The organism is Pseudaquabacterium rugosum (assembly GCF_038066575.1).
GTDB lineage: Bacteria > Pseudomonadota > Gammaproteobacteria > Burkholderiales > Burkholderiaceae_C > Pseudaquabacterium > Pseudaquabacterium rugosum.
Genome location: NZ_JBBUTF010000028.1, coordinates 1 through 56,787, shown reverse-complemented (window position 1 = coordinate 56,787; position 56,787 = coordinate 1). Strand labels below are relative to the sequence as shown.

General features: G+C 72.7%; 48 protein-coding genes. 28 read left to right on the top strand and 20 right to left on the bottom strand.

What is annotated here, in order from left to right; genetic code table 11:
• Positions 1–50: 50 nt before the first annotated feature.
• Positions 51–2,864 (bottom strand): bifunctional [glutamate--ammonia ligase]-adenylyl-L-tyrosine phosphorylase/[glutamate--ammonia-ligase] adenylyltransferase, encoded by a 2,814-nt coding sequence (glnE, locus tag AACH11_RS22305; protein ID WP_341376487.1) that lies wholly within the window; start codon positions 2,862–2,864, stop codon positions 51–53.
• A gap of 163 nt (positions 2,865–3,027) precedes the next feature.
• Here glnE and AACH11_RS22300 point away from each other — a divergent pair, with 163 nt between their 5' ends.
• Together AACH11_RS22300 and AACH11_RS22295 are read left to right on the top strand one after the other, a co-directional pair.
• A complete protein-coding gene (locus AACH11_RS22300; RefSeq protein ID WP_341376486.1) occupies positions 3,028–8,316 on the top strand; it encodes a YhdP family phospholipid transporter in 5,289 nt (1,762 codons plus the stop codon).
• A gap of 10 nt (positions 8,317–8,326) precedes the next feature.
• Complete coding sequence (locus tag AACH11_RS22295; RefSeq protein ID WP_341376485.1) at positions 8,327–9,136, top strand: carbon-nitrogen hydrolase family protein; 810 nt, start codon at positions 8,327–8,329, stop codon at positions 9,134–9,136.
• Positions 9,137–9,227: 91 nt separating this feature from the next.
• On the opposite strand, the gene AACH11_RS22290 is transcribed toward AACH11_RS22295, so the two are convergent.
• Entirely contained in the window at positions 9,228–9,629 is a 402-nt protein-coding gene (locus tag AACH11_RS22290) for a thioredoxin family protein (RefSeq protein ID WP_341376484.1), read from the bottom strand.
• Positions 9,630–9,929: 300 nt separating this feature from the next.
• Between AACH11_RS22290 and AACH11_RS22285 the strand changes: the two genes are divergently transcribed.
• Together AACH11_RS22285 and soxZ are read left to right on the top strand one after the other, a co-directional pair.
• Positions 9,930–10,607, top strand: coding sequence for a thiosulfate oxidation carrier protein SoxY (locus AACH11_RS22285; RefSeq protein WP_341376483.1), 678 nt, complete (start codon positions 9,930–9,932; stop codon positions 10,605–10,607).
• Between the two features lie 11 nt (positions 10,608–10,618).
• Positions 10,619–10,957: a thiosulfate oxidation carrier complex protein SoxZ gene (gene soxZ, locus AACH11_RS22280; protein ID WP_341376482.1), complete on the top strand. Its 339-nt coding sequence runs from the start codon at positions 10,619–10,621 to the stop codon at positions 10,955–10,957.
• Between the two features lie 27 nt (positions 10,958–10,984).
• On the opposite strand, the gene AACH11_RS22275 is transcribed toward soxZ, so the two are convergent.
• Positions 10,985–11,314 (bottom strand): metal-sensing transcriptional repressor, encoded by a 330-nt coding sequence (locus tag AACH11_RS22275; RefSeq protein WP_341376481.1) that lies wholly within the window; start codon positions 11,312–11,314, stop codon positions 10,985–10,987.
• A gap of 24 nt (positions 11,315–11,338) precedes the next feature.
• Positions 11,339–11,881 (bottom strand): single-stranded DNA-binding protein, encoded by a 543-nt coding sequence (gene ssb, locus AACH11_RS22270; RefSeq protein ID WP_341376480.1) that lies wholly within the window; start codon positions 11,879–11,881, stop codon positions 11,339–11,341.
• A 209-nt stretch (positions 11,882–12,090) separates the two neighbouring features.
• Here ssb and AACH11_RS22265 point away from each other — a divergent pair, with 209 nt between their 5' ends.
• Positions 12,091–14,049: a RecQ family ATP-dependent DNA helicase gene (locus AACH11_RS22265; RefSeq protein ID WP_341376479.1), complete on the top strand. Its 1,959-nt coding sequence runs from the start codon at positions 12,091–12,093 to the stop codon at positions 14,047–14,049.
• 21 nt (positions 14,050–14,070) lie between these two features.
• Here the strand turns inward: AACH11_RS22265 and AACH11_RS22260 are convergent, their stop codons facing one another.
• The gene (locus AACH11_RS22260; protein WP_341376478.1) at positions 14,071–14,838 is read right to left on the bottom strand and encodes a Crp/Fnr family transcriptional regulator; all 768 of its coding nucleotides are present in this window, start codon (positions 14,836–14,838) and stop codon (positions 14,071–14,073) included.
• Positions 14,839–15,086: 248 nt separating this feature from the next.
• Between AACH11_RS22260 and AACH11_RS22255 the strand changes: the two genes are divergently transcribed.
• The 3 genes from AACH11_RS22255 (at position 15,087) to AACH11_RS22245 (ending at position 19,335) form a co-directional block, all read left to right on the top strand.
• The gene (locus AACH11_RS22255; protein ID WP_341376492.1) at positions 15,087–18,224 is read left to right on the top strand and encodes an excinuclease ABC subunit UvrA; all 3,138 of its coding nucleotides are present in this window, start codon (positions 15,087–15,089) and stop codon (positions 18,222–18,224) included.
• Positions 18,221–18,376, top strand: a complete 156-nt coding sequence (locus tag AACH11_RS22250; RefSeq protein ID WP_341376477.1) for a hypothetical protein — start codon at positions 18,221–18,223, stop codon at positions 18,374–18,376. Before AACH11_RS22255 ends, AACH11_RS22250 begins: the two co-directional genes overlap by 4 nt.
• A gap of 239 nt (positions 18,377–18,615) precedes the next feature.
• Entirely contained in the window at positions 18,616–19,335 is a 720-nt protein-coding gene (locus tag AACH11_RS22245) for a hypothetical protein (RefSeq protein ID WP_341376476.1), read from the top strand.
• A 20-nt stretch (positions 19,336–19,355) separates the two neighbouring features.
• Here the strand turns inward: AACH11_RS22245 and AACH11_RS22240 are convergent, their stop codons facing one another.
• Positions 19,356–21,356, bottom strand: coding sequence for a monovalent cation:proton antiporter family protein (locus AACH11_RS22240; RefSeq protein ID WP_341376475.1), 2,001 nt, complete (start codon positions 21,354–21,356; stop codon positions 19,356–19,358).
• A gap of 136 nt (positions 21,357–21,492) precedes the next feature.
• Between AACH11_RS22240 and AACH11_RS22235 the strand changes: the two genes are divergently transcribed.
• From AACH11_RS22235 to AACH11_RS22220, 4 genes are read left to right on the top strand one after another with little or no spacing between them, the layout of a single operon-like run.
• Complete coding sequence (locus AACH11_RS22235) at positions 21,493–22,485, top strand: KpsF/GutQ family sugar-phosphate isomerase (RefSeq protein WP_341376474.1); 993 nt, start codon at positions 21,493–21,495, stop codon at positions 22,483–22,485.
• A 13-nt stretch (positions 22,486–22,498) separates the two neighbouring features.
• Positions 22,499–23,107 (top strand): KdsC family phosphatase, encoded by a 609-nt coding sequence (locus tag AACH11_RS22230; RefSeq protein ID WP_341376473.1) that lies wholly within the window; start codon positions 22,499–22,501, stop codon positions 23,105–23,107.
• Complete coding sequence (gene lptC / locus AACH11_RS22225) at positions 23,097–23,816, top strand: LPS export ABC transporter periplasmic protein LptC (protein ID WP_341376472.1); 720 nt, start codon at positions 23,097–23,099, stop codon at positions 23,814–23,816. The genes AACH11_RS22230 and lptC overlap by 11 nt, the downstream gene beginning before the upstream one ends.
• Positions 23,813–24,613 (top strand): SDR family oxidoreductase, encoded by an 801-nt coding sequence (locus tag AACH11_RS22220; RefSeq protein ID WP_341376471.1) that lies wholly within the window; start codon positions 23,813–23,815, stop codon positions 24,611–24,613. Before lptC ends, AACH11_RS22220 begins: the two co-directional genes overlap by 4 nt.
• Before the next feature lie 102 nt (positions 24,614–24,715).
• Here the strand turns inward: AACH11_RS22220 and AACH11_RS22215 are convergent, their stop codons facing one another.
• Positions 24,716–25,198, bottom strand: coding sequence for an RNA recognition motif domain-containing protein (locus AACH11_RS22215; protein ID WP_341376470.1), 483 nt, complete (start codon positions 25,196–25,198; stop codon positions 24,716–24,718).
• Between the two features lie 338 nt (positions 25,199–25,536).
• Here AACH11_RS22215 and AACH11_RS22210 point away from each other — a divergent pair, with 338 nt between their 5' ends.
• The 3 genes from AACH11_RS22210 to AACH11_RS22200 all read left to right on the top strand — a co-directional run bounded on the left by AACH11_RS22210 (position 25,537) and on the right by AACH11_RS22200 (position 28,879).
• Positions 25,537–27,222 carry a GMC family oxidoreductase gene (locus AACH11_RS22210; RefSeq protein WP_341376469.1) on the top strand — a complete coding sequence of 562 codons (1,686 nt, stop codon included), beginning with the start codon at positions 25,537–25,539 and terminating at the stop codon, positions 27,220–27,222.
• A gap of 415 nt (positions 27,223–27,637) precedes the next feature.
• Positions 27,638–28,474: an HDOD domain-containing protein gene (locus AACH11_RS22205; RefSeq protein WP_341376468.1), complete on the top strand. Its 837-nt coding sequence runs from the start codon at positions 27,638–27,640 to the stop codon at positions 28,472–28,474.
• A gap of 42 nt (positions 28,475–28,516) precedes the next feature.
• The gene (locus AACH11_RS22200; protein ID WP_341376467.1) at positions 28,517–28,879 is read left to right on the top strand and encodes a hypothetical protein; all 363 of its coding nucleotides are present in this window, start codon (positions 28,517–28,519) and stop codon (positions 28,877–28,879) included.
• Positions 28,880–28,945: 66 nt separating this feature from the next.
• Here AACH11_RS22200 and AACH11_RS22195 read toward each other — a convergent pair whose 3' ends face one another.
• Positions 28,946–29,911 (bottom strand): LysR family transcriptional regulator, encoded by a 966-nt coding sequence (locus tag AACH11_RS22195; RefSeq protein ID WP_341376466.1) that lies wholly within the window; start codon positions 29,909–29,911, stop codon positions 28,946–28,948.
• Positions 29,912–30,052: 141 nt separating this feature from the next.
• On the opposite strand from AACH11_RS22195, the gene AACH11_RS22190 reads away from it, so the two are divergent.
• Positions 30,053–31,636 (top strand): AmpG family muropeptide MFS transporter, encoded by a 1,584-nt coding sequence (locus tag AACH11_RS22190; protein ID WP_341376465.1) that lies wholly within the window; start codon positions 30,053–30,055, stop codon positions 31,634–31,636.
• Positions 31,637–31,712: 76 nt separating this feature from the next.
• A complete protein-coding gene (locus AACH11_RS22185; protein ID WP_341376464.1) occupies positions 31,713–32,633 on the top strand; it encodes a M48 family metallopeptidase in 921 nt (306 codons plus the stop codon).
• Positions 32,634–32,669: 36 nt separating this feature from the next.
• On the opposite strand, the gene AACH11_RS22180 is transcribed toward AACH11_RS22185, so the two are convergent.
• The 6 genes from AACH11_RS22180 to eat all read right to left on the bottom strand — a co-directional run bounded on the left by AACH11_RS22180 (position 32,670) and on the right by eat (position 38,975).
• On the bottom strand, positions 32,670–33,332 hold the full coding sequence (locus tag AACH11_RS22180; protein ID WP_341376463.1) for a Crp/Fnr family transcriptional regulator: 663 nt from the start codon (positions 33,330–33,332) through the stop codon (positions 32,670–32,672).
• Positions 33,333–33,487: 155 nt separating this feature from the next.
• Positions 33,488–34,264, bottom strand: coding sequence for a helix-turn-helix transcriptional regulator (locus AACH11_RS22175; protein ID WP_341376462.1), 777 nt, complete (start codon positions 34,262–34,264; stop codon positions 33,488–33,490).
• 157 nt (positions 34,265–34,421) lie between these two features.
• A complete protein-coding gene (locus AACH11_RS22170; RefSeq protein WP_341376461.1) occupies positions 34,422–35,063 on the bottom strand; it encodes an MBL fold metallo-hydrolase in 642 nt (213 codons plus the stop codon).
• A gap of 136 nt (positions 35,064–35,199) precedes the next feature.
• On the bottom strand, positions 35,200–36,093 hold the full coding sequence (locus tag AACH11_RS22165; protein WP_341376460.1) for an ethanolamine ammonia-lyase subunit EutC: 894 nt from the start codon (positions 36,091–36,093) through the stop codon (positions 35,200–35,202).
• A gap of 31 nt (positions 36,094–36,124) precedes the next feature.
• Complete coding sequence (locus AACH11_RS22160; RefSeq protein WP_341376459.1) at positions 36,125–37,534, bottom strand: ethanolamine ammonia-lyase subunit EutB; 1,410 nt, start codon at positions 37,532–37,534, stop codon at positions 36,125–36,127.
• 55 nt (positions 37,535–37,589) lie between these two features.
• A complete protein-coding gene (eat, locus tag AACH11_RS22155; RefSeq protein ID WP_341376458.1) occupies positions 37,590–38,975 on the bottom strand; it encodes an ethanolamine permease in 1,386 nt (461 codons plus the stop codon).
• A gap of 267 nt (positions 38,976–39,242) precedes the next feature.
• Between eat and AACH11_RS22150 the strand changes: the two genes are divergently transcribed.
• A complete protein-coding gene (locus AACH11_RS22150; protein WP_341376457.1) occupies positions 39,243–40,181 on the top strand; it encodes a helix-turn-helix domain-containing protein in 939 nt (312 codons plus the stop codon).
• Positions 40,182–40,190: 9 nt separating this feature from the next.
• Here the strand turns inward: AACH11_RS22150 and AACH11_RS22145 are convergent, their stop codons facing one another.
• Positions 40,191–40,994, bottom strand: a complete 804-nt coding sequence (locus AACH11_RS22145; RefSeq protein ID WP_341376456.1) for an exodeoxyribonuclease III — start codon at positions 40,992–40,994, stop codon at positions 40,191–40,193.
• A 12-nt stretch (positions 40,995–41,006) separates the two neighbouring features.
• Between AACH11_RS22145 and pyrE the strand changes: the two genes are divergently transcribed.
• Positions 41,007–41,717, top strand: a complete 711-nt coding sequence (gene pyrE, locus AACH11_RS22140; protein WP_341376455.1) for an orotate phosphoribosyltransferase — start codon at positions 41,007–41,009, stop codon at positions 41,715–41,717.
• 7 nt (positions 41,718–41,724) lie between these two features.
• Entirely contained in the window at positions 41,725–42,519 is a 795-nt protein-coding gene (locus tag AACH11_RS22135; RefSeq protein ID WP_341376454.1) for a DUF4124 domain-containing protein, read from the top strand.
• A gap of 48 nt (positions 42,520–42,567) precedes the next feature.
• On the opposite strand, the gene gatB is transcribed toward AACH11_RS22135, so the two are convergent.
• From gatB to gatC, 3 genes are read right to left on the bottom strand one after another with little or no spacing between them, the layout of a single operon-like run.
• Positions 42,568–44,028 carry an Asp-tRNA(Asn)/Glu-tRNA(Gln) amidotransferase subunit GatB gene (gene gatB / locus AACH11_RS22130; RefSeq protein ID WP_341376453.1) on the bottom strand — a complete coding sequence of 487 codons (1,461 nt, stop codon included), beginning with the start codon at positions 44,026–44,028 and terminating at the stop codon, positions 42,568–42,570.
• A gap of 34 nt (positions 44,029–44,062) precedes the next feature.
• Positions 44,063–45,553 carry an Asp-tRNA(Asn)/Glu-tRNA(Gln) amidotransferase subunit GatA gene (gene gatA / locus AACH11_RS22125; protein ID WP_341376452.1) on the bottom strand — a complete coding sequence of 497 codons (1,491 nt, stop codon included), beginning with the start codon at positions 45,551–45,553 and terminating at the stop codon, positions 44,063–44,065.
• On the bottom strand, positions 45,550–45,849 hold the full coding sequence (gene gatC, locus AACH11_RS22120; RefSeq protein ID WP_341376451.1) for an Asp-tRNA(Asn)/Glu-tRNA(Gln) amidotransferase subunit GatC: 300 nt from the start codon (positions 45,847–45,849) through the stop codon (positions 45,550–45,552). The genes gatA and gatC overlap by 4 nt, the downstream gene beginning before the upstream one ends.
• Before the next feature lie 461 nt (positions 45,850–46,310).
• On the opposite strand from gatC, the gene AACH11_RS22115 reads away from it, so the two are divergent.
• From AACH11_RS22115 to rodA, 5 genes are all read left to right on the top strand, one after another.
• Positions 46,311–47,354, top strand: a complete 1,044-nt coding sequence (locus tag AACH11_RS22115; protein WP_341376450.1) for a rod shape-determining protein — start codon at positions 46,311–46,313, stop codon at positions 47,352–47,354.
• 117 nt (positions 47,355–47,471) lie between these two features.
• A complete protein-coding gene (gene mreC / locus AACH11_RS22110; RefSeq protein ID WP_341376449.1) occupies positions 47,472–48,479 on the top strand; it encodes a rod shape-determining protein MreC in 1,008 nt (335 codons plus the stop codon).
• On the top strand, positions 48,479–49,000 hold the full coding sequence (gene mreD, locus AACH11_RS22105) for a rod shape-determining protein MreD (protein WP_341376448.1): 522 nt from the start codon (positions 48,479–48,481) through the stop codon (positions 48,998–49,000). Before mreC ends, mreD begins: the two co-directional genes overlap by 1 nt.
• Before the next feature lie 19 nt (positions 49,001–49,019).
• Complete coding sequence (gene mrdA, locus AACH11_RS22100) at positions 49,020–50,996, top strand: penicillin-binding protein 2 (protein WP_341376447.1); 1,977 nt, start codon at positions 49,020–49,022, stop codon at positions 50,994–50,996.
• Between the two features lie 37 nt (positions 50,997–51,033).
• Positions 51,034–52,188, top strand: coding sequence for a rod shape-determining protein RodA (rodA, locus tag AACH11_RS22095; RefSeq protein ID WP_341376445.1), 1,155 nt, complete (start codon positions 51,034–51,036; stop codon positions 52,186–52,188).
• 31 nt (positions 52,189–52,219) lie between these two features.
• Here rodA and AACH11_RS22090 read toward each other — a convergent pair whose 3' ends face one another.
• Together AACH11_RS22090 and AACH11_RS22085 are read right to left on the bottom strand one after the other, a co-directional pair.
• Positions 52,220–53,779 carry a sensor histidine kinase gene (locus AACH11_RS22090; RefSeq protein WP_341376444.1) on the bottom strand — a complete coding sequence of 520 codons (1,560 nt, stop codon included), beginning with the start codon at positions 53,777–53,779 and terminating at the stop codon, positions 52,220–52,222.
• Between the two features lie 84 nt (positions 53,780–53,863).
• Positions 53,864–54,535, bottom strand: coding sequence for a response regulator (locus AACH11_RS22085; protein ID WP_341376443.1), 672 nt, complete (start codon positions 54,533–54,535; stop codon positions 53,864–53,866).
• 253 nt (positions 54,536–54,788) lie between these two features.
• On the opposite strand from AACH11_RS22085, the gene recA reads away from it, so the two are divergent.
• The 3 genes from recA to AACH11_RS22070 form a co-directional block, all read left to right on the top strand.
• Positions 54,789–55,841: a recombinase RecA gene (recA, locus tag AACH11_RS22080; RefSeq protein ID WP_341376442.1), complete on the top strand. Its 1,053-nt coding sequence runs from the start codon at positions 54,789–54,791 to the stop codon at positions 55,839–55,841.
• Positions 55,838–56,440 (top strand): regulatory protein RecX, encoded by a 603-nt coding sequence (locus tag AACH11_RS22075; protein WP_341376441.1) that lies wholly within the window; start codon positions 55,838–55,840, stop codon positions 56,438–56,440. Before recA ends, AACH11_RS22075 begins: the two co-directional genes overlap by 4 nt.
• Positions 56,441–56,667: 227 nt before the next feature.
• Positions 56,668–56,787 (top strand): ATP-grasp domain-containing protein (locus AACH11_RS22070; RefSeq protein WP_341375717.1); only part of this gene is annotated, 120 nt, incomplete at its 3' end.

Sequence of the window (56,787 nt, the reverse complement as noted above, 5' to 3'; positions counted from 1 at the left end):
GACGGCACGGCTCCCGGCCGCCGCAACGCGCAGGCCGCGGCTCCGCCGGCTCAGACGCGTCCGGCCGGGACACCGAAGACGGCCAGCCAGAGCGCCAGCACGGCCGCCCGCTCGGCCGCCAGCGCATCGGGCGGCACCTGCGTGGGCTGCTCGTCGAGCCGCGCCCGGTGCTGGGCCCGGCGCAGCTCGCGGTAGGCCCGCGCCGCCGCCTCGCCGACACCCGCGGGCAGCAGGCCCGCGGCCTCGGCCCGCTGCAGCAGCGCGATGTTGCCGACGTCGTCGGCCAGCTCGGGGCAGCGGGCGGCATGGGCCAGCACCAGCACCTGCACCGCGAACTCGGCGTCCATCATGCCGCCGGGGCTGTGCTTGACGTCGAACAGGCCGTCGCGCACGGCGTGTGCGGCCCGCACCCGTTCGCGCATGTCCATCACCTCCTGGCGCAGCGCGTCCAGGTCGCGCGGACTGGTCAGCACCTGGCGGCGCACGTCCTCGAAGCGCAGGCCGAGCGCCGCCGGGCCGGCGCAGGCCCGGGCGCGGGTGATGGCCTGGTGCTCCCAGGTCCAGGCGGTGTTGCTGCCGCGGCCGACCTGGTACTTCTCGAAGGCCGCGATCGAGGTCACCAGCAGGCCGGAGTTGCCGTTGGGCCGCAGGGCGGTGTCGATCTCGAACAGCTCGCCGGCCGGCGTGCGCAGCGTCAGCCAGGGCACCAGCTTGCGCACGAAATGGCTGTAGACCTCCTGCGCCAGGTCGGGATCGGCCTCGTCCGCGTCGTCGTAGAGGAAGACCACGTCCAGGTCGCTGCCGTAGCCCAGCTCCTTGCCGCCGAGCTTGCCGTAGGCGATGACGGCGAACTGCGGCTCGGCGCGGTGGTGCTGGCGCAGCCGCGGCCAGGCCCAGCGCAGCACGGTGGCCAGCGTGGCGTCGGCCAGCGCGGACAGGTCGTCGGCCACCTGCTCGACGCTGATCAGGCCCTCGACGTCGCGCACCAGGGTGCGGAAGATCTCGGCGTGGTGGGCACGGCGCAGCGTGTCCAGCAGCGCGCCCTCGTCGTCCTCGCCGGCGCGCACCCAGGCGGCATGGCGCTCGTCGAGCGAGGCGACATAGTCGGCGGCATCGAAGCGGCCGTGCAGCAGGCGCGGATCGGCCAGCTCGTCGATCACGCCCGGGTGGCGCAGCAGGTAGCGCATCGGCCAGCGGGCCAGGCCCAGCAGGCGCAGCAGGCGCTGGTGGACCTCGGGCCGCTCGACCAGCAGCGCCAGATAGCTCTCCCGCCGCAGCAGCGGCTCCAGCCAGTCGATGAAGCGCAGCCCGGCCTCGGGCGCGCACAGGCCGTCGGCCACGGCCTGGCCGGCGCGCGCCATCAAGCGGCCCAGCCGCAGCTTGCTCTCGTCGCGCAGGGCCTGCACGCGGGGCTGCGCGCGCCAGACCTGCAGCCGCTCGGCCATCGCTGCGGGCAGGCGTTCGAGCAGCGCATCGGCATCGACCGGATGCGGCGTGCCGCAGTTGCGGCAGCCGCCGCGGCCGGGCGCCGGTGCGCCGGGCGCGCGGCCGTCGTGCAGCAGCGCGTCGAACTCGGTGGCCACCAGCTCGCGCACCTCCAGCAGGCGGTCGAGCAGCTGGCAGCTGGGCGGCGGATGAGCGACGCGCGGCAGCAGGTCGGCCCCGTCGCCGGCCGGCTGCGCAGGCTCCGGCGGCAGCGAGCGGGAGATCCAGCACAGATCGTCCTCGCTGGTGGGCACGAGGTGGGTCTGCTGGTCGTCCAGGTACTGGATGCGGTGCTCGACCTGGCGCAGGAAGGTGTAGGCGCGGGCCAGGGCCACGGCCGTCTCGGGCTTCATCAGCCCGCGCGCGGCCAGCTTGTCCAGGCACTTGAGCGTGCCGCGGCTGCGGATCTCGGGGAACTGGCCGCCGCGCACCACCAGCATCAGCTGCACGATGAACTCGATCTCGCGGATGCCGCCGCGCGAGAGCTTGACGTCGTTGGCCCGCTCGGGCCGGCCGGCGGCCCGGCGCGTGGCCTCGTCGCGGATCTTGCGGTGCAGCTGGCGCAGGCCCTCGAACACGCCGTAGTCCAGGTAGCGGCGGTAGACGAAGGCGCTGACCAGCGAGCGCAAGGGCAACGCACGACCCGAGGTGACGGCCGAACGCGGCGCGACCACCCGGCTCTTGAGCCAGGCGAAGCGCTCCCACTCGCGGCCCTGGACGACGAAGTACTCCTCGAGCATCGCCAGCGAGACCACCGGCGGCCCGGAATTGCCGTTGGGCCGCAGCGCGAGGTCGACGCGGAAGACGAAGCCGTCCTCGGTCACGTCGCCGATCAGCGCATAGAGCCGCTTGGCCACCGCCGCGAAGTACTCGTGCGCGGTGCGCTGCGGCTGCGTGCTGCCGGGCGCGGGCCGGGTCAGGCCGTCTTCCTCGTAGACGTAGATCAGGTCGATGTCGGAGGAGACGTTGAGCTCGCGCGCGCCGAGCTTGCCCATGCCGATGATCCAGAAGTCGATCACCCGGCCCTGCTCGTCGATCGGCGGGCCGCTGCGCGCGTCCTCCTCGGCGCGGGCGGCGGCCAGGGCCAGCTCCAGCGTGGCCTCGGCCAGCACGGTGATGGCGCCGACGATGTCGGCCAGCGGCGCGGCCTGCTCGACGTCGAGCACGACCAGGCGCTCGAAGACCAGCTGGCGCGTGACCCGCAAGGCGCTGGCCAGCGGCCGGCCGGCCTGGTGCAGACGCAGCGCCAGATCGGTGATGACGGCCGCATCGGGCAGGCCCGGCGGCAGCTGGGCCAGCTCGTCGCCATAGCGGCGGCGGATGCGCTGCACGCAACGGCTGTGGTCCGCCAGCGCTCGCTGCGCGGCCTCTGAAGACATCCGCGTGCTTTGCATCAGCCTGCACTCCCCGACACCGACCGGACACCCGCCGCGCGGGACCCCTGTGCTAGATTGGCCGCGCCGTGGGCCGGCGCCCCTGAAGCCGCCGCCCCCACGCGGGTGCGGGCCTTGCCATGCGCTGCGTGCTGCCTGTCACTCATTCATGTCCTTGTCGTCGATCGCCACTGTCGGCCGTCACACCCTTGCGGCCCTGGGCCGGCTGACGCTGCGCGGCCTGGGCGGCCGCCGGGGCATGCCGGCGCGTCTGCTGTGGGGCATCCTGCTGTCGATGGGTCTGCTCGGCAGCTTAAGCCTCGGTGCTTGGCTGATCTGGGCCAAGGGAATTGTGCCGAACCTGGACCGCCTGCGGCCGCAGGCCGAGCAGGCGCTGACGAGCGCCCTCGGCCGGCCCGTGCGGATCGCCGCACTGCACGCCGACGACCACGGCCCCGGACTGCCGACGCTGCAGGTCCGGGGGCTGTCGATCGACGCCCCTGACGGGCGCGCGGGTCTGCGGCTGACGCAGGCCCGGCTGCAGCTGGGCCTGCACCCGCTGGCCACCTGGCGGCTGTGGCGCGAGCGCACGCTGATGCTGTCGGCACTGGAGCTGCAGGGGCTGACGGTGCACCAGTGGCGCAGCGCCGACGGCCACCGCTGGCTGGCCGGCTTCGACCTCGATGCGCCCGGAGCACCGGCGCTGTCGGCCGCGCAGGTGCTGGAGACGCTGCTGGAGCAGCCCCGGCTGAGCCTGCGCGACGCCCGTCTGCTGCTGTGGACCGCGACCGATGCGCAGCCGACCCCACTGGCGCTGCGCGAGGCGGGACTGGTGCGCGAAGGGCGCCGCCATCGGCTGTGGCTGGAGACCGGGTCGGCCGACGGGAAAGACCGCCCGGCCCCGACCGCCGCGGCCGGCGCGCCGCCCGGCCCCGATCTGACGCTGCAATGGACCCCGCGCCGTGGCGATCCGGCCCTGGCGTGGTGGGCCGGCGAGGGCACGCTGGTGCTGCGCGCCGACAGCCCGCGGCTGACCGACGACCTGAGGCGCCTGCGCCAGCTGCTGCAGGCCTGGCGCGCGGCCCCGACCGGCCCGGATCTCCTGCGCGATCTCGACGGCCTGGACGGCCGTCTGCGCACGATGGTGACGCTGCAGTGGTCGGCCGGCCGCTGGGACCAGCTGGGCGCGGACATCGACGCCCGCGGGCTGAGGCTGCCGCCGGCCCTGGGCTGCCGCACACCGCCGTGCCGCATCGGCGCGCTGGGTGGCCGCTGGCAGCTGACCCAGCAGACCGACGGGGTGGCGCTGCCGGCGTCCACCGGATCCGGCCCCGTCCGGCTGCCGGCCCCCGCCCATCCCGCGGCGAGCGCCGCGACCGCCGCACCGGCCCTGGCCCCCACGGCCGCCCTGACCGACCGCCTGCGGCCACCGGCCGACTGGCTGCTGCCGCCCACGGCCGCCCGCTGGCGCCTGAGCGGCCAGGACCTGCGCTGGACCGGCGCCGACAGCCCGGGCTGGCAGGACGGCCGGCTGCGGCTGGACCTGAGCCTGAGCGCGGAGGCCACCGCGGCCACGACCACGGCCACGGCAACAGCCACATCGGCCGCGGCGACACCGCTGGTGACCGCCTGGCCCGATCGCCTGCGCGGGCGCCTGGCCAGCGCCCGCTTCAGCCTGTCCGAGCTCACGCTGGACGACTGGCCGTCGGCCCTGCATCCCTGGCTGCCGCCCCGCCACGCCGAGCCCCTGCGCGCACTGGCGCCCGAGGGCCGGCTGCGCGGTCTGCAGGCCCGCTGGCGGGCCGACGACACGCTGACCGAGCGCGGCACCCCGACGGCCCGGGGCACTGGCACTGGCACTGGCACTGGCACTGGCACTGGCACTGGCACTGGCACTGGCACTGGCACTGGCACGGGCACGGGCACTGGCACGAGCACGAGCACGAGCACGGGCGAGGCCCGGGCCGGGTCGGCATCGACCGGCCGTCCCGCCGCCATGGGCTGGACCGGGCTGCTGCAGCGGGGTCGCTGGCAGCTGGACGCCCAGCTGCGGGGCCTGCGCTGGCAGGCCCTGGCCGCGGACGATCCGCTGCGCCCGGGCGTGCCCGGGGTGGGCGGCCGGCGCGGCCTGCAGGCCCGCCTGACACTCGACGAACGCGGCGGCCAGCTGCAGCTGCGCGACGAGCCCGGCGCCGGCGACCGCACGGCCACGGCGGCGCCAGGCAGCCTGTCCGCCCCGCCGGCCGCGGGCGCACCGGCAGGGCCCTGGCCCGAGGCGTCGACCGCGACCGCGGCCACGCCAGCCCCCCCGTCCGACGCAGACCACACCGGCGCGGCCACCGGTCTCTGGCTGGACCTGCCGGGCGTGTTCGCCCAGCCGCGGCTGCCGCTGCGCACGGTGCAGGGCCGGCTGGGCTGGGACTGGCCACAGGCCGGTCATGCCGGATCGCTGCGCTTCGACGACCTGCAGCTGCGCAGCGACGACGCCCTGCTGCAGGCCAGCGGTCACTGGCAGGCGGGCACGGCACAGGCCCACGGCACGCCGACGACGACGCCGCGCGCCGCCGGCCCGCTCGGCACGCTGCAGCTGCAGGCCGCACTGGTCGGCAGCGCCGACGCACGGGCCATCGCCCGCCATCTGCCGGTGCAACTGCCGCAGGCCACGCGCGACTGGGTGCGCGACGCGGTGCAGGCCGGCCGCATCGAGCGCCTGCAGGTGCAGATCGACGGCCCGCTCGACGACTTCCCCTTTGCCCACGGCGGCGGCCGCTTCGCGCTCGAAGGCACGGTGCGCGAAGGCCGGCTCGACGTCGCCGGCAGCCCTCGGCCGGCGGACGGCCTGACGGCCGGGGCCCCGGTCTGGCCCGTGTTCGAGGACCTGGCGGGCCACCTGCAGATCGATGGCCGCCGGCTGGCCTTCGACATCGCCCAGGGCCGGCTGTGGCAGACGACGCTGGGGCCGGTGCAGGGCCAGGTCGCGCCACTGGACGGCAGCCCGGCCACGGCGCTGACCGTGCGCGGCCAGGCCCAGGGGCCCGCACAGGACCTGCTGCGCTACCTGCAGGCCTCGCCGGTGGGCGGCTGGCTCGACCATCTGCTGGACGAATCGGCGGCCGACGGCCCGGCTCGGCTGCAGCTCGCCCTGCAACTGCCCTTCGCCGACCCGACCCGCACCCGCGTCCAGGGTGAGGTGACGCTGGACGACGCCCAGACCCTGCGCTGGCGGCCGGCCCTGCCGCCGCTGCGCGAGGCCCGCGGCCGGATCCGCTTCGACGAGCGCGGCGGCCAGGTCGAGGCGCTGGGCGGCCGCTGGCTGGGCAGCCTGCTGCGCGTGGACGGTGGCAGCGTGCACACGCCCACGGCGGTGCCGGCCAGCCTGGCCGAGGCCGCGGCCCACGTGCCGGCCCCTCTGCGCCCGGGCGAGACCGACGCCCCGCGCGACAGCGCCTGGGCCCTGCACCTGCGCGGCGAAGCCGATCTGGCCGCGCTGGCCGCCAGCGCTGACCTGCCGCCGACGGCCGCACGACAGCTGCAGGCGCTGCAGCCCTGGATCAGCGGCCGCCTGCCGTTCACGCTCGACCTCGGCCAGGCCCGGGCCACGGCCGACGCCGGCCAGCTGTGGCTGCAGCTCGACGGCGACCTGCAGCCGCTGCAGCTGACGCTGCCGGCCCCGCTGACGCACGGCAGCGCTCCGCCAACGGCCCGGCGCCTGCAGCTGCAGCTGCGGCCGCAGGACCTGACCGGGGAGAAGGCGGAGGCCGCCACGTCCACGTCCACGTCCACGTCCACGTCCACGTCCACGTCTGCGGCTACGGCTACGGCTACGGCAGCGACGACGACCACGGCCACCGAGGCCGGCGCGGCGCGCCAGCGGCTGCAGCTGCAACTGGGCCCGCTGCGCGGCGAGGCGGTGCTGGGCTGGCAGGGACAGGGTGCCGGGCAGCGGCCACAGCTGCTGCGCCAGGCCTGGGCCTGGGGCCGTCCGCTACAGACGCCGACGGCCGAGGGCCGGGTCGACCTCGCGCTGCCGCTGCTGGACCTCGACGCCTGGCAGGCCACGCTCGACCGCCTCGACGAGGCCCTGCAGGCCGCCCGCACCCCGGTCGCCCCGCAGCCCGAGTCCGCCACCACGACCACGACCACCACCGCCACCGCCACCGCCACCCCGCACCCGACCGCCGCCGTCACCGTCGTCCGCTGGCCCGGCCGCTGGCAGGCCGACATCGACACCGTGCTGGCCGGCGGCGGGCGCACGGTGCGCGCGCTCGCGCTGGAGCTGCAGCGCGCCGACGACGGCCGCTGGCTGGCCGAGGGCCGCGCCGCGCAGGGCGCCGGCTCGCTGGCCTGGACCCCGCCGACCCCCGCCGCCCCCGGCGGTCATCTGCAGGCCCGGCTGACGCGGCTGGTGATCCCGCGTGCCGAGGCCGACCGCGCGACCGACCGTCTGGCCCATCTGCTGGAGCGCCCGGCCGTCAGCGCACCGACGCTGGACATCGCGATCGACACACTGCAGGTCGAGGGCCGTGAACTGGGCCGGCTGCAGGTGCAGGCCAGCGCCACCGCCCGCGACTGGCGGCTGGACCAGCTGAGCCTGGACAACCCCGACGCGCGGCTGAGCGCCCGTGGCGTCTGGGGCCCGGCCGCCGCGGGCGACGCGCGCCACATGGCGCTGGACTTCGGCCTCGACGTCATCGACGGCGGACGCCTGCTGCAGCGCCTGGGCTTCGGCCAGCTGATGCGCGGCGCCTCGGGCCGGCTGCAGGGGCGGCTGGGCTGGGACGGCTCGCCCTGGGGGCCGGACCTGCCGACGCTCGACGGCCAGCTCGATCTGGCCCTGGGCCGCGGCCAGTTCCTGCAGGTCGATCCCGGCGCGGCCAAGCTGCTGGGCGTGCTCAGCCTGCAGGCCCTGCCGCGGCGGCTGACGCTGGACTTCCGCGACGTCTTCGCCGCCGGCTTCAGCTTCGACGAGGTGGCCGGCCAGGCCCGCATCGAACACGGCCTGGCGCGCACCGAAGGCCTGCGCATGCGCGGCGTGCAGGCCCTGGTGCAGATCGGCGGCCAGGCCGATCTGGTGCGCCAGACCCAGGACCTGAAGGTGGCGGTGATCCCGGAGCTGGACGCCGGCACCGCCTCGCTGGCCTGGGCCGCGCTGGTCAATCCGGTGGTCGGCGTCGGCAGCTTCGTCGGCCAGTGGCTGCTGCGCGGGCCGCTGGAATCGGCCACCACGCGGCTGTTCGAGATCAGCGGCAGCTGGGACGACCCGCAGGTGCGCCAGGTGCAGCGCGGCGCGATCGCCGCCGCCGCGGCCGCACGGGAGGCCGCGACGGCCGCCCCCGGGACCGCGGCACCTGGCACCGCGCCGGCCTCGGCGCCCGGCACCGCAGCGGCCTCGGCGCCCGCCGCCACGCCCGCCGCGCCCGCCCCCGGCACGACCACGGACGGCGCGTCTGCGCGATGATCGCGCCATCATGCTGAACGTCGCCGCCCTGCAGATGGTCTCCGCGCCCGACGTGGCGATCAACCTCGCCACCGCCTGCCGCTTGATCGCCGAGGCCGCCGACCAGGGCGCGCGGCTGCTGGCCCTGCCCGAGTACTTCTGCCTGATGGGGCAGTCCGACCGCGACAAGCTGGCCATCGCCGAGGCCGAGGACAGCGGCCCGATCCAGGACACGCTGGCCGCGGCCGCCCAGCGCCACGGCGTGTGGATCATCGGCGGCACGCTGCCGCTGCGCACCGAGGACCCGCAGTGGGTGCGCAACAGCTGCCGCGTCTGGGGCCCGGACGGCCGGCCGCGGGCGCGCTACGACAAGATCCACCTGTTCGCCTACGACAACGGGCGCGGCGAGCGCTACGACGAAGGCCGCGTGCTGCAGGCCGGCGACGCGCCGGTGGCCGTCGAGGTCGACGGCTGGCGCGTCGGCCTGGGCATCTGCTACGACCTGCGTTTTCCCGAGCTCTTCCGCGCGCTGATGCAGCCCGCGCCCTGCGACCTGCTGGTGCTGCCGGCGGCCTTCACCCACGGCACCGGCCGCGCGCACTGGGAGCTGCTGCTGCGCGCCCGCGCGGTCGAGAACCAGTGCTACGTGCTGGCCCCGGCCCAGGGCGGCCTGCATCCGAACGGCCGCCGCACCTGGGGCCACAGCCTGCTGGCCGACCCCTGGGGCGAGGTGCTGGCCGTGCAGGCCGAGGGCGAGGGCGTGGTCGCCGGCACGCTGCGGCGCCAGCGGCTCGACGAGGTGCGCGCACAGTTGCCGGCGCTGGCCCATCGGCGGATCTGAGCGGGCGGCCTCGGGCGGCCGTCTGGGTGCGGATCGCCCAGGGCGGCGGCCGGACCGCCGCGCTCGCGTCGGCTGAGCCCGCTGGGTCAGCTCAGCTGGCCAGCGGCCGCTGCGAGCCCAGCTGCCAGACGGCCGCGGCCATCGCGGGGCCGACCTCGGCCGCCGCGCCGGGTGCCAGCGCACCGTCGCGCAGCGCCTGCAGCAGGCGCTCCAGCGTCGCCGCATGCGGCAGCAGCGTGCCATGGAAGCGCGGCCGGCCGTCGTGCAGCACCATCAGCGTCGGGAAGGTCTCGATGTCCAGCGCCTCGTCGCCGAGCGCGTCGGCATCGTCCTCGATGTCGATCCAGGCGAAGCGCAGGCCGGGATGGGCGCGCGCGACCTCGGCCATCACGCCCTGGTAGGCGACGCAGGTGTTGCACCAGCCGGCACACAGGCAGGCGACGAGCCAGTCGCCCGCGGGGGCGGACGCGGCGGCAGGAACGGCAGCGGACATGGCGCCGGAGTCTGCCAGAGGCGAACGGCCCGACCCGGGGCAAGGCCGCTGCCGGCGCATCGGTCGGCCGTGCTAGGGTGCGGTGCGGTGCGGTGCCGTGCGGTGCAGCGCAGTGCCATGCGACCGGCGCCCGCCTGCATGTCCGATCCGCCCCGAGCGGGCGCCCCGATGCGCGGGAGCGTGCCATCGGCCCGCCGGTTGCCGCATCTGCCACGGCCACGGCCACGGTCACTGCCATCGCCACTGCCCTGCCACGGCCTTCCCGCCGCCCGCCTCCCCGCCTCCCCGCCAGCCCAGCCGATGCCCTTGACCGACCGCCGCACCACCCTCCAGGCCTGGGCCGCGGCACTGGCCGCGATGGGCTGGCCGCAGGTGCGGGCGGCGTCCGCGGCGGTGACTCAGCAGGCTGAGCAGGCCCCCGATGTCCCCGGAGCCCACGGGGCCGCAGCGCGCCAAACACACGAGGGGACCGGCGAGCGGCCGCAAGCCGCGCTCGCGGCGCGCACGCTGCCGGAGGCGCTGGCCGCCCTCGGCCTGCCGGGCCCGCCGCCGACGACCGACGCCCTGCGCATCGACGCGCCGGCGCTGGCCGAGAACGGCGCGGCCGTGCCGGTGGCGGTGCGCTGGGCACCGAGCGCCACATCGGCCGTCGCACCGACCGCCACACCGGTGGACGCACGGGTAGACGCACCGGTGGCCACACGGGTGGTCACACCAGGCCGCAGCGCCGGCCGCGTCGCCGAACCCAGCGACGCGGCCGCGACGGATGGCCCGCTGCGCCTGGCCCTGCTGGTCGAGGGCAACGCCCAGCCTCTGGCACTGCTGGCGGAGCTGGATCCGGCCTTGGAGCCCGCCCTGGGCACGCGGCTGAAGTTCGCCGACAGCGCGCAGCTGTGGGCGCTGGTGCGCCTGGCCGACGGCCGCTGGTTCAGCCAGCGCGCGTCGGTGCGCGTGGTGCAGGGCGGCTGCGCCGTCTGACCGGGCCGGGGATGGACACGACCGACACCCTGCCGCCGCCGGAGCCGACACGGCTGCGCGCCCGCCGCCAGGCCGATGGCCGGACCGCGCTGCGGCTGCTGGCCGCCCATCCGATGGAGACCGGTCAGCGCATCGATGCCGACGGCCGGCGCGTGCCGGCCTGGATCATCCAGACGCTGACGCTGCGCCTGCGCGGCCGCACCGTGCTGCGCTGGCACTGCGGCACCGCGGTCGCGCAGAACCCCTATCTGGAGCTGACGCTGCGCGATGCGCAGGTCGGCGACACCATCGAGGTCGACTGGGTCGACAGCCTGGGCCGCCGGCGCAGCGACCGCACGACCGTGGCCTGAGCCCCGAGCCGCGGGACAGGGGCCGCGTCAGCGCAGGCGGCCCAGCAGGCGCTGCACCTCGGCCATCACGGCGTCGATCGGATCGCCGACGGCCTCGGCAGGATCAGCGGGCTCGAGGGCCACCGGCGCGGCGGCGGGATCCGCCAGCCGCCGGCGCAGCTCCTGCTCCATGAAACAGACCGTCATGCGCACGCAGGCGCTGTCGAGCGCGCGGCGCACCGCCGAAAGCTGGGCCGCCAGCTCGGCGCAGGGGGCGTCCTCGTCGAGCATGCGCTGGACGCCGCGCAACTGGCCTTCGGCGCGCTTGAGCCGGTTGCGCAGATCGGCGCGTGCGGCCTCGTTCTCGAGTCGGGCCATGCGGGACGTCCGTCAGACCGGGGCTCAGAACGGGATGTCGTCGTCCATGTCGTCGAAGCCGGTGTTCGACTTCGAAGCCGGCGCCGGACGCGGCGCCGGTGCCGGGCGGGGAGCGGGGGCCGGACGGCGCGGCGCGGCAGCCGGCTCGTCGCCGAAACCGTCGTCGGCCGCCGCCATCGGGGCGCTGCGGCCATAGCCGCCAGCCGCACCGCCGCCGCCACCACCGGCCTCGTCACGGCCACCCAGCAGCTGCATCTGCTCGGCGTAGATCTCGGTCGTGTACTTCTCGACGCCGTCCTTGTCGGTCCACTTGCGGGTGCGCAGGCGGCCCTCGATGTAGACCGAGCGGCCCTTCTTCAGGTACTCGCCGGCGATCTCGGCCAGGCGGTCGAACAGCACGACGCGGTGCCATTCGGTCTCTTCCTGGCGGTCGCCGGAGTCCTTCGCCTTCCACTGGCGGGTGGTGGCCAGGCTCATGTTGCAGACGGCGCTGCCGTTGGGCGTGTAGCGCACCTCGGGGTCGCGACCCAGGTTGCCGATGAGGATGACTTTGTTGATCGAGGCCATGACGGCGGCTCCTTGCTGTTGGGGGGATGTTTGCGCGGTGTGGCAGGCGCAAGGCCGAGTCCGGATTCTCCCCCAGCCGGCAGCCGAGGGGCCATCCCTCCTCCGTCGCGGGCCTGTCTGGCGGACGATCCCCCTGGCGCGGGCCCCCGCCGGAGGGCCCGCGCCGGGATCGGCGGCGGGGGCGGGCGCGCACGGCGACAATCGCCCCCGTGAACGCCCCGCTGACCGACTCCTCGCTGCCCGCCACGTCCCCGTTGGCCATCCTGCGCGAGGTCTTCGGCTACCCCGCCTTCCGCGGCCAGCAGCAGGCCATCATCGAGCACGCCGCCGAGGGCGGTGATGCGCTGGTGCTGATGCCCACCGGCGGGGGAAAAAGCCTGTGCTACCAGGTGCCGGCCATCGCCCGCCACCGCGCCGGCCACGGCATCACGCTGGTCGTCAGCCCGCTGATCGCGCTGATGCACGACCAGGTCGGCGCGCTCGACGAGGCCGGCGTGCCGGCGGCCTTCCTCAACAGCACGCTCGAGGGCGACGAGGCCCGCCGGGTCGAGCGCGACCTGATGTCGGGCAAGCTGGTGCTGCTGTACGCCGCGCCCGAGCGCATCCTGACGCCGCGCTTCCTGGCCATGCTCGATTCCCTGCACGAGCGCGGCCTGTTCAGCCTGCTGGCCATCGACGAGGCCCACTGCGTCAGCCAGTGGGGCCATGACTTCCGCGAGGAATACCTCGGCCTGTCCGCGCTGCACGAGCGCTACCCCGACGTGCCGCGCATCGCGCTGACCGCCACCGCCGACAGCACCACCCGCGCCGACATCGTCGAGCGCCTGGCGCTGGAGTCGGCGCGCACCTTCGTCAGCAGCTTCGACCGGCCGAACATCCGCTACACCATCGTCGAGAAGGACGAGGCCAAGCGCCAGCTGCTGCGCTTCCTGCGCGACGAGCACGAGGGCGATGCCGGCGTCGTCTACTGCCAGAGCCGCAAGAAGGTCGAGGACACCGCGGCCTGGCTGTCGGCCGAGGGGCTGAACGCGCTGCCCTACCACGCCGGCCTCGACGCCGAGGTGCGCGCCCGCCACCAGAACCGCTTCCTGCGCGAGGACGGCATCGTGATGGTGGCCACGGTCGCCTTCGGCATGGGCATCGACAAGCCCGACGTGCGCTTCGTCGCCCACCTGGACCTGCCCAAGAACATCGAGGGCTACTACCAGGAGACCGGCCGCGGCGGCCGCGACGGCCTGGCCGCAGACGCCTGGATGGCCTATGGCCTGCAGGACGTGGTCAACCAGCGCCGGATGATCGACGACAGCGAGGCCGAGGAGGAGTTCAAGCGCCTGCAGCGGGGCAAGCTGGAGGCCCTGCTGGCCCTGGCCGAGGCGCCGGACTGCCGCCGCGTGCGCCTGCTGGCCTATTTCGGCGAGGCCTATGCCGGCGCCGGCGTCGACCCGGCCACCGCCGAGCGCGACGCCGACGGCGCCCTGCTGCGCCCGGCCAGCCGCTGCGGCAACTGCGACAACTGCCTGCATCCGCCCGAGGTCTGGGACGCGACCGAGGCCGCACGCAAGCTGCTGAGCTGCATCTACCGCTGCCACCAGGCCAGCGGCTTCGGCTTCGGCGGCGCGCACCTGATCGACGTGCTGCGTGGCCAGCGCACCGAGAAGGTGGTGCAGCGCGGCCACGACCGGCTGAGCACCTTCGGCATCGGCGCCGACGTGCCCGAGACGCAGTGGCGCCGCGTGCTGCGGCAGATGATCGCCTCCGGCCATGTGCGCAGCGTCGGCGAATACAACACGCTGGAGCTGGCCGACTCGGCGCGCACCGTGCTGCGCGGCGAGGAGCCGGTGCGCCTGCGCGTGCCGACGGAGCCGGCACCGCGCCGCGGCCGGCCGTCGAGCACCAGCCGCGGCAGCCGCACGCCGCGCGCCGCGCCGGTCGAGCTCGACCGCGATGGCCAGCAGCGCTTTGCCGCCCTCAAGGCCTGGCGGGCCGAGGTGGCCAAGGCCCACAACCTGCCAGCCTACATCGTCTTCAACGACGCGACGCTGGCCGAGATGGCGCGTGCCGCGCCCGACAGCCTGACCGCGCTGGCCGGCATCAGCGGCGTCGGCAGCAAGAAGCTCGACGCCTACGGCGACGAGATCCTGCGCGTGCTGCAGGCGCTGCAGGACTGAGACGCGCCCCGCGGTCCGGCCTCAGCCCGGACCGACCGCCTCGCGCAGCGCGGCCAGCAGGCGCGGCATGTCCAGCCGCGCATGGCGCAGGTCGGCGAACTGCATCACGCCCTCGCGCTTGAGCGCGGCCACCAGGCGGCTGGCGGTCTCCACCGTCACGTCCAGCATGGCGCCGATGTCGCCGCGCGCCGGCAGCCAGATGCGGCCGTCGGGCTCGCCGTACTCGCTGAGCTTGAGCAGCAGGCGCAGCATGCGCCAGCGCGCGTCGCCGGTCGACAGCTCGGTCAGCCATTCCTCGGCCTCGTCGAGCGCGGCCTGCCAGCGCTTCATGAGGTCGCGCAGCAGGGCCGGCTCGGCCGCCCCCAGCTCGTCGATCAGCACCCGCGGCAGGCGGCAGACCTGCAGCGGCGTGCAGGCGATGGCATCGGCGGCGTGGGTCTGGCCCAGCAGCGCCTCCAGGCCGACCAGATCGCCGGGGCCGGCCAGGCGCAGCACGCGGCGGCCGCCGCGCTCGCTGCTGCGCTCCAGGCGGATCAGGCCCTCGCGGATGGTCCAGGCCGCGGCCGCCGGCTCGTTGGCCCGGTAGAGCGCCTGGCCGGGCTCGATGGTCTGCTCGCTGATGTGGGCCGGCAGCCGGGCCAGCATCGCCTCGTCGAAGACGCCGAACAGGGCCTGGCGGCGCACCGGACACCCCGCGCAGCTGTGGGCCTCCGGCCCGGCTCGGCGGGCATCGTTGGACGCGATCCACAGCGCGTCGTGGGAACAGCGGGACGAATCGGACGGCACCATGGCGCCCAGTATCCGCGCCGCAGTTGGCACCGACCTGACGCAGCGCCCCCCCGCCGTCCGCCGCCAGGGAGAACCCGGATCCGGCGGCCCGCTCTGGCTATGATGACCGGTTGCCCGCGGCGCGACCGCCCCCAGGTCGTCGCACCGCCCGCCCGCCCCACGCCCGAAGCCGCCCGATGTCCGCTGCCCCCGCCTCCTCCTCCAGCCCGTCGGCGATGCCCGGCCCGGTTCCCGCCCACGCCCCCGGCATGGCACCCGCGGGCCTGCATCCGACGGCCGTCGCCACCCGCCTGGTCGTGCGCGGGGCCCGCACCCACAACCTGAAGAACATCGACCTCGACATCCCCAAGCACGCGCTGGTGGTGATCACCGGGCTGTCGGGATCGGGCAAGTCCAGCCTCGCCTTCGACACGCTGTATGCCGAGGGCCAGCGCCGCTACGTCGAGAGCCTGTCGGCCTATGCGCGGCAGTTCCTGCAGCTGATGGACAAGCCCGATGTCGACGTGATCGAGGGCCTGGCGCCGGCGATCTCGATCGAGCAGAAGGCCACCAGCCACAACCCGCGCTCGACGGTGGGCACCGTCACCGAGATCCACGACTACCTGCGTCTGCTCTACGCCCGCGCCGGCACGCCGCACTGCCCCGATCACGGCCTGCCGCTGCAGGCGATGAGCGTGGGCCAGATGGTCGACGCCGTGCTGGCGCTGCCCGAGGACACGAAGCTGATGGTGCTGGCGCCGGTGGTGCGCGACCGCAAGGGCGAGTTCACCGAACTGTTCGCCGACATGCAGGCGCGCGGCTACGTGCGCTTCCGCATCGACGGGCGCATCGTCGAGGCGCAGGACCTGCCGCCGCTGAAGAAGAACGAGAAGCACGACATCGACGTCGTCATCGACCGCCTGAAGGTGCGCAACCCGGTGGCCGCCGAGCAGGTCGAGGCCAGCCCGCTGCCCGGCGCCGCGCCCGGCAGCACCGCCGGCACCAGCCAGAAGCAGCGCCTGGCCGAGAGCTTCGAGGTCGCGCTGCGCGCGGCCGAGGGCCGGGCCATCGCGCTCGAGATGGACAGCGGCCGCGAGCACCTGTACTCCAGCAAGTTCGCCTGTCCGGTGTGCAGCTACGCGCTGGCCGAGCTGGAGCCGCGGCTGTTCTCGTTCAACAGCCCGCAGGGCGCCTGCCCGGCCTGCGACGGCCTGGGCCAGCAGACCGTGTTCGACCCCGAGCGCGTGGTCGCCTTCCCCAGCCTCAGCCTGGCCGGCGGCGCGGTCAAGGGCTGGGACCGCCGCAACCCCTACACCTTCTCGATGCTGGAGAGCGTGGCGCGGCACTACGGCTTCGACATCGACACCGCGTTCGAGGACCTGGCACCGGCCCACCAGCAGGTGCTGCTGCACGGCTCGGGCGAGGAGGCGATCGCCTTCACCTACGAGGCCGAGGCCGGCGGCGCCAAGGGCAAGGCGCGCCGCAGCGTGCAGCGCGAGCATCCCTTCGAGGGCATCATCCCCAACTTCGAGCGCCGCATGCGCGAGACCGACTCGCAGGCCGTGCGCGAGGACCTGGCCCGCTACCAGGCGGCCCGGGCCTGCGCGCAGTGCGAGGGCTCGCGGCTGCGGCGCGAGGCGCGCCATGTCGTCCTGCCCGGCATCGCCGCGGCCGTCGAGCGCGCGCAGGATGAACAGGCCGCGCCCACCGCGCCCGACACGGCCGCCATCGCCGACCCCTGGGCCGCGCCGCAGCCGATCTACCGCGTCGAGCACGCGACGCTGGCCGAGGCCCTGCACTACTTCGAGCAGCTGGCGCTGACCGGCGCCAAGGCCGAGATCGCCGACAAGGTGGTGCGCGAGATCCGCGCCCGGCTGCGCTTTCTCAACGACGTCGGCCTGAACTACCTGAGCCTGGACCGCAGCGCCGACACCCTGTCCGGCGGCGAGGCGCAGCGCATCCGCCTGGCCAGCCAGATCGGCTCCGGCCTGACCGGCGTGATGTACGTGCTCGACGAGCCGTCCATCGGCCTGCACCAGCGCGACAACGAACGCCTGATCGGCACCCTGCGCCACCTGCGCGATCTCGGCAACAGCGTGCTGGTGGTCGAGCACGACGAGGACATGATCCGCGCCGCCGACCACGTCATCGACATGGGACCGGGCGCCGGCGTGCATGGCGGACGCGTGATCGCCCAGGGCACGCCGGCCGCGGTGGCCGCCGACCCGCAGAGCCTGACCGGCCGCTACCTGTCCCAGGTGCTGCGCATCGAGGTGCCGACCCAGCGCCGGCCGTTCCGCCTGCCGGCGCCCGCCGCGCCGGCCCCGGCCGCCGCGCCGCCGCGCGGCCTGCGCGCGAAACTGGCCGCCGCCAGCGCCCCGGCGGCCGACACCGGCCCGGTCGCGCTGTCGATCCGCGGCGCGCGCGGCAACAACCTCAAGAACGTGTCGATCGACCTGCCGGTCGGGCTGTTCACCTGCATCACCGGCGTCTCCGGCTCGGGCAAGAGCACGCTGATCAACGACACGCTCTACACCGCCGTCGCCAAGAAGCTCTACGGCAGCCATGCCGAGCCGGCCGAGCACGACGAGATCGAGGGCCTGGAGGCCTTCGACAAGGTCATCAACGTCGACCAGAGCCCGATCGGCCGCACCCCGCGCAGCAACCCGGCCACCTACACCGGCCTGTTCACGCCGATCCGCGAGCTGTTCGCCGAAGTGCCGATGGCGCGCGAGCGCGGCTACGGCGCCGGCCGCTTCAGCTTCAACGTCGCGGCGGCGGCCGGCGGCGGCCGCTGCGAGGCCTGCCAGGGCGACGGCGTGCTGAAGGTGGAGATGCATTTCCTTCCGGATGTCTACGTGCCCTGCGACACCTGCGGCGGCCAGCGCTACAACCGCGAGACACTGGAGGTCCAGTACAAGGGCAAGAACATCCACGAGGTGCTCGCCCTGACGGTCGAGGACGCGCTGGCCTACTTCAGCGCCGTGCCGGCGCTCGCACGCAAGCTGCAGACGCTGGTCGACGTCGGCCTGGGCTACATCACCCTCGGCCAGAGCGCGACCACGCTGTCCGGCGGCGAGGCCCAGCGGGTGAAGCTGGCGCTGGAGCTGTCCAAGCGCGACACCGGCCGCACGCTCTACATCCTGGACGAGCCCACCACCGGCCTGCACTTCGCCGACATCGAACTGCTGCTGCGCGTGCTGCACCAGCTGTGCGACGCCGGCAACACCATCGTCGTCATCGAGCACAACCTGGACGTGATCAAGACCGCCGACTGGCTGATCGACATGGGCCCCGAGGGCGGCGCCGGAGGCGGCCGCGTGCTGGTGGCCGGCACGCCGGAGACGGTGGCGGCCTGCCCGGCGAGCGTGACGGGGCGGTTCCTGGTGCCGTTGCTGGCGCGGTGAACGCACAGCCGCGTGGCGGTCCGGCCGGCTGGACCTGCGGGTCCGCTCGCCATGCGGTGCAGGCGATCGTCGCCGGACGGCGCGACAAGCAGGCGGTCTGGTCGGTCAACATCGATGACAGCTATCACGAGGAGACGGAATCGGCCGGCTGAACGCCGCCCGGTGAAGCGCTCGCTCGCCCCTGCGCCTGCGGGGGCGAGCGGACGCTCCACAGGGCCAGGCCCTGTGGCTGAGGGGACCTGTCACCGCACTTCGCACGTACGCTGGGATCCGTTGCCCATCCCCAAGAATGTCGTACGTGCAGTCTCACCCCCAAATCAGTCACACCGCACGGTGTGCGCGGCCTCTCGGGCCGACCCTGGCCACGGTCGCCACCCTGGCGCTCAGTCTGATGCTGGCGGGTTGCGGTGGCGGCGGCACCGGCAGCACCAGCGGCACCGGCAGTGAATCCTCCGGCAGCGGCAACAGCTCGGGCGACACGACGACCCCGACCGAGACCTATGACCTGGGTCGGGCACTGAGCCGGCTCTACACCCACGGCTACACCCGCGCCGGTCTGAGCACGACGACCGCGGCCGGTGTGCGCTACACGCTGGATCTGCAGATCGACCCGTACCAGACCGCCGAGCAGAACGGCAGCAGCTACAAGGTCTCGGCCCACTACACGACGATCCGAGCGGCCGACGGCACCGTGCTGCGGCTGGGCCAGACCAGCGAGGTCTACCAGGACAGCCCGAGCTTCCGATCGCTGTACCGGGTCTCGCCGACCACGGTGTCGTACCAGGCCCTGGTCGAGAGCGGCCTGCCGTCAGCGGCCATTCCGGGCAGCGGGCTGAATCCGCTGATGAGCTCGACCGACCATCTGCGCACCGCGGACAACACCGCCGGCGAGCAGATCTCGACCTCGAACACCTTCTGGTCGCTGACCCGGGTCAGCGCCAGCACGGCCTGGTTCTGCCTGACGACGGTGACCACGCTCAGCGGCCAGAGCCAGCCCAGCGGCAGCACGGCCGAATGCCTGCTGCTCGACCGCAGCGCGGATCTGCAGGTGATCGGCGCGCGGCTGAACCTGCCGATCAGCGACGGCGACGGCAACCTCACCTTCGAGTGAGGCCGGGCCGCGCCAGCGGTTCAGCCCTTGAGCAGCCGTGCCTCGGCCAGCGCCAGGGTCTCGGGCACGCCGGACAGCACCAGCGTGTCACCGGAGGCCAGCACCAGCGCGTCCTGCGGCTCGATCACCCGGCCACCGGCCTGGCGCACCGACACCACCAGCACGCCCATCGGGGCGAACAGCTGTTCGCCCAGGGTCTGGCCCAGACAGGCGGCCGCACCGGGCAGCGTCACGCTCATCAGACGCGCCTGCTGGCGCTCCTCCAGCGTCAGGTCGTCGTCGGCGCCGTGGAAGTAGCCGCGCAACAGGCCGTAGCGCTTGTCGCGGGCGTCGCGCACCAGCGAGATCACGCGCCGCATCGGCACGCCGACCAGGGCCAGCGCCTGGGCCGCCAGCATCAGGCTGCCCTCCAGCGCCTCGGGCACGACCTCGGTCGCGCCGGCGTCCTTCAGGCGCGGCAGGTCGGCATCGTCGATCGTGCGCACGATCACCGGCACCCGCGGCGCGTGCTCGCGCACCAGGGCCAGGATCTTCAGCGCCGAGGGCACGTCGTGGTAGCTGACGACCACCGCACTGGCCCGGGCCAGGCCGGCGGCCATCAGGCTGGGCAGCCGCGCCGCGTCGCCGAACACCACGCTGCGGCCGGCCGCCGCGGCCTGGCGCACACGGTCCGGATCAAGATCCAGCGCCATGTACGGGATGCCCTCGGTGCCCAGCAGCTGGGCCAGCGACTGGCCGCTGCGGCCATAGCCGGCGATGATCACGTGGGCCTCGGTCTTGATCGACTTCCTGGCGATCGAGGTCAGCTGCACCGACTGCAGCAGCCACTCGTTGGCCGAGAAGCGCATCACCACCCGGTCGGCCATCATCACCATGAAGGGCGTGGCCAGCATCGACAGCACCATGCTGGCCAGCACCGGGCTCATCCAGCTGCCGCGCAGCAGGCCCTGGTCGACGCCGAGCGTCAGCAGCACGAAGCCGAACTCGCCGGCCTGGCCCAGGTACAGGCCGGTGCGGATCGCCACCCCCTGCGGCGCGCCGAACAGCCGCGCCAGCAGCGTCACCAGCAGCACCTTGGCCAGCACCGGCAGCAGCGACAGCAGCAGCACCAGGAACCACTGGTCGAGCACCGGCCGCCAGTCCAGCTTCATGCCGATGGTGATGAAGAACAGACCCAGCAGCACGTCGTGGAAGGGCCGGATGTCGGTCTCGACCTGGTGCTTGTATTCGGTCTCGGCGATCAGCATGCCGGCGACGAAGGCGCCGAGTGCCAGGCTCAGGCCGGCATGCTCGGTCAGCCAGGACAGGCCGAGCGTGACCAGCAGCAGGTTCAGCACGAACAGCTCCTCGCTGCGGCGGCGCGCCACCAGCGTCAGCCACCAGCGCATCACCTTCTGGCCACCGACCAGCAGCAGCGTCAGCAGCACCGCGGCCTTGAGCAGCGCCAGCCCGATCACGCCGGCCATGTCGCTGCCGCTCTCGTCGAGGGCCGGGATCAGCACCAGCAGCGGCACCACCGCCAGATCCTGGAACAGCAGCACGCCCATCACGCGCCGGCCGTGCTCGCTGTCGAGCTCCAGCCGCTCGGCCATCAGCTTGACGACGATGGCCGTCGACGACATCGCCATCGCCGAACCCAGGGCCAGCGCGCCCTGCCAGTGCAGCTCCCAGGGCCGGCCCAGCCAGGCGAACAAGGCCACCAGCGCGGCATTGCCGGCCAGCGCACCGAGCGTGGTCAGCGCCACCTGCGACAGGCCGAGCCCGAAGACCAGCGTGCGCATGCTGCGCAGCTTGGGCAGATTGAATTCCAGCCCGATGACGAACATCAGGAACACGACGCCGAACTCGGCGAGGTAGCGCACGCCGGCCGAGTCACGCGCCAGCGCCAGCGCATTGGGACCGATCACCACGCCCACGGCCAGATAGCCGAGCATCGGCGGCAGCTTCAGGCTGCGGCAGGCGACCACGCCGAGCACGGCGGCGATCAGGTAGAGCAGTGCGACTTCGAGAGTGGAGGCCATCCAGCGGACCAAGGGAAGGACCACGACCGCGCTGCGGTCGCCGCCCGGAGCGGACTTCTAGAATGCCTGCATGCTAAGCCAGCGGCCGCACCCGAGCGGCCCGCTCGCCTGCCCACCGATCCGACCCGTCCCGAACGTGACCACGACCCCGCCCCCGCTCGACCCGGCCGCCACCCTGGCCTCGATCCGCCGCACCCTCGAGCTGGAGGCCGCCGCGCTGCGGGCGCTGGCCGACCGCCAGGGCGAGGGCCTGCACGCCGCCCTGCAGGCCATGCTGGCCTGCCGCGGCCGCGTCATCGTGATGGGCATGGGCAAGAGCGGCCATGTCGGCCGCAAGATCGCCGCCACCCTGGCCTCCACCGGCACGCCCGCCTTCTTCGTCCACCCGGCCGAGGCGGCCCATGGCGACCTGGGCATGGTGCAGGCCGGCGACGTGGTGCTGGCCATCAGCAACTCCGGCGAGAGCGACGAACTGGCCGCGCTGCTGCCGGCCCTGCGTCGCCTGGGCATCACGCTGGTGGCGATGACCGGCCGCCCCGCCTCGACCCTGGCCCGCCATGCCGACCACGTGCTGAGCTGCGCGGTCGAGCACGAGGCCTGCCCGCTGAACCTGGCGCCCACCAGCAGCACCACCGCGCAGATCGCGCTGGGCGACGCGCTGGCCGTCGTGCTGCTGGAGGCGCGCGGCTTCCGCCCCGAGGATTTCGCCCGCTCGCATCCCGGTGGTGCGCTGGGCCGCAAGCTGCTGGTCCATGTCGCCGACCTGATGGTGCAGGGCGACGCCCTGCCCTGCGTGGCGCCGGACACGCCCTGCCTGGACATGATGCGCACCATGTCGGCCAAGGGCCTGGGCGCGGCCCTGGTGATCGACGCCGGGCACCGCCTGCTGGGCATCTTCACCGACGGTGACCTGCGCCGCGCGGTCGAACTCGGCCGCGACCTGCGCACGCTGCACGCGGCCGACGTGATGCGGCCGCAGCCCAAGACGATCGGCGACCAGGCCCTGGCCGTGGACGCGGCCGGCCTGATGGAGCGCCACAGCATCACCTCGGTGGCCGTGCTGGACGCGCAGAACCGTCTGGCCGGCATGCTGACCATCGGCATGCTGATGCGCGCCAAGGTGCTCTGAACCCGGACCGGACATGACCGTCGACACCTCCCTCGCGCCACGCGCCACCGGCACCGCCGCCCTGCGCTTCGATCCGGAACTGCTGCTGCGCGCCCAGGGCCAGGGCGGCGGCATGAAGGCCGCCATCCTCGACGTCGACGGCGTGCTGACCGACGGCCGCCTGGTCTTCGGCGAGCACGGCGAGCAGCTCAAGGTCTTCCATGTGCTCGACGGCCACGGGCTGAAGATGCTGGCGCAGGCCGGCATCGCGGTCTGGGTCATCACCGGACGCGACGCGCCGGCCCTGCGCCGCCGGCTGACCGACCTGGGCGTGACGACGGTGCGCTACGGCGTGGTCGACAAGCGGGCCGCCGCGCAGGCGCTGCTCGACGAACACGGCATCGACTGGCCGCAGCTGGCGGCCATCGGCGACGACTGGCCGGACCTGCCGCTGCTGCAGCGCGCCGGCCTGGCGGTCGCACCACCCAACGCCCATGCCGAGGTGCTGGCCCGCGTGCACCACGTGACCCGCGCCCGGGGTGGCGAGGGCGCGGCCCGGGAGTTCTGCGACCTGCTGCTGCAGGGCGCCGGCCGCTACGCCCAGGCGCTGCAGCAGTTCCAGGGCACGCTGGATGGGCGCTGATCGCCCGACGGCCCAGGCCTCCCCGTCGACACCCGAGCTGCACCTGCCCGATCTGCCGCAGCTGCAGCTCGGCGGATCGACCGGCGAAGGCCGGGCGCGCCGCCCCCGCCGTGGCCTGCGCGAGTGGCTGACGGTCTCGCTGCCGCTGCTGCTGATGGCCTTGCTGGCGCTCGGCACCTGGTGGCTGGTGCAGGTGGCGCCGCAGCCGCCTGCGCCGCGCCCGCCGAGCACGCCCGGGGACGAGCCGGACTACCGCATGCAGCAGTTCACGATCACCCGCTTCAGTCCGCAGGGCCGCCAGATCCTGCGCCTCGAAGGCCGCGTGCTGCGCCACTTCCCGGCCACCGACCGGCTGGAGATCGACGACGTGCGCATCGAGGCCGAAGCGCCGGACGGCCGCCGCACCGAGGCCCGCGCCCGGCGTGCCGTCAGCAACGGCGATGGCACGGAGATCAGCCTCGAAGGCACGGTGCGCCTGCGCAGCGCACCGGCGGCCGGCGCCGCCGATGCCGCCGTCACCGAGTTCGAAGGTGAATCGCTGCAGGCCTGGACCCGCTTCCAGCGCCTGCACTCGGACCGTCCGCTGCAGCTGCGCCACGGCACGCTGCAGGTGCGTGCCGGCAGCATGAGCCTGGACCAGCCGGCCGGCACCTTGACCCTCGGCGGGCCGGTACGGCTGACCGCGCCCCCCCGCGGGACCGCAGGATGAGCACGACGGCAGCCGCGGGCGCGGGCCCGCTGGTCGTCATCAGCGGGGCCTCCAGTGGCATCGGCCAAGCGCTGGCGCTGCAGGCCTGGGCGCAGGGCTGCCGTCTGCTGCTGCTGGCTCGCCGCGAGGCGGAGATGGCGCACTGGGTCGCTGCGCAAGGTCTGGATGCCACACGGGTGCGCTGCATGGCGGTCGACGTGCGCGATCTGGCGGCCGTGGCCGCGGCCGGACGTCACTGCCTGGACGAACTGGGCGTGCCCGACATCGTGATCGCCAACGCCGGCCTCAGCATCGGCGTGGACACCGCTGACGCCGCGGATCTGGAGGTCATGCGCATGACCTGGGAGACCCACAACCTGGGCACCGCGGCGCTGTTCCAGCCCTTCGTCGCCGCGATGTGCGCGCGCGGCAGCGGCCGGCTGGTCGGCGTGGCCAGCGTGGCCGGCATCCGCGGCCTGCCCGGCCATGGCGCTTACTGCGCGAGCAAGGCCGGCGTGATCAGCTACTGCGAGAGCCTGCGCGGTGAATGCCGACCCTACGGGGTCAAGGTCGTCACGCTGGTGCCGGGCTATGTCGACACGCCACTGACCCGCGGCAACCCCTACGGCATGCCCTTTCTGATGCCGGCCGAGGACTTCGCCCGCATCGCGTGGCGGGCGATCGAGGCCGGCGAGCGCTACCGGGTGATCCCCTGGCAGATGGGCTGGATCGCGCGCCTGATGCGGCTGCTGCCCGACGCGCTGTTCGACCGCCTGCTGGCGGGCCGGCCACGCAAGCCCCGACGGCCCGGCGCCTGAGCCATCGGCTCGGCGTCCGATGAAACGACGACGGCCCCGGATCGCCGAACGATCCGGGGCCGTCGTCATCGTCAGACCGGGGATTGCCCCGGTCTGCAGGGATCAGTAGCCCTGGCTGCCACCACCGTAGCCGCCGCCGCCACCACCGCCGCCGCCGCGGGGGCCACGGCCGGTGCCGTAGGGGCTGCGGCCACCGCCGCCACCACCACCGTAGCCGCCGCCACCGCCGCCGTAACCACCACCACCGCCGCCGTAGCCGCCGCCACCGCCGCGGTTGCCACCGCCGTACGGACCACGGGCACCACCACCACCGCCGCCGAAGCCGCCCGGACGCTCTTCGCGCGGACGTGCTTCATTGACGACGAGCGGACGACCCTCCAGCTGCTGGCCGTTCATCGCGTTCATGGCGGCCGTGGCTTCAGCAGGACTCGACATCTCGACGAAACCGAAGCCCTTGGACCGGCCGGTCTCGCGATCCATCATGACCTTCGCGGACGTCACGACGCCGAACTGCTCGAAAGCCGACTGAAGCGACTCATCGCGCACGGTGTACGCGAGGTTGCCCACGTAAAGCTTGTTTCCCATGAGGGGAAGCTCCTAGAGAGAAAGTGAAACCATGTGGAGCTTCAACCCAGCGTGAACCATTCAAGCTAAAGGCGCCGTCTCCAGACACGGGCCGGGGTACAGACGAACCCCTGGGCATTATGGTCGCAAAAGCCGTACCACTGCCAGCACCGTACTAACCCTGGAAACCGTGGGTATCAGGGGCTTGATCTGCCGCAGATGAGGCCCCTGAACGACGCCCTGCGCACCGTCTGGAGGCGGCCATGCACCGCCGCGGCTCCCCGCGACCCGGCACGGCCGCGCACAATCGTCCACACCATGGCCCACCATCCCGGACGGGCCGGCCAAGGAGGGCCCGCGTGAGCGAGCAGGTGTTCGACCACATCATCGTCGGCGGCGGCACGGCCGGCTGTCTGCTGGCCAACCGCTTGTCGGCCCGGCGCGACCGGCGCGTGCTGCTGGTGGAGGCCGGCGGCAACGACGACTACCCGTGGATCCACATTCCGGTCGGCTATCTGTGGTGCATCGGCAACCCGCGCACCGACTGGCTGTGGCGCACCGAGACCGAGCCCGGGCTCAACGGCCGCGCACTGCGCTATCCGCGCGGCAAGGTGCTGGGCGGCTGCTCCAGCATCAACGGCATGATCTACATGCGCGGCCAGGCCCGTGACTACGACGGCTGGGCCCGGCTGAGCGATGACCCGGATTGGCGCTGGGAGGCCTGCCTGCCCTGGTTCAAGGCCCACGAGGACCACTGGCGCGGCGCCGACGCCGCCCATGCCGCGCCGGGCTTCGATCCCGGCGGCCGGCGCGCCGGCGGCGAGTGGCGGGTCGAACGCCAGCGCCTGTCCTGGGAGATCCTGGATGCCTTCGCCGCCGCCGCGCAGCAGGCCGGCATTCCGGCCAGCGAGGACTTCAACCGCGGCAGCAACGAGGGCGTCGGCTATTTCGAGGTCAACCAGCGCGGCGGCCTGCGCTGGAACGCGACCAAGGCCTTCCTGCGCCCGGTCCAGCACCGAGACAACCTGCAGGTGTGGACCGGCGCCCAGGTCACGCGCCTGCTGACCACGCGCGAGGCCGACGGCGCATTGCGCGTCAGCGGACTGGCCCTGCGCCCCGAGGGCCATGACCACGACGCCCACACCGCCGGCCAGCCGCTGCAGGTGCAGCTGAGCCCGGGCGGCTCGCTGGTGCTGGCCGCCGGGGCGATCGGCACGCCGCAGCTGATGCAGTTGTCGGGCCTGGGCCCGGCGGCCGATCTGCAGGCTCTCGGCATTCCGGTACAGGCCGATCTGCCCGGCGTCGGCGCCCATCTGCAGGACCATCTGCAGATCCGCACTGTCTTCGGCGTCAGCGGCGTGCGCACGCTCAACACGATGGCCGCGAGCTGGCCGGGCAAGCTGCGCATCGCCGCCGACTACCTGCTGCGCCGGCGTGGACCGATGAGCATGGCGCCGTCGCAGCTGGGCTGTTTCACCCGCTCGTCGCCGGAGCTGCCCTGGCCCGACCTCGAATACCACGTGCAGCCGCTCAGCCTGGACGCCTTCGGCGAGCCGCTGCACCGCCACGATGCGTTCACCGCCAGCGTCTGCCACCTGAACCCGACGAGCCGGGGCACGGTGCGGCTGCGCTCGCCACGGCCCGAGGACGCGCCGCTGATCCGCCCGGGCTATCTGTCCACCGACGAGGACCGCGCGGTGGCGCTGGCCGCGCTGCGCCTGACGCGCCGCATCGTCGCCCAGCCGGCCCTGGCCCGCTACCAGCCGCAGGAACTGCGACCGGGCGCGACCATCGAGGACGAGGCGGAGCTGCTGCGCCTGACCGGCGACATCGCCACCACCATCTTCCATCCGGTGGGCACCTGCCGCATGGGTCGCGCCGACGATCCTGCCGCCGTGGTCGACAGCCGGCTGCGGGTACGGGGCGTGCGCGGCCTGCACATCGCGGACGCCAGCGTGATGCCGACCATCACCAGCGGCAACACCTGCAGCCCGACGCTGATGATCGCCGAGCGCGCCGCGCACTGGATCGCGGGCAGCACCTGATCGGATGGCACGACCAGACGAAAAGGGCGGGGCATCACGTCGGGAATTCTCGACGATCGAGGCGGGTTAACCCCTGATGACGAAGGATCACAGGCTCCGTACAGTCCGCCCCACTCGGTCGCCGACGGACACCGGAGACAGCCCAGCCCCTGCGCTGGGCCGCCTCCACGACCGCCGCAGCGGCCCGGGGGACTGAGGAGACATCGACAACACGAACATCGTCGGCCTGCCGCACGCGCCACAGTACATCACAGCGTGCCGAGACAGCGTCAGACGCGCACTTTCTGGAACCGGGCCCGATGGCCCGGTTTTTTTTCGCCTGATCGCCGCCCCCGCACGGTCGCGGGCGTGCATTTCGGACGATCCGGCGGCCGCGGCCGGCCGTAGTCTGTGCAGCCACGCCCGTCTGCACGCCATGTCCGTCGACCCCGCCCTGCGCACGCTCGAGATCGATCTGCCTGCCCGGCCGCAGGCGCTGGTCGAGCTGTCCCTGCTGATGGCCGAGGAGCCCCAGCATCCGCAGCGCATCGCCGAGCGGGTGGCGTCCGACATGGCGCTGGCATCTGCCGTGATGCGGGCCGTCAATTCCGCGCTCTACGGGCTGCACGGGCGGGTCCAGACCGTGCACCAGGCGGTGCTCTACCTGGGCAGCAGCGAGCTGCTGGGCATCGCCTACGAAATCGGGCTGCGCGCCGCTTTTCCATCGACCGCCGAGCTGGAGCCGATCTGGCGGCGGGCGACGCTGCGCGGCGTGCTGATGGGTCGGCTGGCCGGTCTGCTGGACCTGGAGCGCTGGAGCGCCCACTCGGCCGGGCTGTTCGAGGAATGCGGCAAGGCGGCGCTGGTGCGCCACGCCCCCGCCCACTACCCGGCCATGCTGCGCGCCAGCCAGAACGACGACGCCCAGTTGTGCCAGATCGAGCGGACCGGCTTCGGGGTCAGCCACGACGCGCTCGGCGCGGCCCTGTGCGAGAGTTGGGGACTGGCCGGCACGGCCGTCTGCAGCGTGCGTCACCACGTGCAGGCCGTGCAGACCCGCGAACTGCCGGTGGCGCCGCCACGCCGCGGCGTGCTGGCCCTGTCGGTGCTGGCCGCCACGCTGATGGAGCGGCCCGAGGACATCGACGAGGTCGCGCTGGCGCTGGCCGGGCCGGCCGGCCTCGAACCGACCTTGCTGCTGCGCAGCTGTCGCAAGCTGGCCGAGCAGCAGATCTGGCAGTCGGCACGTCGCCACCCGACCCCCGACGCCTGAGCCCGCCGCCCCCCCCCCCCCTTCAGGCCAGGAGGACCGGAGATGCCCCCCGAGTACCAACCGCCCCATCTGCGCCCGGCCACCATGGCGGCCGGCGCCGCCCCGTTGCTGGTGCTGCTGGCCTTCGTGCTGCTGATCGGCCGCTGGGTCGAGCCGGACACGGCGCTGGTCAGTCTGGCCGGCCTGGTGCTGTGGGTCGCGGTCGAACTGCACCGCTACGAACGCGGCCTGCGCGACTACGACCGGCGCTACGCGGCCCGGCACCTGGACGGCCAGCCCGAACCCCGGCTGCAGGCCTGGGCCCGGGCGCCCGAACTCGATGTCGCGACACGCGAGGTGGTGCAGCGCTATCTCGACGGCGACGGTCGGCTGACGCCCGAACCCCACGCCGAACCGCGCCGCTGAGCGGACCGGCAGCCCCGCCGCTCGCCACACGAGCGGCGCGGGCCCCTCGCCGATCGGGACCGGCGCTCAGTCCACGGCCGGGGGCGCGGCCAGGGCCGCCGGGCTGCGCATCGGCGTCAGCCGTGCGCCGACGCGGTCGCCCACATGCTGCATGAAGGCGCGCACACGCGCGGTCTGGCGCAGATCCGGGTGGGTCAGCATCCAGACCGGCACGTCGAGCTCGGGGATGATGTCCGAGACCGCCACCAGTTCCGGGTGGCGCGCCTCCATGAAGGTCGGCAGCAGACCCACGCCGACGCCGGTGCGCAGCACGGCCGCGGCCGCATTGAACATGTCGACGCGCAGCCGCACATGGGCCTGGGCCAGATGCTCATGCATCCAGCGGTCGTAGACGCGGCCCTGGTTGTCGCGCTCGAACGCGACCCAGGGCGCATCGCGCAGCAGATGGGCGATCGGCTGCACCGTCTGCGGCAGGCCCGGTGCGCCGCGCAGCGCGTAGACCTTGCAGTGCGACAGCCCCAGCGGACGGCCGACCAGGTGCTCGGCCACCTGGGCCGACAGGCGCAGCGCGACGTCGGCCTCGCGGCGTGACCAGCCGGCGGACTCGTCGACATGGCGGCGCGAGAGATCGGCCGGGAAGGCGTTCTCGACCACCTCGACCTCGATGCCGGGATAGTCGCGTGCGAAGTCGGCCAGCGGCTGCGGCAGCAGGTGCTCCATGACGACGAAGGCCGTGGTCACGCGCAGCGGACCGCTGAGCTCGCGGTCGCGGCCGGCCACGCGGCGCTCGATCTCGGCGGCCTGATCGGCCATGCGGCGGGCCTGATCGAGCACCAGCGCGCCCGCCTCGGTCGGCAGATAGCCGGTGCGGGCGCGCTCGAACAGCCGTGCCCCGAGCCGGGCCTCCAGCGCGTCCAGACGGCGCAGCACCGTCGTGTGATTGACGCCGAGCTGCCGAGCCGCGCTCGCCAGTCCGCCGGTATTGCCCACGGCCAGCGCGTAGCGCAGGTCGCTCCAGTCCAGTTCGGTCATCCGTCTCGTCGTCGGGGCTGTCTCAGGAGACCCATTGTCAACGCGAGCGGGTCACCTTGTCATACAAGGTTGATCCGCTTGACGCCATGGCCGGGCGGCGGCCGGGGCGGATGGCCGCGGACGGCTCCCTAGAATCCCCGGATGTCGCTGCCTTCCGCGCTGTCCGCCCGTCTGGGCCGCTTCCATCGGCTGCTGGCCGTGGTGATCACCGGCTTCGCCTCCGGTCTGCCGCTGGCGCTGACCGGCCAGGCCCTGCAGGCCTGGCTGACCCAGGACGGCCTGGACGTGGCCACCATCGGTTTCCTCAGCCTGGTCGGCCTGCCCTACACCTTCAAGTTCCTGTGGGCGCCGCTGATGGACCGCTTCGAGCCCTGGCCGGCGCTGGGCCGGCGCCGGGGCTGGCTGGTGCTGACGCAACTGGCCCTGGGCGGCGCCCTGCTGCTGCTGGCACGCACGCCACCGGCCGACGCACTGGCGCTGTTCGCGCTGCTGGCGGTGGCGGTGGCCTTCCTGTCGGCCTCGCAGGACGTGGTGATCGACGCCTGGCGCACCGATCTGCTGCCGGCCAGCGAGCGCGGCATCGGCGCCTCGGTCAACGTGCTGGGCTACCGGCTGGCGATGATCCTGTCGGGTGGCGTGGCGCTGATCTGGACCGATCCGGTGCAGGGCAGCGGCATGAGCTGGCCGGAGGTCTACCGGCTGATGGCCGGGCTGATGGCCGGGGCGGCCGTCTGCTCGCTGCTGCTGCTGCCGCGCATCCCGCTGCTGACCGACGCACCGCGCGCCGAGGCCCGCCATGACCTGGCCGGCTTCGCCGCGGTGATGGCGGCCGTCGTCGCCGGCTACCTGTTCACCCAGCAGGTCGCGCAGCCGCTGGCCGCCGCGCTGCTGGCCCCGCTGTGGGAGGGCGGCACCGTGACCCCGGCCCTGCGCACCCGCTGGGCCGATCTGCTGGCGCTGCTGGCCGGTCTGGCGCTGACCCTGCCGCTGGCCGGCTGGGCCGCACGGCGCGCCCGCTTCGAGACCCTGCTGGGCGGCCTGCGCGGCTACTTCTCGCAGCCGCAGGCCGGACTGGTGCTGGCCTTCATCGTCGCCTACAAGCTGGGCGATGCCTTCGCCGGCACGCTGCTGACGCCCTTCCTGCTCAAGGGCGTGGGCTATGCGTCGGCCGAGGTCGGCGTGGTCAACAAGGTGCTGGGCCTGTGGCTGAGCATCGGCGGCGCGCTGCTGGGCGGCGTGCTGATGATGCGCCTGGGCCTGTGGCGTGCGCTGCTGCTGTTCGGGCTGCTGCAGGCGGCCTCCAACCTCGGCTTCTGGTGGCTGGCGGTGCACGGCCGCGGCCAGCTGCCCGGCCTGGTGCTGCCGGCCTTCGACTGGGGCTTCGTCGCGCTGGCCCAGGCCACGCCGGTCGACGGGGGCCTGCTGGCCGTGATCGCGCTGGAGAACCTGACCGGCGGCATGGGCACCGCCGCCTTCCTCGCCCTGCTGATGAGCCTGACCCAGCAGCGCTTCAGCGCGACGCAGTTCGCGATGCTGAGCGCCTTCGCCTCGGTCGGCCGGGTCTGGGTCGGTCCGCTGGCCGGGGTGCTGGCGGAATCTCTCGGCTGGCCGACCTTCTTCATCGTCTCGCTGCTGATGGCCGTGCCCGGGCTGCTGCTGCTGCTGCCGATGCGCGCCACCTTGCAACGGATCGCGCCGTCGGCTGACACGGCCCGTGACGACTGAGCGGACACGGCAGTCCACAATCCGGCGACACGCGGCCGCTGCGGCCGCCTTCCGAACCGCCCCCGCTCCGCCCGAGATGTCCACCTCCTTCCGCGCCGACGCCGACATCCCCCAGCCCGATCTGGCCCGCCACCGCGACGGTTGCGGCTGCACGCTGCACGCGCGGCGCCGCCTGGGCGGCAGCCTGCTGGGCAGCGGGCTGCTGGCCGCCGGCTGGAGCGACGCCGCACACGCCCAGTCCGACCCGGAGTGCAAGCGCTCGGTGTTCGCCAAGGCGGTGCCGGCCGATGAGCTGGAGGCCCAGGCCGGCCAGCAGTACCGCCAGATGCTGCAGCAGGCCCAGCAGCAGAAGGCGCTGCCGCCGATGGAGCATCCGCAGGTCCAGCGCCTGCGCTACATCGCCGACCGGCTGATCCCCTTCACCACCTCGTGCAACGGCCGCGCCAAGGACTGGAAGTGGGAGGTCAACCTGATCGGCTCCAAGGAGCTGAACGCCTTCTGCATGCCCGGCGGCAAGATCGCCTTCTACTGGGGCATCCTGCAGCAGCTCAAGCTCGATGACGACGAGGTCGCGGTGATCATGGGCCACGAGGTCGCCCACGCGCTGCTCGAACATGCGCGCGAACGCATCGGCAAGACCCAGACCACGCGTGGCGCGATCGAGATCGGCGCCGCGCTGTTCGGCCTCGGCGACCTGGGCCGCATGGCCGCCAACCTGGGCGGCCAGCTGCTGACGCTGCGCTTCTCGCGCGACGACGAATCGGAAGCCGACGCGCTGGGCCTGCTGATCTCCTCGCGCGCCGGCTACCGGCCCGCGGCCGGCGTCAGCCTGTGGCAGAAGATGGCCGCGGCCAGCAAGGGCGCGCCGCCGAAGTGGCTGTCGACCCACCCGCCGGGCCAGGAGCGCATCCAGGCGCTGGAGGCGCTGCAGCCGCGTTGCGAGCCGCTGTTCGCACGGGCCGACAAGCCCCAGAAGCGCTTCGCGGTCGCGGCCTGAACGCGCCCGCACCGCGGCCAGGCCGCGGCCGCCGGCTCACCAGCGCTGGGGCAGGGGCCGCAGCACCTCGTAGTGCTGGTCGACGACGCGGACGTACTCGCCGCGCTCCAGGTCCTTCATCAGCCGGCTGACCATCTCGCGGGAGCAGCCCAGCCGGTTGGACATCTCCTGGTGGGTCAGCCGCTCGGCCAGCACCTGGCGGCCATCGCCCTGCCGCTGCGCGAGCTGCGACAGCAGCAGACGCAGCCGGCCGTAGACATCGTGCAGCGCGAGCTGGCGGGCGCTCAGCGTGGCCGCCCGTGCGCGCGCGATCACCTTGGCCAGCAGCTCGAAGGCGAACTCCGGCCGCTCGGCGATGAAACGCTCGATCGTGCGCTTGCTGACCACCGAGCACACCGCCGCCTCCAGCGTGACGACGCTGGCCGAGCGCGGGCCACCGTCCAGGCTGATCTCGCCCAGATACTCACCCGGTCCGTAGACACCGTAGGTGATCTCGCGCGCGTTCTCGCCGCCGCTGTAGGCGCGCAGGCGTCCGCTGAGGATGATGAACAGCGTCTCGCCGATGTCGCCCTCGCGGATCAGCAGATGGCCCTTGCGGTAGCGGCGCTCCTCGCCGCGGGCGCTCAGCTCGGCCAGGGCGGGCGACATCGCGGCCAGCGCGGCCTCGGGCGCGACCGGACTCACGCCGGCACGCGGCATGTCGTCTCCGGACGTCGGAACAGCAGCCGCAGCGCAGCCATCGGGATCGGAAGGAAGATCTGCACTCATGCGCGATCGGCGCCGGCACCGAGCCGGACGACGATCGTCCATGCTAACCGTTGAGGCGTGTCACCTGACCTGACGGACGCCGTGACTCAGGACAGCAACTGGCCGCCGTGGGCACGGGCCAGCTCCGGCAGCAGCGTCGTGAAGCCGGCCGTCGGCAGCGGCAAGGCCGGCACCAGGGGCGGCAACAGGGCCACCTGCTGCACCAGCGCGCGGATGCTGGACGCGCCGGTCTTGCTGCGGATGCAGCCGATCTGGGTGCGCACCGTGGCCAGACCCACCCCCTGGCGTTCGGCGATCTGCAGCGGCGTCAGTTCCTCGCACAGGCCGCGCAGCACCTGCGATTCGGCCGGGGTCAGCGCATGGGCCCGCGCGTAGGCATCGACGGTCAGCGTCTCGCAGACGCGGCGGCGGCTGAGCAGCAGCACCACGCCGTGCTGCAGCTCGTGGCCGAGCGGCGCCAGCGGCAGCACGGCCACCGCAGCCATGCCCCCCGGGGCCTGGCGCGCGCCGAGCCGCACCATGCGGCGCAGGCCACGCTCACGGGCCCCCTGGACCGCCTCCTGCAGCGACAGCTCGTCGCGGGCGTGCCGCGTCGCCAGCCGGCTCTGGTCGAGCAACAGCGGATGGCCTTCCGCGAGCACCTGCTGCGCCGCCTTGTTGACGGCCGCCACACGTTCGGCGTCCTGCATGAGCAGCACGCCATAGTCGATCAGGTCCAGGACCTGCGCCAGACGCCGCGCCGTGGCGACCCCGCTGCGCCGCTCGGGCCCGACGTACTGCAAGGGACGCAGGCCCGGGCGCACACCGCCGACGGACACGGGACGGCTGTCCGGGACCAGCGCCCCATCGAACAGTTCGAGCATGACGATCCTCCTGTGGCGCCACCCCCACCCGTCCGACCGGACGGCCATCCAGGCGACTCCTGATGGACGCTCAGCTTAGGTGTCGTGCCCCGGGGCTGGATGTGACCCATTCACCGCGCCATGGCGCAGTGCAACAGGATGCAGGAACGGGTGCGGGTCAGCCGCGGCCGCGCAGGTAGGGGTTGTGCCGCCGCTCCTCGCCGAAGCTGCTCTCGGGGCCGTGGCCGGGCACGAACACGGTGTCATCGCCCAGCGGCCACAGGCGGCCGGTGATGCTGGCGATCAGGGTGTCGAAGTCGCCACCGGGAAAGTCGGTGCGGCCGATGCCGCCGGCGAACAGCACGTCGCCGACCCAGGCCCGCCGCGCATCGGCGCTGTGGAAGATGACGTGGCCCGGCGTGTGGCCCGGGCAGTGGTGGACCGTCAGCGTGCAGCGGCCGACCTGCACCGTGTCGCCCTGGTCCAGCCAGCGCGTCGGGGGGAAGGGCTCGGCCGGCGCGAAGCCGAACATGCGTGCCTGCTGGTCCAGGCCGTCGATCCAGAACTGGTCGCCGGGGTGCGGGCCGACGATGGGCAGGCCGTCCTCGCGCGCCAGCGTGCCGGTGCCACCGGCATGGTCGATGTGGGCATGGGTCAGCAGGATCTGCGTCAGGCGGATGCCCAGGCGCTGTGCCTCGGCCCGCAGGCGCGGCAGCTCGCCGCCGGGATCGATGACGGCGCCGTCCATCGTCTCGTCGCACCAGACGAGCGTGCAGTTCTGCTGGAAGGGGGTGACGGGGACGGTGTGGTCGCGCAGCATGCGCGGCATTGTCCCCGAGCCCTGACGGCGACACGGCCACGGCCACGGCCACGGCCACGGCGGGCGGCGGGCCGGGCGGCGCGGAGCGGTTCGCGCGCGCGGTCAGCGTCAGCCCGTCAGCTCATCCGTCGGTCAGTCAGCCGGTCAGCCGCGCCCCGGCGTCGCCGACCACGCCGGCGCCCAACTGCTCGACCGAGGCGCTCTCGTCCTTCAGCGCGACGCCCGACAACTGCCGCAGCCGCGCCTGGCCGAGCAGCCAGGCCAGCCGGTGCGCGGCCGCGGGCGGCGGCAGACCGGCCGGCCGGATGTTGGAGACGCAGTTGCGCGCCGCATCGGTCAGACCGACCGCCGGCATCCAGCTCAGGTAGGCGCCGAGGCTGTCGGGCGAGCTCAGGCCCGGCCGCTCGCCGATCAGCACCAGCACAAGGCGCGCGCCGCAGCGCTGGCCGGCCTCGTCGCCGAGCGCGACGCGGCCCTGGCCGGCCAGCAGCAGCGGCGCCAGGCTGAAGTCGGCCGCCTCCAGCAGCGGCAGCAGCGACTGCAGCAGCGGCACGGTCTGGCGTTGCACGGCCAGCGCGCTCAGGCCGTCGGCCACGCAGATCGCCAGATCGACGCGGCGGCCGTCGGCTGCGGCCGGCGGCGCCTCGCGCCGGTTGAGGGGCGGGTGCGCCGAGGCCAGCAGGCCACAGGCCCCCGGCTCGGCGCCGCCGGCCCAGGCCTGCAGGCGCTGCGCGCTGTCCTCGTCGAGACGCCGGCCCAGATCCGGCCGCTGCAGGTAGACGTGGCGATCGGCCGCCGCGCTGTGCAGCGGCAGCAGGTCGAGGCCGAGACCGTTCACTTCAGCGGTCAGCGTGTCCGCATCCAGCGGCAGATGCACCGCATCGCGGGCCTGCGCATGTGCCGCCTGGAAGGCGAGTTGAGGGGCCGTGGGCTGGCTGACACCGGCGCGGCCGAGCGCGATGCGCGCATCGGTCAGCGCCCGCAGGCCGTGCCACGGGTTGACGGTGACGGGGCGGTCGTCGGGGTTCATCGGCGAGGACTCTCGTGCGCGCGACCGGGGCTCAGCCGACCGCCGTGCCGGGCGGCAGCAGCGGCCGCAGGCCCGGTGCCAGACCGTCGGCCAGGCGGAAGCCGGCATCGGCCTGGCTGAAGATGCGCATGCGCGCCAGCCAGGCCTCGAATTCCGGCGCCGGGCGCAGGCCCAGCAGGCGCCGCGCGTAGAGCGCGTCGTGGAAGGAGGTGGTCTGGTAGTTCAGCATGATGTCGTCGCCACCGGGGATGCCCATGACGAAGGTGCAGCCGGCGGCCGACAGCAGCGTCAGCAGCACGTCCATGTCGTTCTGGTCGGCCTCGGCATGGTTGGTGTAGCAGACGTCGCAGCCCATCGGCAGGCCCAGCAGCTTGCCGCAGAAGTGGTCCTCCAGGCCGGCGCGCACGATCTGCTTGCCGTCGTACAGGTACTCGGGGCCGATGAAGCCGACCACCGTGTTGACCAGCAGCGGCGAGAAACGCCGCGCCACCGCATAGGCCCGGGCCTCGCAGGTCTGCTGGTCGACGCCGTGGTGGCCGCCCGCCGACAGCGCGCTGCCCTGGCCGGTCTCGAAGTACATGACGTTCTGACCGACGGTGCCGCGGCCCAGCGACAGCGCCGCCTCCTGCGCCTGTGCCAGCAGGTCCAGCGAGACGCCGAAGCTGCGGTTGGTGGCCTCGGTGCCGCCGATCGACTGGAACACCAGATCGACCGGCGCCCCGCGCTCGATGGCCTGCAGCGTGTTGGTGACGTGGGTCAGCACGCAGCTCTGGGTCGGGATCTCCAGCCGCGCGATCAGCTCGTCGAGCCGGTGCAGCAGGTCGATCACCTGCGGCACGTTGTCGGTGGCCGGGTTGATGCCGATCACCGCATCGCCGCTGCCGTACATCAGGCCGTCGAGGATGCTGGCGGCGATACCCCGGGCGCTGTCGGTCGGGTGGTTGGGCTGCAGCCGGGTCGACAGCCGGCCGGGCAGGCCGATGGTGCCGCGGAAGGCGGTGGTGACCTCGCACTTGCGGGCCACCAGCATCAGGTCCTGGTGGCGCATGATCTTGCTGACCGCGGCCACCATCTCGGGCGTCAGCCCGGGACGCAGCGCGGCCAGCACCGCCGGCGTCGTCTCGTCACGCAGCAGCCAGTCGCGGAAGTCGCCCACGGTGAGGTGGGCGACCGGCGCGAAGGCCGCGGCGTCATGGCCGTCGATGATCAGCCGCGTCACCTCGTCCTGCTCGTAAGGCACGACGGCCTCGGTGAGGAAGGTCTTCAGCGGCAGCGCGGCCAGCGCCATCTGCGCGGCCACGCGCTGCTGCGCGGACTGCGCGGCGACGCCGGCCAGATGGTCGCCCGAGCGCTCGGGCGTGGCCTTGGCCATCAGGTCGGCCAGGCTGGAGAAGTTCCAGCGCTGGCCGCCGAGGTCGTGGTGGTAGGGGCTGGCGGACATCGACGGACAGGCCTGGGTCAGCGGCGGGACGGCGGATGGCGGATAACGAAGAACTTCAGGCGCGCGCCGGGCGCACGGCCGCACCGGCCTCGCGGCGGCCGCGCGTCAGCAGGAAGTAGACGTAGCCCAGCACCAGGAAGACGATGAACAGGCCGCAGACCAGCGGGTTGAAGTAGACCATCGTGGCCATGCACACCAGCGCGCCGACCAGCGCGATGGCCGGCAGCACCGGGTAGAACGGCGCGCGGTAGGGGCGATCCAGCCCCGGCTCGGTGGCGCGCAGCTTGAACAGCGCCAGCATGCTGACGATGTACATGAGGATGGCGCCGAACACGCTCATGGTCACGATGTTGGCCGTCAGGGTCTGGCCGCCGATCTTGATCAGCTCGTCACTGAAGATGGCGGCGATGCCGACCACGCCGCCGGCCAGGATCGCGCGGTGCGGGGTCTTGAAGCGCGGATGCAGCACGGCCAGGAAGGACGGCAGATAGCCCTCGCGGCCCAGCGCGTAGATCTGGCGCGAGTAGCCCATGATGATGCCGTGGAAGCTGGCCACCAGGCCGAACAGACCCAGCCACACCAGCATGTGCAGCCAGCCGCTGGATTCACCGACGATCATCTTCATCGCCTGCGGCAGCGGGTCGTTGATGTTGGCCAGCTTGGTCCAGTCACCGGCGCCACCGGCGAAGACCATCACGCCGAAGGCCAGCACCACCAGCGTCAGGATGCCGGCGATGTAGGCGCGCGGGATCGAGCGGCGCGGGTCCTTGGCTTCCTCGGCGGCCATGGCCACGCCCTCGATGGCGAGGAAGAACCAGATCGCGAAGGGGATGGCCGCGAAGATGCCGCCGAGGGCCGCCAGGCTGAAATCGTCCGCGCCCGACCAGCCGCCCTTGGCGAAGTTGGCCATCGAGAAGCCCGGCGAGACCACGCCCATGAACACCAGCAGTTCGACGATGGCCACCAGCGTGATCACCAGCTCGAAGGTGGCGGCGATCTGCACGCCGGCGATGTTCAGCGCCATGAAGACGAGATAGGCGCCGACGGCGGCGACCTTCGGATCGAGCGCCGGGAACTGCACGTTGAGGTAGGCGCCGATGGCCAGCGCGATGGCCGGCGGCGCGAACACGAACTCGATCAGCGTGGCCGCGCCGGCCAGGTAGCCGCCGGTCGGCCCGAAGGCGCGCCGGGCATAGGCGAAGGGGCCGCCGGCGTGCGGGATCGAGGTCGTCAGCTCGGTGAAGCTGAAGATGAAGCAGGTGTACATGGTGGCCACGAACAGCGTGGTCACCATGAAGCCCAAGGTACCGGCCGAGGCCCAGCCGAAGCTCCAGCCGAAGTACTCGCCGGAGATCACCAGACCGACGGCGATGCCCCACAGCTGCAGCGTGGACAGCACGGGTTTGAGGGTATGCCCTCCCGAAGACTGCTCAGGGATCATGACGGAACTCCTCCTCGGACCGGGGCCTGTGGCGTGGCCGGCCATCGGTCAGGCCCCTGGGGATGCGCGCCAGGGCAGTGGCGGCGCCCCGGACCGATGGCACGGAATGCTTGTTGCGTGCAGCCACTGTAGGAAGACCGCCCCGACGGGCGTTATCGGAAATCGGCAAACATGGACGCTCCGCAACACGGCACAGCCACTCCCACGCCCCGCTTCGGGGAACCGGGGGCACCACATCAGGGCATCGGTGGTCTCGCGGATGCGGCCGTGCGCTGCCACATCCGCGAGGCCGCCGATGCCGACGAGCACGCCCAGGCCCTCACCGACTGGCAGCAGCGCTACGACCAGCTCAGCGCCGGCCGTTTCCATGGCCGCGTCACCGAGCTGCAACTGCCGCAGATGCAGGTCTTCGTCGAGCACACCAGCCATGCGGTGCGCCAGAGCTGCCGCGTCTGGGACGACGCGTTCTGGTTCGGGCTGGCCGCGCAGCCGACACAGGCCGCGGCCCGCATCAACGGCCGCATCAACTTGGCCCAGGGCGTGATGACGCGTCCGGGTGGCTCACCGTTCGAGCTGGTGACGCCCGATGCGCACACGATCTACGGCGTGGTCGTGCGCCGGCCCTGGCTGCAGGCGGCCGCGGCGGCCCAGGGCTGCGAGGTCGACTGGCAGCGCCTGCAGGCGGCCGAGGTGCTGCCGCTGGCCGAGGGCGTGCGCGCGGCCTGGCTGCAGATCCTGGAGCCGCTGCTGCTGGGCGAGGCCCCGCTGGCCTGGCACCGCGACAGCGCGGGCCAGCTGCAGGAGCTGCTGCTGTGCCCGCTGCTGGGCGTGCTCGACGGCGCCGAGGTCGAGCGCGGCGCGCGCGACAGCCTGGAGCGCCGGCGCCGCGTCGTCACCCAGGCCCAGGCCCTGGTGCTGGCCGATCCCGGCCATCCGCCGGACGTGCCGGCGCTGTGCGCGCAGCTGCACGTCAGCCGCCGCACGCTGCAGTACTGCTTCGAGGACGTGCTGGGCCTGAGCCCGCTGCAGGCGCTGCGCGCCCTGCGCCTGAACGAGGTGCGGCGCGGTCTGCGCGCGGCCGCGGCCACCGGCCAGGGCGTGCACGACGTGGCCGCGCACTGGGGCTTCGGCCACTTCAGCCAGTTCGCGGCCGACTACCGGCGGCTGTTCGGCGAGAGCCCGTCGCGCACGCTGCGCCAGGGCTGAGGCCCGACCTCAGAGGCTGAAGTCGTAGTCGATGGTCAGCGGCGCGTGGTCGCTGAACCACTGGTCCTTGTAGACCGCGGCCGTGCGCGCCAGCGCGGCCAGGCCCGGCGTGGCCAGGTGGTAGTCGATGCGCCAGCCCACGTTCTTGGCCCGCGCCTGGCCGCGGTTGCTCCACCACGTGTAGCAGGCGTCGGTGGTGTCGGGGTGCAGGCGGCGGTAGACGTCGACCAGGCCGGTGTCGCCCGCCGGGTCCAGCAGGCGCGTCATCCAGGCCCGCTCCTCGGGCAGGAAGCCGCTGTTCTTCAGGTTGCCCTTCCAGTTCTTCAGGTCGGCCTCCCGGTGGGCGATGTTGACGTCGCCGACCAGGATGAACTCGCGCGTGTCCTTCAGCGCCCGCAGATGTGGCGCGACGCGGTCGAGGAAGCGGTACTTGGCGGCCTGGCGGTCCTCGCCGCTGGAGCCGCTCGGGAAGTAGGCGCTGATCAGGCTGAGCTTGCGGCCCGGCGTGTCGTAGCGGCACTCGACATAGCGGCCCTCGGCATCGAACTCCGGATCGCCGAGGCCGATCACCACGTCGCTGGGCGTGTGGCGGGTGTAGAGGCCGACGCCCGAGTAGCCCTTCTTCTGCGCGTACTGGAAGTGCCCGGCCATGCCGGCGACGGTGTCGAAGCGGCCTTCGACGTCGGCCGCCTGGGCCTTGATCTCCTGCACGCCCATACAATCCGCGCCCGTTTGCGCGGCCCACTCGGTGAAGCCTTTGGTGGCGGCCGAACGGATGCCGTTGAGATTGAACGAGACGAGTCTGAAAGCCAAGGAGCCCCCACGATGGCGACGAACATGGACACCACCGGAACCCCTGCGCAGGCCACCGGCGACGATGCGACGCTGGCCCGAGACTTCGTGCAGTTCGCGGTCGACGCCGGCGTGCTGCGCTTCGGCGAGTTCAAGACCAAGGCGGGACGGCTGTCGCCGTACTTCTTCAACGCCGGGCTGTTCGACGACGGCGCCAAGCTGGGCAAGCTGGCCGAATTCTATGCACGCCGCCTGATCGCCTCCGGCCTGGAATTCGATCTGCTGTTCGGACCGGCCTACAAGGGCATCACCCTGGCCGCGGCGGTCTCGGTCGAACTGGCCCGCCTGGGCCGCAACGTGCCCTACGCCTACAACCGCAAGGAAGCCAAGGACCACGGCGAGGGCGGCACGCTGGTCGGCGCCCCGGTCCAGGGCCGGGTGCTGATCATCGACGACGTGATCTCGGCCGGCACCTCGGTGCGCGAGTCGATCGCGATGATCACCGCCGCCGGCGCGCAGCCGGTGGGCGTGACGATCGCCCTCGACCGCCAGGAGAAGGCCTCCCAGGATGGGGTGGACCAGCCGTGGTCCGCCGTGCAGTACGTGCAGGCACAATGCGGACTTCAGGTCGTGGCCATCGCCACCCTGGCCGACCTGCTGGCCCTGCTGCAGGACAGCCGGGCCCCCGAGCTGGCCACGCACCGTGAACGGGTGGCGGCCTACCGAGACACGTACGGAGTGTGATGTGACGATGGCGGTCCCGCCGCGAATCCCCGAGGCCACCGCCGCGCTGCGCTGCCGGCGACCGACGTGGTCCGCGGCCCGGATCACCACCACCGTCATCCTGGCCCTGGGCGCTGCGGCCGCACCGGCCCTGGCCGCCACCAACGGCATCTACACCTGCATGGATGCGCAGGGCCGCCGGCTGACGTCCGACCGGCCGATTCCGGCCTGCAATGCGCGCGAACAGCAGCAGCTCAACAGCGACGGCTCGTTGCGCCGCGTGGTGCCGCCGACGCTGACCGCCGAGGAACGCGCCGAGCAAGAGGCCCGTGAACGCCGCGATGCGCTGGCCCGGGCCGCCAAGGCGGACGCGGTGCGGCGCGACCGCAACCTGCTGTCGCGCTACCCGGACGAAGCCGCGCACGACCGTGCCCGGGATGCCGCCCTGGATCCTGTCCGCCAGGCCATGAACCAGGGCGAACAGCGCATGCGCCAGCTGGCGGATGAGCGCAAGCCGCTGCTCGACGAGTCCGAGTTCTACAAGGGCCGCCGCCTGCCGGCGCAGCTGAAGTTCGCCCTCGAGCAGAACGAGGCGGCGAGCGAGGCGCAGAAGATCTCGGCAGCCAGCCAGCGCTCGGAGCTGTCGCGCCTCAACGCGCTCTACGACATCGAGCTGGCCCACCTGCGCAAGCTGTGGGCCGGCACGGAGCCCGGCTCGCTGCCGGCCTACGACCGCCGCGACGGCGACGCCGGCAGCAGCCAGGCGGGCGCCGGGACCAAGCGCGTGCCGACGCCACCGGCCCGCGGCAGCAGCAGCCGCTGAGCGCGACCGGGCGGGGCCCGGCCCCAGCCGGGGCCCTCACCGAGCCGGTCAGCCCAGCTTGCGCTTGAGCAGCTCGTTGACCTGGGCCGGGTTGGCCTTGCCCTTGCTGCCCTTCATCACCTGGCCGACCAGGGCGTTGAAGGCCTTGTCCTTGCCCGCCTTGTATTCCTCGATGTTCTTCGGGTTGGCGGCCAGCACCTCGTCGATGATCGTCTCGAGCGCGCCGGTGTCGTTCATCTGCTTGAGACCCTTGGCCTCGATGACCGCATCGACGTCGGCGGACTCGCCGGCCCACAGCGCCTCGAACACCTGACGTGCGGCGTTGTGGCTGATCGTGCCGTCCTGGATGCGCGTGATCAGCGCGGCCAGCAGCGCGGGGCCCACCGGGGCGTCGGCGATGTCGCGCGCCTCGGCGTTCAGGCGCTTGCTGATCTCGCCCATCAGCCAGTTGGCCACCAGCTTGGGCGCCTTCGACGCCTCGCGCGCCACCTCGTAGTAGCGCGCCAGGGCCAGGCTCTGGGTCATCATCGCCGCGTCGTAGGCGGGCAGGCCGTCGGTCGCCTGGAAGCGCTCGGCCATCGCGCCGGGCAGCTCGGGCATGCTGGCGCGCACCTGCTCGACCCAGTCGGCCGCGATCACCAGCGGCGGCAGGTCCGGATCGGGGAAGTAACGGTAGTCGTGCGCATCCTCCTTGGAGCGCATGGCCCGCGTCTCGCCGCTGTCCGGGTTGAACAGCACCGTGGCCTGCTCGATGGCCAGACCGTCCTCGATCTGGTCGATCTGCCAGTTGATCTCGTAGTCGATCGCCTGCTGCAGGAAGCGGAAGCTGTTGAGGTTCTTGATCTCGCGCCGGGTGCCGAAGGGCGCCCCGGGCCGGCGCACCGAGACGTTGGCATCGCAGCGGAACGAGCCTTCCTGCATGTTGCCGTCACAGATGCCCAGCCAGACCACCAGCGCGTGCAGCGCCCGGGCATAGGCCACCGCCTCGACCGAGCTGCGCATGTCGGGCTCGGAGACGATCTCCAGCAGCGGCGTGCCGGCGCGGTTGAGGTCGATGCCGGTGGCGCCGTGGTAGTCCTCGTGCAGGCTCTTGCCGGCGTCCTCCTCCAGGTGGGCGCGGGTCAGCTGGACGGTCTTCTCGACCGCCTTGTCGCCCTCGCCGACGCGGATCGTCAGCCGGCCGCCCTGCACCACCGGGATCTCGTACTGGCTGATCTGGTAGCCCTTGGGCAGATCCGGATAGAAGTAGTTCTTGCGGGCGAAGATCGACAGCGGCGCGACCTTGGCCCCGACGGCCAGACCGAAGCGGATCGCCCGGTCGACCGCCGCGCGGTTCATCACCGGCAGCGTGCCGGGCAGCGCCAGATCGACCGGGCAGGCCTGGGTGTTGGGCGCGGCACCGAAGGCGGTGCTGGCGCCGGAGAAGATCTTGCTGACGGTCGACAGCTGGGCATGCGTCTCGAGGCCGATGACGACCTCGTAGCCGCGGATGAGGGCGGGTGTGCTCATGCGGGAGTGCGCGCGGGGGTTCGTCGTCGGGGGCTCAGACGCCGGCCGGGGCCTGGGCGTGCCAGTCGGTGGCCTGCTGCAGCGCGTGGGCGGCGTGCAGCAGCGTGCCTTCGGCGAAGTAGTTGCCGATCAGCTGCAGGCCGACGGGCAGGCCGTTGGCGCCGGTACCGGCCGGCACGCTCATGCCCGGCAGACCGGCCAGGCTGGCCGGCAGGGTGAAGATGTCGGCCAGGTAGGCCTGCAGCGGATCGGCGTCCTGCGCGTGCAGCGGCCAGGCCACCGTCGGCGCCACCGGGCCGGCGATCACGTCGCACTGCTGGAAGCAGCGCTGGAAGTCGTCGGCGATCATGCGGCGCAGCTTCTGCGCCTGCAGGTAGTAGGCGTCGTAGTAGCCGTGGCTCAGCACGTAGGTGCCGATCATGATGCGGCGCTTGACCTCGGCGCCGAAGCCCTCGGCCCGGCTCTTCTTGTACATGTCGAGCAGGTCGTCGTACCGCGCGGCGCGGTGGCCGAACTTGACGCCGTCGAAGCGCGACAGGTTGGAGCTGGCCTCGGCCGGCGCGATGATGTAGTAGACCGGGATCGACAGCTCGGTGCGCGGCAGGCTGACGTCGACCAGGGTCGCGCCCAGCTTCTCCAGCTCGGCCAGCGCCCCGCGCACGGCACCGTCCACGTCGGCGGCCAGCACCGCGGGGAAGAACTCCCGGGGCAGGCCGATGCGCAGGCCCTGGAGCGGCTTGGCGGCGGTGGCGCCCTCGCGGGCCGCCAGCATCTGCGCGTGGAAATCCTGCGGCGGGCGCTGGGCGCTGGTGGCGTCGCGCTCGTCGAAGCCGCTCATCGCCGACAGCAGCAGCGCACAGTCCTCGGCGCTGCGCGCCATCGGGCCGGCCTGGTCCAGGCTGGAGGCGAAGGCGATCATGCCGTAGCGCGAGCACACGCCGTAGGTCGGCTTGATGCCGGTGATGCCGGTGAAGCTGGCCGGCTGGCGGATCGAGCCCCCGGTGTCGGTGCCGGTGACGCCGGGCAGCAGGCGCGCGGCGACCGCCACCGCCGAACCACCGGACGAGCCACCCGGCACGCGGCCGGTGTCCCACGGGTTCTTCGCCGGGAAGTACGCCGAGTTCTCGTTGGCCGAGCCCATCGCGAACTCGTCGCAGTTGAGCTTGCCCAGGCTGACGGTGCCGGCCGTCTTCAGCCGCGCGACGACGGTGGCGTCGAAGGGGCTGCGGTAGCCGGCCAGCATCTTCGAGCCGGCCGTCGTCGGCATGTCGGCGGTGACGAAGATGTCCTTGTGCGCGATCGGCACGCCGGTCAGCACGGTGGCCTGACCGGCCGCGCGGGCGGCGTCGGCCGCGGCCGCGGCGGCCAGCGCCGCCTCGCGGTCCAGATGCAGGAAGGCACCGAGCGCGGACTGCGCCTCGGCACGCGCCAGCAGCGCCGTGGTCAGCTCGACGCTGGAGACTTCACGCTCGGCCAGCGCCCGTGCGGCGCCGGCCACACCGAGGGTATGCAGCGGTGCGCTCATTCGATCACCTTCGGCACCAGGAACAGACCATCCTCGACCGAGGGGGCGCTGCGCTGGTTCGCGTCGCGGCGGTCGGTCTCGGTCACCGCGTCGTCGCGCAGGCGCAGCTGCACCTCGTGCACGGCCGACAGCGGGGTGTAGAGCGGCTCGACACCGGTGGTGTCGACGGCACTCATCTGTTCGACGATCGAGAAGAAGCTGTTGAGCTGGGTCAGCATCGGCGCCTCATCGGCGTCGGCAAGCTCGAGACGGGCCAGATGCGCGATCCGGCGGACGTCCTGGGAGGTCAGGGCCATCGTGTCCTCGGCAGTGCCGCCACCTGCGGCGACACCGGATTTGCGGGGGGGATGCGGTATTATCCCCGGTTATCCATCAGCGTCTGGCCCGGCTTGGCCAGGGTCGACAGCGGCAGCGGGAGGCAGCGACGCAGGCAGCTGGACAGGCCCGCCGCAGACGGCGCTTGTGGCGAGCCCGCGACCCGGCAACGGCGCCGAACGCGGCGGGTTCGCCACAGGTTCTGCACGCGCTGGCGGGTGCCACGCACGACCGTCACGCCCGGGTCCACGGGCGCCAGCCCGTACAGGTCCGAAACCTCCTCCGACCGGCAAGCCGCCGGCCCGTCGTCACCGATCAACCTCGCGTCACGCGGCCTGCTGGTCCGCGGCCCCGTACATCCGATGGTCCGGACGCTCCCCGCGTCCCGCCCGGTGTCATCCGCCGACCCGCTCCCCCCGCACCGCCCTGCCTGACCTCGTCCATGTACGGATCCCTGCGCCGCTATTTCTCCACCGACCTGGCCATCGACCTGGGTACCGCCAACACGCTGATCTACGTGCGCGGCAAGGGCATCGTGCTCGACGAGCCCTCGGTCGTCTCGATCCGCCACGAGGGCGGCCCGAACGGCAAGAAGACCATCCAGGCCGTCGGCGCCGAAGCCAAGGCCATGCTGGGCAAGGTGCCCGGCAACATCGAGGCGATCCGCCCGATGAAGGACGGCGTGATCGCCGACTTCACCGTCACCGAGCAGATGCTCAAGCAGTTCATCAAGATGGTGCATCCGCGCTCGGTGCTCAAGCCGAGCCCGCGCATCATCATCTGCGTGCCCTGCGGCTCGACCCAGGTCGAGCGCCGCGCCATCCGTGAATCGGCGCTGGGCGCCGGCGCCTCGGACGTCTACCTGATCGAGGAGCCGATGGCCGCCGCGATCGGCGCCGGCCTGCCGGTCTCGGAGGCCTCGGGCTCGATGGTCGTCGACATCGGCGGCGGCACCACCGAGGTCGGCGTGATCTCGCTGGGCGGCATGGTCTACAAGGGCTCGGTGCGCGTCGGCGGCGACAAGTTCGATGAGGCCATCATCAACTACATCCGCCGCAACTACGGGATGCTGATCGGCGAGCCGACGGCCGAGATGATCAAGAAGAGCATCGGCTCGGCCTTCCCTGGCTCCGAAGTCAAGGAGATCGAGGTCAAGGGCCGCAACCTGTCCGAAGGTGTGCCGCGCTCGTTCACGATCAGCTCCAACGAGATCCTGGAAGCGCTGACCGATCCGCTCAACCAGATCGTCAGCGCGGTCAAGAACGCGCTGGAGCAGACCCCGCCCGAACTCGGCGCCGACATCGCCGAGCGCGGCATGATGCTGACCGGCGGTGGCGCCCTGCTGCGCGACCTCGACCGCCTGCTGGCCGAGGAAACCGGCCTGCCGGTGCTGGTCGCCGAGGACCCGCTGACCTGCGTGGTCCGCGGTTGCGGCATGGCGCTCGAGCGCATGGAGCGCCTGGGCTCGATCTTCACCAGCGAGTGATGCTGCCGCACGGCGGCAGCACGGCTGCCGGCCGGCCCTCGGCCGGTCGTGCGGCCGCTGCCCTGTGCTGCCACTGACGCGGCACGCCGCGTCGTTCTCCTGCCCGAGCCGCCCGCCATGCCGATCGCCACGATCGACCGCACGCCGCCGCCGTTCTTCCGTCAGGGCCCGTCGGCGCTGACGAAGCTGGCGCTGTGCTCGGCGCTGGCCGTCTGCCTGATGGCCGCCGACACCCGCTGGAACATGACCCAACCGGTGCGCGCCGGTCTGGCCACGGCGCTGCTGCCGGTGCAGCAGGCGCTGCTGGTGCCGGTGGAGTTCACCCGCGGTCTGCGCCAGTACCTGCAGGGGCTGAAGCTGGCACTCGATGGCGCCAGCGCCGCCCGCGCGCAGCTGGCGCAGCTGTCCGAGCGCGCCGCACGCACCGAGCAACTGACCCAGGAGAACCAGCAGTTGCGGCGTCTGCTGGAGCTGCGCCCGGCACTGACCGTGCGCGGCACCGCGGCCGAACTGCTGTACGTGGCCGCCGATCCCTACTCCCGCAAGGTGTTCATCGATCGCGGCAGCCACCACGGCATCCGCGCCGGTGCGCCGGTGATCAACGAGGCGGGCGTGCTCGGCCAGGTCACCGAGGTCTATCCGCTGTCGTCGGTGGTCACGCTGCTGACCGACCGCGATGCGGCGATCCCGGTGCTCAACACCCGCACCCAGGTCCGCGGCGCGGCCTTCGGCGGGATCGAGGGCGGCACCGCGCTGGAGCTGCGCTACATGGCCGCCAACGCCGACGTGCAGGCCGGCGACCTGCTGAGCACCAGCGGCCTGGATGGCATCTACCCGCCGGGCCTGCCGGTGGCCCGGGTGCTGCGGGTCGAACGCCGCTCGGACGCCGGCTTCGCCCGCATCGTGCTGCGGCCGACGGCCCCCATCGAGGGCCTGCGCCACGTGATGGTGCTCGAACCCGTGGGCGAGCAGATGCCGCCCAGGCCCGACAGCGCCGCATCCGCCGCCAGCGCACCGGCCTTCCGGCGCGGTGCGGGCGCATCGGCGGCAGCCGCGTCGGCGCCTGCCAGCGCCGTGGCCGCTCGCCCGGCCTCGGCCGCCGCATCCACACTCCGGAGCCGCTGATGATCATGCCGCGCGGCAGCGACCAGCTGCTCCTGCCCGTCAACCCGCTGTTCATCGCGATGACGCTGATCATCGCGGTGCTGCTGGAGATGGTGCCGATGGGCCGCAACGCCGGTGCCCCGGATCTGGTGGCGCTGGTGCTGGCCTGCTGGAACGTGCACCAGCCGCTGCGCATCGGCGTGGGCGTGGGCTTCGTGCTCGGACTGGTGATGGACGTGCAGCAGGGGGCGGTGCTGGGCCAGCACGCGCTGGCCTACACGCTGCTGTCCTACGGTGCGCTGATGATCCACCGCCGCCTGCTGTGGTTCAGCCTGCCCGCACAGGCGCTGCAGATCCTGCCGGTGTTCGCGCTGGCCCACCTGGTGGCCCTGCTGGCGCGGCTGGCCGTCGGCGGCATGTTCCCGGGCTGGTGGTGGCTGGCCGCGCCGGCGGCCGAAGCCCTGCTGTGGCCGGTCGTGGTCTGGCTGCTGCTGGCGCCTCAGCGCCGCGCACCCGACCCGGACGCCAACCGGCCGCTCTGAGCCCACGCGGAGGCCGCGGGTGACCGAGCTCAAGAACACCGAACGCGAGCTGCACCGCTTCCGCGGACGGGTGATCGCGGCCACGCTGTTCGTGCTCGGCTGCTTCGGCCTGCTGGGGTTCCGGCTGGTCCACCTGCAGGTCACCCGCCACGACGACTACATGGCCCAGGCCGAGGCCAACCGCACGGCGGTCGTCCCCATCGTGCCCAACCGGGGGCTGATCGTCGATCGCCATGGCGTGGTGCTGGCCGACAACTACTCGGCCTACACGCTGGAGATCACGCCCTCGCGCATCAACCGTCCGCTCGATGCGCTGATCGACGAGCTGGCCACCATCATCGACGTGCAGCCGCGCGACCGCCGCCGCTTCCGCCGCCTGCTGGAGGACGGCAAGAGCTTCGAATCGCTGCCGCTGCGCAACAAGCTCAGCGACGAGGAGGTCGCCCGCTTCACCGCCCAGCGCTTCCGCTTTCCGGGCGTCGAGGTGCGCGCGCGCCTGTTCCGCACCTACCCGGCCGGCGAGATCGGGGGCCATCTGATCGGCTACATCGGCCGCATCAGCCAGCGCGAGAAGGACGCGATGGAGGACTGGCCCGAAGAGGACCAGGCCAACTACCGCGGCACCGACGTGATCGGCAAGCAGGGCATCGAACAGTTCTACGAGCGTGAGCTGCACGGCATCACCGGCTTCGAGGAGCTGGAGACCTCGGCCGGCGGCCATGCGGTGCGCAAGCTGCGCAGCCATCCGGCCTCGCCGGGCCAGACCCTGGTGCTGTCGCTGGACATCAAGCTGCAGGCCCTGGTCGAACAGCTGTTCGGCGAGCGCCGCGGCGCGCTGGTGGCCATCGATCCGCGCAACGGCGAGGTGCTGGCCATGGTCAGCCGGCCGGGCTTCGACCCCAACCTGTTCGTCGACGGCATCGATGTCGAGAACTGGCGCGCACTCAACGAGAGCCTGGACAAGCCGCTGCTCAACCGCGCGCTGCGCGGCACCTACCCGCCGGGCTCGACCTTCAAGCCCTTCATGGCGATGGCCGCGCTGACCAGCGGCAAGCGCACGGCCGGCACCGTGATCCACGACGGCGGCACCTTCACCTTCGGCGGCAACGCCTTCCGCAGCCACGGCGACCATGGCCTGGGCTCGGTGGACATGTACCGCTCGATCGTGCTGTCGTCCAACGTCTACTACTACTCGCTGGCCAACGAGATGGGCGTGGACCTGATGCACGCCCAGCTCTCGCCCTACGGTTTCGGCGAGCGCACCGGCATCGACCTGCAGGGCGAAGCCCGCGGCGTGCTGCCCTCGACGACCTGGAAGCGCGAGACCTACAAGAAGCCCGCGCAACAGAAGTGGTACGCCGGCGAGACCATCTCGCTGGGCATCGGCCAGGGCTACAACAACTTCACCATGCTGCAGCTGGCCCATGCCACGGCCACCCTGGTGGCCGGTGGCCAGCGCCATGCGCCGCGCCTGGTGCACGAGATCCGCAACGACGTCAGCGGCAGCCGCACCCCGGCAGCGGCCCCGGCGCTCGATCCCTTGCCGCTCAAGCCCGAACACGTGCGGGTGGTGATGAACGCGATGTACGGCGTGACGCAGGCGGGCACCTCGACCTCCGTCTTCGCCGGCGCGCCCTACAAGTCCGGTGGCAAGACCGGCACGGCCCAGGCCGTGACCATCCGCCAGGGCCAGAAGTACGACGCCCGCCGGCTCGCCGACTACCAGCGCGACCACTCGCTCTACATCGCCTTCGCGCCGCTGGAGGCGCCGACGGTGGCGCTGGCGGTGATCGTCGAGAACGCCGGCTTCGGTGCCACCGCCGCCGCGCCGATCGCCCGCCGCGTGTTCGACTACCTGCTGCTGGACCGCTGGCCGAGCGAGGCCGACATCGCCGCCACCCGCGCAGGCCAGAGCGTGGCGCCGATGGGCCCGCCGCGCGCGGCCTCCGACATCCCGCTGCCGATCAGCGACGCACGCATCGTGCCGGTGCCCTGACGCGTCGCGTCCGCGCCGCCCTTCCGACGCTTCCCCCATGCCCGTCGTCCTCGACCGCCCTTCCGTCTGGCAGCGCCTGCGGCCCCTGCTCTCGGCCTTCGACGGTCCGCTGGCGCTCGCCATCCTGGCCCTGGCCACCCTCGGTCTGGTGACGATGTACTCGGTCGGCTACGACCACGGCACCCGCTTCAACGACCACGGCCGCAACATGCTGCTGGGCTTCGGGCTGATGCTCGCCTTGGCCCATGTGCCACTGCAGCGGCTGCAGGCGCTGGCCGTCCCGCTCTACGTGATCGGGGTGACGCTGCTGGTGGCCACCGCGCTGTTCGGCATCACCAAGAAGGGCGCCACGCGCTGGCTGAACGTCGGCGTCGTGATCCAGCCCAGCGAGATCCTGAAGCTGGCGATGCCGCTGATGATGGCCTGGTGGTTCCAGCGCCGCGAGGGCCAGCTCGACGCCCGCGACTTCGCGCTCGGGGGCCTGCTGCTGGCGGTGCCCGTGCTGCTGGTGGCCAAGCAACCGGACCTGGGCACCTCGATCCTGATCGCCTCGGGTGGCCTCTACGTGATGTTCTTCGCCGGGCTGTCGTGGAAGCTGATCCTGCCGGTGATGCTGACCGGGGCCATCGGCATCACGACGCTGGTCCTCATGGGCGACGGCCTGTGCCAGCCCGACGTCGTCTGGAAGGTGCTGCGCGAGTACCAGAAGCAACGCGTGTGCACGCTGCTGGACCCGACCGCCGACCCGCTGGGCAAGGGCTTCCACATCCTGCAGGGACTGATCGCGATCGGCTCGGGCGGGCTGAGCGGCAAGGGCTTCATGAGCGGCACCCAGACCCACCTGGAGTTCATCCCCGAGCGCACCACCGACTTCATCTTCGCCGGCTTCGGCGAGGAATTCGGCCTGCTCGGCGGGCTGACGCTGATGATCTGCTTCTTCTGCCTGATCGCCCGCGGCCTGCAGATCGCCACCCGCGCGCCGACGATGTTCGGCCGCCTGCTGGCCGGGGCGCTGTCGATGAGCTTCTTCACCTACGCCTTCGTCAACATGGGCATGGTCAGCGGCATCCTGCCGGTGGTCGGCGTGCCGCTGCCCTTCATCAGCTACGGCGGCACGGCGATGGTCACGCTCGGTCTGGCGCTCGGCATGCTGATGGCGATCTCGCGCAGCGAGAGCCTGATGCAGCGCTGAGCCCGGCAGGGCCCGGCCTGGGCGAGGCCGCTCAGGCCGCCGTACCGCCGACGGCCGGACCCGCCAGGGCCGGCGCCACCGACGGCGCCGGTACCGGCCCCGACGACCGCGGCTGCAGACGGAAGCGCACCGCGAACAGCGCCCCCGGCGTGATGCCCTGGGCCGCGGCCATCGCGCGCGGCCGCGCGTCGTCGATCGTCAGTTCCGCGCCGTGCTGCTGGACGATCTCCTGCACGATGGCCAGGCCCAGGCCGCTGCCATCGACATTGGTGCCCAGCGCCCGGTAGAACGGCTGCAGCACCAGCGCGCGCTCGGCCGGCGGGATGCCCGGGCCGGTGTCCTCGACCTGCAGCACGGCCACCTGGCCGTAGGGATCGTCGATCACCCGCACCGTCACCGTGCCGCCGGCCGGCGTGTACTGCAGCGCGTTGTCGACCAGGTTGCGCACCAGCTCACGCACCAGCAGCGGCTGGCCGAGCAGCGTGCCGGCGGCCGGCGTGGCCGGGGCACCGCCGTCCGGCCCCTCGTAGCCGAGGTCGATGCGCAGGTCCATCGCCTTGGGCACGAAGTCGCGCACCGTCTCGCGGGCCAGCGCGGCCAGATCCACCGGCTCGGGCTTGCGCGCCATGTCCTTGCTCTCGGCCCGGGCCATGGCCAACAGCTGGTTGACCATGTGCGCCGCGCGCTGGCTGGCGGTGGCGATCTGCTGCAGCGAGCGCTTGAGCTGCTGCGGGTCCTGCTGCCCGGCGTCGATCTCGCGCTGCGCCAGCTCGGCCTGCATGCGCAGGCCGGCCAGCGGCGTCTTCAGCTGGTGCGCGGCATCGGCCAGGAAGTGCTTCTGCGTCGACATCGACTGGTCCAGCCGCGCCAGCAGATCGTTGATCGCCCCCACCAGCGGCGCCACCTCCTCGGGCACGTCGCGCTCGGGCAGTGGCGCCAGGTCATGGCTGGCGCGCCGGCGGATGCGCTGCTGCAGCTCGTTGAGCGGCCGGATGCCGCGCGCCAGCGCGAACCACACCAGCAGCACCGCCAGCGGCAGCACGACGAACTGCGGCACGATCACGCCCTTGATGATCTCGGTGGCCAGCGTCGCGCGCTTGTCCAGCGTCTCGGCCACCTGCACCAGCGGCCCGACCTCGCCCAGGCGGCCGGAGCCCGGCAACCACAGATAGGCCACCCGCACCGGGTCGGTCTGCACCTGGTCGTCGCGGAAGCGCAGCTCGTAGCTGCCGGCCGGCGACTCCTCGGGCACCGGCAGCTCGCGATCGCCAGCGACGAACTCGCCGCGCACGCCCAGCACCTGGAAGAACACGCGGTCGGCGTCGTCCGCACGCAACAGCTCGCTGGCCAGCTCGGGCTGGCGCAGCCGCACCTGGGCCGGATCGGCGGCGGCCGGCGCCGTGATCACCACCTGGCGCGCCACCGCGCGCGCCATCTCGCCCAGATCCCGGTCGTAGGGCCGGTTGGCGATGCCCTGGGCCACCAGCCAGGTGAGCGCGACACTCATCGGCCACAGCAGCAGCAGGGGGGCGAGCATCCAGTCGAGGATCTCGCCGAACAGGGAGCGCTGCTCGCGGGTGTGGGTGTCCATGGTCGGTCCGGCCGCGCAGCATAGCGCCCGACGGCTGACACCAGACCGACAGCCGCCGCCCGACCGGGCGGCACCTGCGCCGGATCAGGACGGAATCTTCTCCAGGCAGTAGCCCAGGCCGCGCACCGTGGCGATGCGGATCGGCCCCTGCTCGATCTTCTTGCGCAGGCGGTGGATGTAGACCTCGATCGCGTTGTTCGAGACCTCCTCGCCCCACTCGCACAGGCGCTCGACCAGCTGGTCCTTGCTGACCAGACGACCGGCGCGCTGCAGCAGCACCTCCAGCAGGCTGAGCTCGCGCGCCGACAGCTCGACCATCTGGTCGCTGATGTAGGCCACGCGGCCGGTGGCATCGAAGGTCAGCGGACCGTGGCGGATCACGCTGGAGGCGGTGCCCAGCCCGCGCCGCGTCAGCGCCCGCACGCGGGCTTCGAGCTCCTGCAGCGAGAAGGGCTTGGCCATGTAGTCGTCGGCCCCCAGATCCAGGCCCTTGACCCGCTGCTCGACCGAATCGGCCGCCGTCAGGATCAGCACCGGCACCGCCGAGCCGCGCGCCCGCAGCTTCTTCAGCACCTCGAAGCCGTGCATCTTGGGCAGGCCGAGATCGAGGATCAGCAGATCGAACTCGTGCGAGGCGAGCGCCGCATCGGCCTCACTGCCCGTGCCGACCTGATCGACCGCATAGCCCGACGCACGCAGCGAGCGCAACAATCCATCGGCCAGAACCTGGTCGTCTTCGGCTATCAGGATGCGCATCTCGGTCTCCGACGGGTGACGGACGTGCCGCGGCGACCGCGGCGCGCCCCGCGCCGGTCCCGGCCGGGCCAGCGCTTCGAACTCTGTGAAAATGATTCTAGGCCTGTGCCGGGGCCCCCCGGCAGCGGGAGTGCCCGGCCACCCCGGATCCCCCCAGGTTCCCCCCGCAGCAGGATCGGCCCCCCCGCCGAATACTGTACGGACATCCAGTTTTATGACGATAATGGGCTCATCCGCCTACAGGAGAGCCCAGATGGACGCACCCGTGAAAGCCCTGAACACCGAAAAGGCCAAGGCCCTGGCCGCCGCACTTGCCCAGATCGAGAAGCAGTTCGGCAAGGGCTCGATCATGCGACTGGGCGACGGCGAAGCCGTCGAACAGCTCGAGGTCGTCTCCACCGGCTCGCTGGGCCTGGACATCGCCCTCGGCGTCGGCGGTCTGCCGCGCGGCCGCGTCATCGAGATCTACGGCCCCGAATCCTCGGGCAAGACCACGCTCACGCTGCAGGTCGTCGCCCAGATGCAGAAGCTCGGGGGCACCGCGGCCTTCATCGACGCCGAGCACGCCCTGGACACCAGCTACGCGCAGAAGCTCGGCGTCAACCTGCAGGAGCTGCTGATCAGCCAGCCCGACACCGGCGAGCAGGCACTCGAGATCGTCGATGCCCTGGTGCGTTCGGGTTCGGTCGATCTGGTCGTGATCGATTCGGTCGCCGCCCTCACGCCCAAGGCCGAGATCGAAGGCGAGATGGGTGACCAACTGCCCGGCCTGCAGGCCCGCCTGATGAGCCAGGCCCTGCGCAAGCTCACCGGCACGATCAAGAAGACCAACTGCATGGTCGTCTTCATCAACCAGATCCGCATGAAGATCGGCGTGATGTTCGGCAACCCCGAGACCACGACCGGCGGCAATGCGTTGAAGTTCTACGCCTCGGTGCGCCTGGACATCCGCCGCACCGGCAGCATCAAGAAGGGCGAGGAGATCGTCGGCAACGAGACCAAGGTCAAGGTCGTCAAGAACAAGGTCGCCCCGCCCTTCAAGACCGCCGAGTTCGACATCCTCTACGGCGAAGGCACCAGCCGGGAAGGCGAGATCATCGATCTGGGCGTCAACGCCAAGATCGTCGACAAGTCCGGCGCCTGGTATGCCTACAACGGCGAGAAGATCGGTCAGGGCAAGGACAACGCCCGCGAGTTCCTGAAAGAGAACCCTGACCTGGCGCTCGAGATCGAGAACCGCGTGCGCGAGGCACTCGGCGTACCGCTGCAGGCCGGCGGCGGCGCAGCGGCGGCAGAACAGGCGTGAACCGACGCCCGGCCACCCTGCAGGGCCGGGCCCTGATGTGGCTGGCACAGCGGGAGCACAGCCCACAGGAACTGCAGCGCAAGCTGCTGCGTGCCGCCCGCGAATCCGCGCGGACGGCGGCACGCGCCACCGCCGAGGCCGCGAAGCCGGTGGACGACGCGTCGGATCCGGCCGCCCTGAGGGATGACGAGACCGATGACGAGACGCTGCAGGCCCGCCTGCGTGCCGACGTCGAGGCGGTGATCACCCGGTTGCAGGCCGCCGGCCACCTGAGCAGCGAGCGCTTCATCGCCAGCCGTCTGCACCAGCGCCAGGCCCGCTGGGGACGTCAGCGGATCAGCCAGGAGCTGGCTCAGCACGGCCTGAGCCTGGACACCGAAGCCGCCGCCGACCTCGCCCGCACCGAGCAGGAGCGGGCCCTGCAGGTCTGGCAACGCAAGTTCGGCCAGCCCGCCCAGGACGCGGCCGGACGTGCACGCCAGATGCGCTTTCTGGCCAGTCGCGGTTTTGCCCTGGACGTGATCCGTCGGGTCGTGCCCGTCGCCTCGCACCGCCCGACCGACGACGACGCAGCCGCAGAGCCGGACGTGACCGACTGAACGGCCGGCGGCCCTCCGTGCGGTTGCCGCACACGCGGGCTGCCCCCGGATACGTGACATCCGCAATCATGCCGCAGCGCAGCATGATAAATTCCGCCGGATTCCTTTCCCCGAGGAGTCGGTGCCGACGACCTGCCGCAGGGTCGTGACACGGCCGACCGCCCGGCTGCCCATGCCTGACACATGAGGTGAGCCCGGGATCCCATACCCCCTCAGCAGCAATCCCCATGAAGATCCACGAGTACCAGGGCAAAGAGATCCTGCGCCAGTTCAACGTGCCCGTGCCGCGCGGCATTCCCGCGTTCACCGTGCAAGAGGCCGTCGAGGCGGCGCAGAAGCTGGGCGGC

What these genes read in the sequence shown, in the direction of transcription:
- glnE (WP_341376487.1), bottom strand. Translation starts at nt 2,864, where the DNA reads ATGTCTTCAGAGGCCGCGCAGCGAGCGCTGGCGGACCACAGCCGTTGC.
- AACH11_RS22300 (WP_341376486.1), top strand. Translation starts at nt 3,028, where the DNA reads ATGTCCTTGTCGTCGATCGCCACTGTCGGCCGTCACACCCTTGCGGCC.
- AACH11_RS22295 (WP_341376485.1), top strand. Translation starts at nt 8,327, where the DNA reads ATGCTGAACGTCGCCGCCCTGCAGATGGTCTCCGCGCCCGACGTGGCG.
- AACH11_RS22290 (WP_341376484.1), bottom strand. Translation starts at nt 9,629, where the DNA reads ATGTCCGCTGCCGTTCCTGCCGCCGCGTCCGCCCCCGCGGGCGACTGG.
- AACH11_RS22285 (WP_341376483.1), top strand. Translation starts at nt 9,930, where the DNA reads ATGCCCTTGACCGACCGCCGCACCACCCTCCAGGCCTGGGCCGCGGCA.
- soxZ (WP_341376482.1), top strand. Translation starts at nt 10,619, where the DNA reads ATGGACACGACCGACACCCTGCCGCCGCCGGAGCCGACACGGCTGCGC.
- AACH11_RS22275 (WP_341376481.1), bottom strand. Translation starts at nt 11,314, where the DNA reads ATGGCCCGACTCGAGAACGAGGCCGCACGCGCCGATCTGCGCAACCGG.
- ssb (WP_341376480.1), bottom strand. Translation starts at nt 11,881, where the DNA reads ATGGCCTCGATCAACAAAGTCATCCTCATCGGCAACCTGGGTCGCGAC.
- AACH11_RS22260 (WP_341376478.1), bottom strand. Translation starts at nt 14,838, where the DNA reads ATGGTGCCGTCCGATTCGTCCCGCTGTTCCCACGACGCGCTGTGGATC.
- AACH11_RS22255 (WP_341376492.1), top strand. Translation starts at nt 15,087, where the DNA reads ATGGCACCCGCGGGCCTGCATCCGACGGCCGTCGCCACCCGCCTGGTC.
- AACH11_RS22245 (WP_341376476.1), top strand. Translation starts at nt 18,616, where the DNA reads ATGCTGGCGGGTTGCGGTGGCGGCGGCACCGGCAGCACCAGCGGCACC.
- AACH11_RS22240 (WP_341376475.1), bottom strand. Translation starts at nt 21,356, where the DNA reads ATGGCCTCCACTCTCGAAGTCGCACTGCTCTACCTGATCGCCGCCGTG.
- AACH11_RS22230 (WP_341376473.1), top strand. Translation starts at nt 22,499, where the DNA reads ATGACCGTCGACACCTCCCTCGCGCCACGCGCCACCGGCACCGCCGCC.
- lptC (WP_341376472.1), top strand. Translation starts at nt 23,097, where the DNA reads ATGGGCGCTGATCGCCCGACGGCCCAGGCCTCCCCGTCGACACCCGAG.
- AACH11_RS22220 (WP_341376471.1), top strand. Translation starts at nt 23,813, where the DNA reads ATGAGCACGACGGCAGCCGCGGGCGCGGGCCCGCTGGTCGTCATCAGC.
- AACH11_RS22215 (WP_341376470.1), bottom strand. Translation starts at nt 25,198, where the DNA reads ATGGGAAACAAGCTTTACGTGGGCAACCTCGCGTACACCGTGCGCGAT.
- AACH11_RS22205 (WP_341376468.1), top strand. Translation starts at nt 27,638, where the DNA reads ATGTCCGTCGACCCCGCCCTGCGCACGCTCGAGATCGATCTGCCTGCC.
- AACH11_RS22200 (WP_341376467.1), top strand. Translation starts at nt 28,517, where the DNA reads ATGCCCCCCGAGTACCAACCGCCCCATCTGCGCCCGGCCACCATGGCG.
- AACH11_RS22195 (WP_341376466.1), bottom strand. Translation starts at nt 29,911, where the DNA reads ATGACCGAACTGGACTGGAGCGACCTGCGCTACGCGCTGGCCGTGGGC.
- AACH11_RS22190 (WP_341376465.1), top strand. Translation starts at nt 30,053, where the DNA reads ATGTCGCTGCCTTCCGCGCTGTCCGCCCGTCTGGGCCGCTTCCATCGG.
- AACH11_RS22185 (WP_341376464.1), top strand. Translation starts at nt 31,713, where the DNA reads ATGTCCACCTCCTTCCGCGCCGACGCCGACATCCCCCAGCCCGATCTG.
- AACH11_RS22180 (WP_341376463.1), bottom strand. Translation starts at nt 33,332, where the DNA reads ATGCCGCGTGCCGGCGTGAGTCCGGTCGCGCCCGAGGCCGCGCTGGCC.
- AACH11_RS22175 (WP_341376462.1), bottom strand. Translation starts at nt 34,264, where the DNA reads ATGCTCGAACTGTTCGATGGGGCGCTGGTCCCGGACAGCCGTCCCGTG.
- AACH11_RS22170 (WP_341376461.1), bottom strand. Translation starts at nt 35,063, where the DNA reads ATGCTGCGCGACCACACCGTCCCCGTCACCCCCTTCCAGCAGAACTGC.
- AACH11_RS22165 (WP_341376460.1), bottom strand. Translation starts at nt 36,093, where the DNA reads ATGAACCCCGACGACCGCCCCGTCACCGTCAACCCGTGGCACGGCCTG.
- AACH11_RS22160 (WP_341376459.1), bottom strand. Translation starts at nt 37,534, where the DNA reads ATGTCCGCCAGCCCCTACCACCACGACCTCGGCGGCCAGCGCTGGAAC.
- eat (WP_341376458.1), bottom strand. Translation starts at nt 38,975, where the DNA reads ATGATCCCTGAGCAGTCTTCGGGAGGGCATACCCTCAAACCCGTGCTG.
- pyrE (WP_341376455.1), top strand. Translation starts at nt 41,007, where the DNA reads ATGGCGACGAACATGGACACCACCGGAACCCCTGCGCAGGCCACCGGC.
- AACH11_RS22135 (WP_341376454.1), top strand. Translation starts at nt 41,725, where the DNA reads ATGGCGGTCCCGCCGCGAATCCCCGAGGCCACCGCCGCGCTGCGCTGC.
- gatB (WP_341376453.1), bottom strand. Translation starts at nt 44,028, where the DNA reads ATGAGCACACCCGCCCTCATCCGCGGCTACGAGGTCGTCATCGGCCTC.
- gatA (WP_341376452.1), bottom strand. Translation starts at nt 45,553, where the DNA reads ATGAGCGCACCGCTGCATACCCTCGGTGTGGCCGGCGCCGCACGGGCG.
- gatC (WP_341376451.1), bottom strand. Translation starts at nt 45,849, where the DNA reads ATGGCCCTGACCTCCCAGGACGTCCGCCGGATCGCGCATCTGGCCCGT.
- AACH11_RS22115 (WP_341376450.1), top strand. Translation starts at nt 46,311, where the DNA reads ATGTACGGATCCCTGCGCCGCTATTTCTCCACCGACCTGGCCATCGAC.
- mreC (WP_341376449.1), top strand. Translation starts at nt 47,472, where the DNA reads ATGCCGATCGCCACGATCGACCGCACGCCGCCGCCGTTCTTCCGTCAG.
- mreD (WP_341376448.1), top strand. Translation starts at nt 48,479, where the DNA reads ATGATCATGCCGCGCGGCAGCGACCAGCTGCTCCTGCCCGTCAACCCG.
- rodA (WP_341376445.1), top strand. Translation starts at nt 51,034, where the DNA reads ATGCCCGTCGTCCTCGACCGCCCTTCCGTCTGGCAGCGCCTGCGGCCC.
- AACH11_RS22090 (WP_341376444.1), bottom strand. Translation starts at nt 53,779, where the DNA reads ATGGACACCCACACCCGCGAGCAGCGCTCCCTGTTCGGCGAGATCCTC.
- AACH11_RS22085 (WP_341376443.1), bottom strand. Translation starts at nt 54,535, where the DNA reads ATGCGCATCCTGATAGCCGAAGACGACCAGGTTCTGGCCGATGGATTG.
- recA (WP_341376442.1), top strand. Translation starts at nt 54,789, where the DNA reads ATGGACGCACCCGTGAAAGCCCTGAACACCGAAAAGGCCAAGGCCCTG.